General features: G+C 69.0%; 56 protein-coding genes, 1 tRNA gene and 1 pseudogene (1 of these 58 cut by a window edge). 10 read left to right on the top strand and 48 right to left on the bottom strand.

Features of this window, described 5'->3' with window-relative positions:
* Both trpC and lexA read left to right on the top strand, forming a co-directional pair.
* Positions 1-235, top strand: partial view of an indole-3-glycerol phosphate synthase TrpC gene (trpC, locus tag AX721_RS07710; protein WP_068875431.1) — the end only. It extends 545 nt beyond the left edge of the window; the window shows 235 of its 780 coding nt (coding positions 546-780); its start codon lies off the left edge, out of view; it ends in the stop codon at positions 233-235.
* 162 nt (positions 236-397) lie between these two features.
* Entirely contained in the window at positions 398-1,087 is a 690-nt protein-coding gene (gene lexA, locus AX721_RS07705) for a transcriptional repressor LexA (RefSeq protein ID WP_068875430.1), read from the top strand.
* Between the two features lie 7 nt (positions 1,088-1,094).
* Here lexA and AX721_RS07700 read toward each other — a convergent pair whose 3' ends face one another.
* Positions 1,095-1,373: an ASCH domain-containing protein gene (locus AX721_RS07700; protein ID WP_068875429.1), complete on the bottom strand. Its 279-nt coding sequence runs from the start codon at positions 1,371-1,373 to the stop codon at positions 1,095-1,097.
* On the bottom strand, positions 1,370-3,529 hold the full coding sequence (locus AX721_RS07695) for a ComEC/Rec2 family competence protein (RefSeq protein ID WP_231733326.1): 2,160 nt from the start codon (positions 3,527-3,529) through the stop codon (positions 1,370-1,372). The genes AX721_RS07700 and AX721_RS07695 overlap by 4 nt, the downstream gene beginning before the upstream one ends.
* An 80-nt stretch (positions 3,530-3,609) precedes the next feature.
* Between AX721_RS07695 and AX721_RS27840 the strand changes: the two genes are divergently transcribed.
* The 4 genes from AX721_RS27840 to AX721_RS07675 all read left to right on the top strand — a co-directional run bounded on the left by AX721_RS27840 (position 3,610) and on the right by AX721_RS07675 (position 7,624).
* A complete protein-coding gene (locus AX721_RS27840; RefSeq protein ID WP_068875428.1) occupies positions 3,610-4,368 on the top strand; it encodes a PEPxxWA-CTERM sorting domain-containing protein in 759 nt (252 codons plus the stop codon).
* Positions 4,369-4,442: 74 nt separating this feature from the next.
* The gene (gene gltX, locus AX721_RS07685) at positions 4,443-5,852 is read left to right on the top strand and encodes a glutamate--tRNA ligase (RefSeq protein WP_068875427.1); all 1,410 of its coding nucleotides are present in this window, start codon (positions 4,443-4,445) and stop codon (positions 5,850-5,852) included.
* A gap of 53 nt (positions 5,853-5,905) precedes the next feature.
* Positions 5,906-7,186, top strand: a complete 1,281-nt coding sequence (gltA, locus tag AX721_RS07680) for a citrate synthase (RefSeq protein WP_068875426.1) — start codon at positions 5,906-5,908, stop codon at positions 7,184-7,186.
* Positions 7,187-7,285: 99 nt separating this feature from the next.
* On the top strand, positions 7,286-7,624 hold the full coding sequence (locus tag AX721_RS07675) for a hypothetical protein (protein WP_068875425.1): 339 nt from the start codon (positions 7,286-7,288) through the stop codon (positions 7,622-7,624).
* Here the strand turns inward: AX721_RS07675 and lpxB are convergent.
* The 16 genes from lpxB to AX721_RS07595 form a co-directional block, all read right to left on the bottom strand.
* Positions 7,621-8,784, bottom strand: a complete 1,164-nt coding sequence (lpxB, locus tag AX721_RS07670) for a lipid-A-disaccharide synthase (protein ID WP_255355323.1) — start codon at positions 8,782-8,784, stop codon at positions 7,621-7,623. The genes AX721_RS07675 and lpxB overlap by 4 nt on opposite strands.
* Positions 8,781-9,620, bottom strand: a complete 840-nt coding sequence (locus AX721_RS07665) for an LpxI family protein (RefSeq protein ID WP_068875424.1) — start codon at positions 9,618-9,620, stop codon at positions 8,781-8,783. Before AX721_RS07665 ends, lpxB begins: the two co-directional genes overlap by 4 nt.
* A complete protein-coding gene (lpxA, locus tag AX721_RS07660; RefSeq protein ID WP_068875423.1) occupies positions 9,620-10,417 on the bottom strand; it encodes an acyl-ACP--UDP-N-acetylglucosamine O-acyltransferase in 798 nt (265 codons plus the stop codon). Before lpxA ends, AX721_RS07665 begins: the two co-directional genes overlap by 1 nt.
* Positions 10,418-10,421: 4 nt before the next feature.
* Positions 10,422-10,892 (bottom strand): 3-hydroxyacyl-ACP dehydratase FabZ, encoded by a 471-nt coding sequence (gene fabZ / locus AX721_RS07655; RefSeq protein WP_068875422.1) that lies wholly within the window; start codon positions 10,890-10,892, stop codon positions 10,422-10,424.
* Positions 10,889-11,905 (bottom strand): UDP-3-O-(3-hydroxymyristoyl)glucosamine N-acyltransferase, encoded by a 1,017-nt coding sequence (lpxD, locus tag AX721_RS07650; RefSeq protein ID WP_068875421.1) that lies wholly within the window; start codon positions 11,903-11,905, stop codon positions 10,889-10,891. Before lpxD ends, fabZ begins: the two co-directional genes overlap by 4 nt.
* A gap of 38 nt (positions 11,906-11,943) precedes the next feature.
* Positions 11,944-12,597: an OmpH family outer membrane protein gene (locus AX721_RS07645; RefSeq protein ID WP_068875420.1), complete on the bottom strand. Its 654-nt coding sequence runs from the start codon at positions 12,595-12,597 to the stop codon at positions 11,944-11,946.
* A gap of 5 nt (positions 12,598-12,602) precedes the next feature.
* Positions 12,603-15,041, bottom strand: a complete 2,439-nt coding sequence (gene bamA / locus AX721_RS07640) for an outer membrane protein assembly factor BamA (protein WP_068875419.1) — start codon at positions 15,039-15,041, stop codon at positions 12,603-12,605.
* A gap of 29 nt (positions 15,042-15,070) precedes the next feature.
* Positions 15,071-16,285: an RIP metalloprotease gene (locus AX721_RS07635; RefSeq protein WP_068875418.1), complete on the bottom strand. Its 1,215-nt coding sequence runs from the start codon at positions 16,283-16,285 to the stop codon at positions 15,071-15,073.
* A gap of 17 nt (positions 16,286-16,302) precedes the next feature.
* Positions 16,303-17,496: a 1-deoxy-D-xylulose-5-phosphate reductoisomerase gene (dxr, locus tag AX721_RS07630; protein ID WP_068875417.1), complete on the bottom strand. Its 1,194-nt coding sequence runs from the start codon at positions 17,494-17,496 to the stop codon at positions 16,303-16,305.
* On the bottom strand, positions 17,484-18,344 hold the full coding sequence (locus AX721_RS07625) for a phosphatidate cytidylyltransferase (protein ID WP_231733327.1): 861 nt from the start codon (positions 18,342-18,344) through the stop codon (positions 17,484-17,486). Before AX721_RS07625 ends, dxr begins: the two co-directional genes overlap by 13 nt.
* Entirely contained in the window at positions 18,304-19,083 is a 780-nt protein-coding gene (uppS, locus tag AX721_RS07620; RefSeq protein WP_082765554.1) for a polyprenyl diphosphate synthase, read from the bottom strand. The genes AX721_RS07625 and uppS overlap by 41 nt, the downstream gene beginning before the upstream one ends.
* Before the next feature lie 27 nt (positions 19,084-19,110).
* A complete protein-coding gene (gene frr / locus AX721_RS07615) occupies positions 19,111-19,677 on the bottom strand; it encodes a ribosome recycling factor (protein WP_068875415.1) in 567 nt (188 codons plus the stop codon).
* A 47-nt stretch (positions 19,678-19,724) separates the two neighbouring features.
* Positions 19,725-20,441 (bottom strand): UMP kinase, encoded by a 717-nt coding sequence (pyrH, locus tag AX721_RS07610; protein ID WP_068875414.1) that lies wholly within the window; start codon positions 20,439-20,441, stop codon positions 19,725-19,727.
* An 89-nt stretch (positions 20,442-20,530) separates the two neighbouring features.
* Positions 20,531-21,466: a translation elongation factor Ts gene (gene tsf, locus AX721_RS07605; protein WP_068875413.1), complete on the bottom strand. Its 936-nt coding sequence runs from the start codon at positions 21,464-21,466 to the stop codon at positions 20,531-20,533.
* Positions 21,467-21,560: 94 nt separating this feature from the next.
* Complete coding sequence (gene rpsB / locus AX721_RS07600) at positions 21,561-22,436, bottom strand: 30S ribosomal protein S2 (RefSeq protein WP_068875412.1); 876 nt, start codon at positions 22,434-22,436, stop codon at positions 21,561-21,563.
* A gap of 180 nt (positions 22,437-22,616) precedes the next feature.
* Positions 22,617-23,576, bottom strand: coding sequence for a nucleoside hydrolase (locus AX721_RS07595; RefSeq protein ID WP_068875473.1), 960 nt, complete (start codon positions 23,574-23,576; stop codon positions 22,617-22,619).
* A gap of 226 nt (positions 23,577-23,802) precedes the next feature.
* On the opposite strand from AX721_RS07595, the gene AX721_RS07590 reads away from it, so the two are divergent.
* Positions 23,803-24,477 carry a PEPxxWA-CTERM sorting domain-containing protein gene (locus AX721_RS07590; RefSeq protein ID WP_068875411.1) on the top strand — a complete coding sequence of 225 codons (675 nt, stop codon included), beginning with the start codon at positions 23,803-23,805 and terminating at the stop codon, positions 24,475-24,477.
* 46 nt (positions 24,478-24,523) lie between these two features.
* On the opposite strand, the gene AX721_RS07585 is transcribed toward AX721_RS07590, so the two are convergent.
* The 28 genes and pseudogenes from AX721_RS07585 to AX721_RS07450 form a co-directional block, all read right to left on the bottom strand.
* Positions 24,524-25,255 (bottom strand): LytTR family DNA-binding domain-containing protein, encoded by a 732-nt coding sequence (locus AX721_RS07585; RefSeq protein WP_068875410.1) that lies wholly within the window; start codon positions 25,253-25,255, stop codon positions 24,524-24,526.
* Positions 25,252-26,310, bottom strand: a complete 1,059-nt coding sequence (locus AX721_RS07580; RefSeq protein ID WP_068875409.1) for a sensor histidine kinase — start codon at positions 26,308-26,310, stop codon at positions 25,252-25,254. The genes AX721_RS07585 and AX721_RS07580 overlap by 4 nt, the downstream gene beginning before the upstream one ends.
* A gap of 359 nt (positions 26,311-26,669) precedes the next feature.
* Positions 26,670-27,200, bottom strand: a pseudogene (locus AX721_RS07575) (ABC transporter ATP-binding protein); the annotation flags it as partial.
* Entirely contained in the window at positions 27,193-28,488 is a 1,296-nt protein-coding gene (locus tag AX721_RS07570) for a lipoprotein-releasing ABC transporter permease subunit (protein ID WP_068875407.1), read from the bottom strand. The pseudogene AX721_RS07575 and the gene AX721_RS07570, both read right to left, overlap by 8 nt.
* Positions 28,485-29,801 carry a proline--tRNA ligase gene (proS, locus tag AX721_RS07565; RefSeq protein WP_068875406.1) on the bottom strand — a complete coding sequence of 439 codons (1,317 nt, stop codon included), beginning with the start codon at positions 29,799-29,801 and terminating at the stop codon, positions 28,485-28,487. The genes AX721_RS07570 and proS overlap by 4 nt, the downstream gene beginning before the upstream one ends.
* An 88-nt stretch (positions 29,802-29,889) precedes the next feature.
* Positions 29,890-30,150, bottom strand: a complete 261-nt coding sequence (locus AX721_RS07560) for a DUF1467 family protein (RefSeq protein WP_068875405.1) — start codon at positions 30,148-30,150, stop codon at positions 29,890-29,892.
* A gap of 1 nt (position 30,151) precedes the next feature.
* Positions 30,152-30,574, bottom strand: a complete 423-nt coding sequence (mce, locus tag AX721_RS07555) for a methylmalonyl-CoA epimerase (protein WP_068875404.1) — start codon at positions 30,572-30,574, stop codon at positions 30,152-30,154.
* Between the two features lie 62 nt (positions 30,575-30,636).
* Positions 30,637-32,868, bottom strand: coding sequence for a CoA transferase (locus tag AX721_RS07550; protein ID WP_068875403.1), 2,232 nt, complete (start codon positions 32,866-32,868; stop codon positions 30,637-30,639).
* 92 nt (positions 32,869-32,960) lie between these two features.
* On the bottom strand, positions 32,961-34,640 hold the full coding sequence (locus tag AX721_RS07545; protein WP_068875402.1) for a ribonuclease J: 1,680 nt from the start codon (positions 34,638-34,640) through the stop codon (positions 32,961-32,963).
* Positions 34,640-35,416 (bottom strand): type III pantothenate kinase, encoded by a 777-nt coding sequence (locus AX721_RS07540; RefSeq protein WP_068875401.1) that lies wholly within the window; start codon positions 35,414-35,416, stop codon positions 34,640-34,642. Before AX721_RS07540 ends, AX721_RS07545 begins: the two co-directional genes overlap by 1 nt.
* Complete coding sequence (locus AX721_RS07535; RefSeq protein ID WP_068875400.1) at positions 35,417-36,157, bottom strand: biotin--[acetyl-CoA-carboxylase] ligase; 741 nt, start codon at positions 36,155-36,157, stop codon at positions 35,417-35,419.
* Positions 36,158-36,160: 3 nt separating this feature from the next.
* On the bottom strand, positions 36,161-37,588 hold the full coding sequence (gene nuoN / locus AX721_RS07530) for an NADH-quinone oxidoreductase subunit NuoN (protein ID WP_068875399.1): 1,428 nt from the start codon (positions 37,586-37,588) through the stop codon (positions 36,161-36,163).
* A gap of 10 nt (positions 37,589-37,598) precedes the next feature.
* The gene (locus AX721_RS07525) at positions 37,599-39,080 is read right to left on the bottom strand and encodes an NADH-quinone oxidoreductase subunit M (RefSeq protein WP_068875398.1); all 1,482 of its coding nucleotides are present in this window, start codon (positions 39,078-39,080) and stop codon (positions 37,599-37,601) included.
* Positions 39,081-39,094: 14 nt separating this feature from the next.
* Positions 39,095-41,191, bottom strand: coding sequence for an NADH-quinone oxidoreductase subunit L (gene nuoL, locus AX721_RS07520; RefSeq protein ID WP_068875397.1), 2,097 nt, complete (start codon positions 41,189-41,191; stop codon positions 39,095-39,097).
* 6 nt (positions 41,192-41,197) lie between these two features.
* A complete protein-coding gene (gene nuoK / locus AX721_RS07515; RefSeq protein ID WP_156467060.1) occupies positions 41,198-41,503 on the bottom strand; it encodes an NADH-quinone oxidoreductase subunit NuoK in 306 nt (101 codons plus the stop codon).
* Complete coding sequence (locus AX721_RS07510; RefSeq protein ID WP_068875395.1) at positions 41,503-42,126, bottom strand: NADH-quinone oxidoreductase subunit J; 624 nt, start codon at positions 42,124-42,126, stop codon at positions 41,503-41,505. The genes nuoK and AX721_RS07510 overlap by 1 nt, the downstream gene beginning before the upstream one ends.
* Positions 42,127-42,224: 98 nt before the next feature.
* On the bottom strand, positions 42,225-42,716 hold the full coding sequence (nuoI, locus tag AX721_RS07505) for an NADH-quinone oxidoreductase subunit NuoI (RefSeq protein WP_068875394.1): 492 nt from the start codon (positions 42,714-42,716) through the stop codon (positions 42,225-42,227).
* Positions 42,716-42,919: a hypothetical protein gene (locus tag AX721_RS07500; protein ID WP_068875393.1), complete on the bottom strand. Its 204-nt coding sequence runs from the start codon at positions 42,917-42,919 to the stop codon at positions 42,716-42,718. Before AX721_RS07500 ends, nuoI begins: the two co-directional genes overlap by 1 nt.
* Entirely contained in the window at positions 42,916-43,992 is a 1,077-nt protein-coding gene (gene nuoH, locus AX721_RS07495; protein WP_068875392.1) for an NADH-quinone oxidoreductase subunit NuoH, read from the bottom strand. The genes AX721_RS07500 and nuoH overlap by 4 nt, the downstream gene beginning before the upstream one ends.
* A 6-nt stretch (positions 43,993-43,998) precedes the next feature.
* The gene (nuoG, locus tag AX721_RS07490) at positions 43,999-46,038 is read right to left on the bottom strand and encodes an NADH-quinone oxidoreductase subunit NuoG (protein ID WP_068875391.1); all 2,040 of its coding nucleotides are present in this window, start codon (positions 46,036-46,038) and stop codon (positions 43,999-44,001) included.
* A gap of 6 nt (positions 46,039-46,044) precedes the next feature.
* Positions 46,045-47,358 (bottom strand): NADH-quinone oxidoreductase subunit NuoF, encoded by a 1,314-nt coding sequence (nuoF, locus tag AX721_RS07485; protein WP_068875390.1) that lies wholly within the window; start codon positions 47,356-47,358, stop codon positions 46,045-46,047.
* Positions 47,358-48,038, bottom strand: a complete 681-nt coding sequence (nuoE, locus tag AX721_RS07480; protein WP_068875389.1) for an NADH-quinone oxidoreductase subunit NuoE — start codon at positions 48,036-48,038, stop codon at positions 47,358-47,360. The genes nuoF and nuoE overlap by 1 nt, the downstream gene beginning before the upstream one ends.
* Positions 48,039-48,045: 7 nt before the next feature.
* A complete protein-coding gene (locus AX721_RS07475; protein ID WP_068875388.1) occupies positions 48,046-48,396 on the bottom strand; it encodes a nuclear transport factor 2 family protein in 351 nt (116 codons plus the stop codon).
* Complete coding sequence (locus AX721_RS07470; RefSeq protein WP_068875387.1) at positions 48,393-49,631, bottom strand: NADH-quinone oxidoreductase subunit D; 1,239 nt, start codon at positions 49,629-49,631, stop codon at positions 48,393-48,395. Before AX721_RS07470 ends, AX721_RS07475 begins: the two co-directional genes overlap by 4 nt.
* Positions 49,628-49,975 carry a hypothetical protein gene (locus AX721_RS07465; protein ID WP_156696805.1) on the bottom strand — a complete coding sequence of 116 codons (348 nt, stop codon included), beginning with the start codon at positions 49,973-49,975 and terminating at the stop codon, positions 49,628-49,630. Before AX721_RS07465 ends, AX721_RS07470 begins: the two co-directional genes overlap by 4 nt.
* An 11-nt stretch (positions 49,976-49,986) precedes the next feature.
* Positions 49,987-50,616: an NADH-quinone oxidoreductase subunit C gene (locus AX721_RS07460; protein WP_068875385.1), complete on the bottom strand. Its 630-nt coding sequence runs from the start codon at positions 50,614-50,616 to the stop codon at positions 49,987-49,989.
* Positions 50,613-51,212, bottom strand: a complete 600-nt coding sequence (locus tag AX721_RS07455; RefSeq protein ID WP_197422496.1) for an NADH-quinone oxidoreductase subunit B family protein — start codon at positions 51,210-51,212, stop codon at positions 50,613-50,615. Before AX721_RS07455 ends, AX721_RS07460 begins: the two co-directional genes overlap by 4 nt.
* Positions 51,182-51,559, bottom strand: a complete 378-nt coding sequence (locus AX721_RS07450) for an NADH-quinone oxidoreductase subunit A (RefSeq protein WP_068875383.1) — start codon at positions 51,557-51,559, stop codon at positions 51,182-51,184. The genes AX721_RS07455 and AX721_RS07450 overlap by 31 nt, the downstream gene beginning before the upstream one ends.
* A 240-nt stretch (positions 51,560-51,799) precedes the next feature.
* Here AX721_RS07450 and AX721_RS07445 point away from each other — a divergent pair.
* A tRNA-Asp gene (locus tag AX721_RS07445) sits at positions 51,800-51,876 on the top strand.
* A 238-nt stretch (positions 51,877-52,114) separates the two neighbouring features.
* Complete coding sequence (locus AX721_RS07440; RefSeq protein WP_068875382.1) at positions 52,115-52,807, top strand: response regulator transcription factor; 693 nt, start codon at positions 52,115-52,117, stop codon at positions 52,805-52,807.
* A 187-nt stretch (positions 52,808-52,994) separates the two neighbouring features.
* Here AX721_RS07440 and AX721_RS07435 read toward each other — a convergent pair whose 3' ends face one another.
* The gene (locus AX721_RS07435; RefSeq protein WP_156467057.1) at positions 52,995-55,163 is read right to left on the bottom strand and encodes a penicillin acylase family protein; all 2,169 of its coding nucleotides are present in this window, start codon (positions 55,161-55,163) and stop codon (positions 52,995-52,997) included.
* Positions 55,164-55,305: 142 nt separating this feature from the next.
* Here AX721_RS07435 and AX721_RS07430 point away from each other — a divergent pair, with 142 nt between their 5' ends.
* Entirely contained in the window at positions 55,306-55,506 is a 201-nt protein-coding gene (locus AX721_RS07430; protein WP_068875381.1) for a hypothetical protein, read from the top strand.
* A gap of 15 nt (positions 55,507-55,521) precedes the next feature.
* Here the strand turns inward: AX721_RS07430 and AX721_RS28675 are convergent, their stop codons facing one another.
* Positions 55,522-56,091 (bottom strand): response regulator transcription factor, encoded by a 570-nt coding sequence (locus AX721_RS28675; RefSeq protein ID WP_068875380.1) that lies wholly within the window; start codon positions 56,089-56,091, stop codon positions 55,522-55,524.
* Positions 56,092-56,140 lie beyond the last annotated feature (49 nt).

The raw sequence follows: 56,140 nt of genomic DNA, 5'->3' as shown, positions 1-56,140 counted from the left end.
CCTCGTCGGGGTCAACAACCGCGACCTGCGCACCTTCACCGTCGACCTCGCCATCACCGAGCGCCTGGCCGCCGCCGCGCCGCCGGACGCCCTTCTGGTGACCGAGAGCGGCATCTTCACCGCGGCCGACGCCGCCCGGCTGGAGCGGGTGGGGGCCAAGGCCATGTTGGTGGGCGAGAGCCTGATGCGGCAGGCCGACGTGGCCGCCGCCACGCGTACCCTCCTGGACGGCTAGCTGCGCCGCGCGACTCGGCGAGTCGCGACCCGACGCGGGGCCGCCCCCTTATGACCTTGGAATTGCTGGCGTTTCGGCGCGCCCAGCCTGTAACTTGACATTAATACGGAACACCTAGAGAACATTCGAAGACGTTTGTGATTTGTTCTTCGAGGACCCGCAATGCTCACGCGCAAGCAACATGAACTGCTCATGTTCATCCACGAGCGGATCAAGGAAACCGGCGTCTCCCCCTCCTTCGACGAGATGAAGGAGGCGCTGGATCTGGCCTCGAAGTCCGGCATCCACCGGCTGATCACGGCGCTCGAGGAACGCGGGTTCCTGCGCCGTCTGGCGCACCGGGCCCGGGCGCTGGAGGTGATCAAGCTGCCGCAGCAGGCGACCGCCGCCGCCCCGCCCAAGGGGCGCGCGCCGTTCAAGCCGCAGTTCGTGGAGGCCGGCGCGGCGGTTCCAGCCGCCGCCAACGACACCCGGGACCTGCCGATCCTCGGCCGGATCGCCGCCGGCACGCCCATCGAGGCGATCCAGCAAGAGCGCGACCGGATCCCCGTGCCCGAGACCATCCTCGGCGCGGGCGAACACTTCGTCCTCGAGATCGCGGGCGATTCCATGATCAACGCCGGCATCCTCGACGGCGACTTCGTGGTCATCCGCCGCACCGACAGCGCGGTGTCGGGCGATATCGTCGTGGCCCTGGTCGATGGCGAGGAAGCCACCCTGAAGCGCCTGCGCAAGAAGGGCGCGTCCATCGCGCTCGAAGCCGCCAACCCGGCGTACGAGACCCGCATCTTCGGACCCGACCGCGTGGCGGTCCAAGGCAAGCTGGTCGGCCTGATCCGCCGGTATCACTAGGGCCGGATCAGTCCGGCACGAACACGAAGTCCACGAGGAACACCCGCTCGCCACGCCCGTGGCGGGCGGTTTCCATCAGGCTCGCCCGCGTCGCGAAGCCCCCTTCCCGCGCCATCGCCTCGGTCACATCCTCCAGGTCGATTTCCTGCAGGCGGGTTACCTCGATGTGCCCGTCCAGCAACGGGTAACGACCGCCAACCTTCACACGCGGCGTCAACCAGATGCGCACGCTGGTGGTGATCTCGCCCGCACGGACCCGCTCCCGAAGCGGCTTTGCGAACATCATCGGGGGTCGTAGCCCCAGGTCCAGGGGCGGCGCCCGCGTAGGTCCTGCGCCCAGGCGATGCGCCAGCCGCCAGCCTCCCGGTAGAGTTCCGCCGATCCGCCGCGGGCGAAGTCCTCGCCGGTGAGCACAAGGGGCGCGGCGCAGCTCTCCGGACGGAAGGCGTTCCGCAGAACCACAACGTCCGCCCCCGCGCAGAGGCCTTCCAGGCGACCCGGCTTCAGCGGCCGCTTGAGATTCCAGGCCGCGGCCAGCGAGACGGACGCACCCGGCCTGGGCGCACAGCTCCAGTGGTCGCAGTCGAAGCGGGCGTCGCGCTCGGCCTGGTCGATCAGCGGCGTCAGCCCCCGCCGGCGGGCCCACAGCTCGGCGCCGAACAGCTTCACGTCGGGCCGCAGCAGCACCGCCTCGCGCGCCTCGCGGACCGCCACGGCGGCGCCGTCGGCCGAGATCCACACGTCCGGTGGCGGCGGCCTGGGGGCCCACAGGATCGCCAGCGCCAACGGCAGGCCGGCCCATCGCAGCGGGCCACTCCAGAGGCAGGTGAACAACAGGCCCAGGAAACTCGCCGGCAGCACCCAGTCCGGCGCGCTGGCGATCACCATCTGCGCGTGGGGCGCCGCGGCCGCCCAGGCCGCCACCTGGTTCATCAGACCGATCGACCACCCCGCCACCTCCAGCGGCGCCTGCCCCAGGCCCAGGGGCGTCAGCGCGGCCCCCAGCGCCAGGCCCGGCATCATCAGGAAGGACGAGATCGGCGCCACCGCGAGGTTGGCGAACAGGCCCCAGGGCGAGACACGGTTGAAGTGCTGGATCGCGAACGGCCCGGTGGCGAGGCCGGCGACGAAACTGACCGCGATGCTGGCCAGGGTCCAGGCAGCCGCGCCCTGGACCGCGCGGATCGGCCAGGGGACGTCGATCTCCTTCACCGGCCGGGGCCAGATCTCGGCCAGGGCGACGAGGGCCGCGGTGGCCGCGAAGGACATCTGGAAGCCCGGCTCGGTCACCGCCTCGGGCTGCAGCAGCAGCACCCCCATGGCGGCTAGGGCCAAGGCGTGCAGGCTGATCGCCTGCCGGTCCACGAGGATCGCGGCGAACGCCACCGACGCGGTGATCGCGGCCCGCTCGGCCGGCGGCGGCGCGCCGGACAGGACGAGATAGCCACCCACCGCGGCCAGGCCGAACAGCGCCGCCAGCTTCTTGCCCGGCACGCGCAGCGCCAGCCAGGGCCAGGCGGCCACCGCCAGCCGCGCGAAGGCGAAGGCGAAGCCGCCCACGATGGCCATGTGCAGGCCGCTGATGGAGATGATGTGCGCCAGGCCCGCCGCCCGCAGGTTGTCGACCTGCTCGCGCGGGATGAAGGCCTCGTGGCCGGTCGTCATGGCGGCCGCCAGCCCGCCCGTTTCCGGCCCCAGCGCCTCGACGATCCTCAGGGTGAGCGCCCAGCGGGTGGCGTTCACCGCCATGGCCACGCGCAGACGCCAGGGCGCCGTCGTAGCTGGCGCGACCGTCGCGGGTTCGCGGAGCGCAAGGCCCACGGCCCCCACGCTCTCGAAATAGGCGTCGCGGGCGAAGTCGTAGGAGCCAGGGCTGGCAGGCGGCGGCGGCGGATTGACGATCGCCAGCAACCGCACGGCCTCGCCCGGCGCCGGCAGCGCCATGCCCGGGCGAAGGGTGACCCGGGCGCGGATGGGCGTCGCCTCCGGCGGCCAGTCGCCGACCCGCATCGGCGCCAGCAGCAGCCGCTGGCCGCTCTCGCCGGGCGCGGCGATGTCCACCACCCAGGCCTCGATCGCCTGCGGCCGGGCTCCGGACTGGGCGACGGGCGCCTTCACCGCCTCGGCCCGCAGCTTCGCGACCGCAAAGCCGCCGGCCGCGCAGGCGCTCAGCACGAGCGCGAGGGTCGTGATGCGCCAGACGCTCCATCGCGTGGCGACGAGAAGCCCGGCCGCGACCGCCAGCAACAACCAGGCGACCCACACCTGCGGCTCCCGCGGCAGGCCGAAGTAGAGCGCGCAGCCCGCCCCGAACGCCACCGGCGTCCACAGGGTCCAGCGGTCGGCCTGCGCCGCGGCCTGATCGGCCAGCCATCCGCCCAGGCGCGGCGGGCGCCAGGACGTCGCGCCCGCGATCGCCGCCTCGGAAGTCCCCGCGCTCAAGCTGCACTCATCCCCGCACCGGCCTCCAGATTGCAACAATCGGCGCGGAGAGGCCATGTCGGCTTCGTGGGGATAGGATCATGTTCCGTTTCGCTACATTCGCCGCGGCGACCGCCGCCGCGCTCGCCCTGGCCGCGCCGGCCTCGGCCGCCGTCACCTTCAACTTCGGGGGTTCGAACAGCACCCTGGCCACGGGCGTGGCGCTCACCCAGACCCAGGCGGGCATCACCGTTTCGGCCACCGGCTACAGCTTCGCTTCCAGCCCGGCCTCGTTCCAGAGCCTGATGGACGGCCAGGACGCCGCCACGGTGCTGGCCGCCCTCACCCCGAAGCAGATCCGCCGCGAGGCGACCGGCATCGGCGTGTGCTGGCCCGGCGAAGCCGGCAACCAGTGCAACCAGGTGGACGCCGACGGCACGAACGAGCTCCTGCGCATCGTGGTCTCCGAGGGCGTGTCGCTGGTGACCGCCACCTTCGACCGCGTCGACAACAACGACACCCTGAAGCTCTACGGCGTGACCATGGACGGTAAGCTGGAGCACCTGGGCTACGGCGGCATCTTCGACGGCCCGGGCACCAGCATGGGCATCGGTGGCGTCAGCGGCGCCTGGCTCAGCGGCACGGGCGACGATCAGGTCTACAGCGTCTCGCTCAACACCGACCGCTACAAGGAGTTCTGGTTCGGCAACAACAACGACTCGGCCGACGGCTATCGCCTGGGCTCAATCTCGGTGGCCGCCGTTCCGGAGCCGGGCACCTGGGCGCTGATGATTGGCGGCTTCGGCCTGGCGGGCGCCTCGCTGCGCCGCCGCCGCGCGGCTGCGGCCGCCACGGCCTGACACCGCTCGGATCGACGTGCTAAGAGGCGCCCCCTCGCGGGGGCGTCTCTCCGCATCTGAACGATCTCGAGCCCATGACCAGCCGACCTGTCCGCACCCGCATCGCCCCCTCGCCGACCGGCATGATGCACATCGGCACGGCGCGCACCGCCCTGTTCAACTGGCTCTACGCGCGCCACCGCGGCGGCCAGTTCCTGGTCCGGATCGAGGACACCGACCGCGAGCGTTCCACCGAGGCCAATGTCGAGGTCATCTTCGAGGGCCTGCGATGGCTGGGCCTGGAGGCGGACGAGCCGCCGGTGTTCCAGTTCGCCCGGGCCGACCGGCACCGCGAGGCGGTGGCCGAGATGCTGGAGCGCGGCCAGGCCTACCGCGACTACATGACCGCCGAGGAGCTGGACGCCGAGCGCGAGGCCGCGCGCGCCGAGGGCCGCGTGGTCCGCTCGCCCTGGCGCGACGCCGATCCCGCAACCTGGCCGGACCGCCCCTATGCCGTGCGCCTGAAGAGCCCCCTCGAAGGCGAGACCATCGTGGCCGACGCCGTGAAGGGCGACGTGAAGTTCCAGAACGCCAGCCTGGACGACCTGATCCTGCTCCGCTCCGACGGCAACCCGACCTACAACCTGGCCGTGGTGGTCGACGACCACGACATGGGCATCACTCACGTGATCCGCGGCGACGACCACCTCAACAACGCAGCCCGCCAGACGATCATCTATCGGGCCATGGATTGGGAGGTCCCGATCTGGGCGCACCTGCCGCTGATCCACGGCCCGGACGGGGCGAAGCTGTCCAAGCGCCACGGCGCCCAGGCGGTCAGCGAGTTCGACGACATGGGCTACCTGCCCGAGACCATGCGCAACTACCTGGCCAAGCTGGGCTGGGGCCATGGGGACGACGAGATCTTCTCCGACGAACAGGCCATCGCCTGGTTCGACGTGATCGACGTGGTCAGCGCCCCGGCCCGGCTCGATTGGGCCAAGCTGAACCACATCAACAACCACTACATCCGCCAGGCCGATCCTGTCCGCCTCGCGGGTCTGGTGGCGAAGATTCTCAGGAGCCGGGACGTGAAGCTGCGCCAGGGCGACGAGATCCTCATCGCGCGCACCATCCCCTTCGTCCGCGACGGTGCGAAGACCACGCTGGAACTCGCCGACGCGGTCCTGTTCGCCCTCAAGATCCGCCCGCTGGAGCTGCCGGAAAAGACCCGCGCCCAGTTGGCCGAAGACGAGATGCGCGGCCGCTTCGTCCGCCTGCGCGCTGCGCTTGCGAACGTGACGGACTGGAACGTGCCGCCCCTGGAGGACGCGCTGCGCGCCTTCGCCGAGGCCGAGGGCGTCGGCCTCGGCAAGTTCGGGCCCCAGCTACGGTCCGTCCTCTCGGGCGGAGCCTCGGCGCCGGACCTCGCCGGAGCGATGACCGCCCTGGGCCGCGACGAGAGCCTGGGCCGGATCGACGATGCGCTTTCGCTCGGCACGTAAAGGGGTATAAGCGCCCAACACTTGTTTCATCTCGCAGCCGCGAAGGGGGTTCCATGGCCGATACGGCGAAGTTCGAAATCGACGGCAAGTCGGTGAGCCTCCCGGTGCAACGCGGCACCGACGGCCCGGCCGTCATCGACATCCGCAAGCTCTACGCGGAAGCCGACGTCTTCACGTACGACCCGGGCTTCACCTCGACAGCGTCCTGCGAGAGCAAGATCACGTTCATCGACGGCGACAAGGGCGTGCTGCTGCACCGCGGCTATCCCATCGACGAACTGGCCGAGCAGTCGAGCTTCCTCGAGGTCTGCTACCTGCTGCTGCACGGCGAACTGCCGAAGGCGGCCGAGTTCGCCGAGTTCGATAAGAACATTACCTACCACACGATGCTGCACGAGCAGTTCGATCGCTTTTTCCAGGGCTTCCGCCGGGATGCTCACCCGATGGCGATCATGGTGGGCGCGGTCGGCGCGCTGTCGGCCTTCTATCATGACAGCACCAACGTGGATGATCCCGAGCAGCGGATGATCTCCGCCCACCGGATGATCGCCAAGATGCCGACGATCGCAGCGCGGGCGTTCAAGTACTCGCGCGGCCAGCCGTTCGTCTATCCGCGCAACGATCTCTCCTACGCCGAGAACTTCCTGCGCATGTGCTTCTCGGTTCCGGCGGAGGACTGGAAGCCGAATCCGGTCCTGACCAAGGCCATGGACCGCATCTTCATCCTGCACGCCGACCACGAGCAGAACGCGTCCACGTCCACCGTCCGCCTGGCCGGCTCGTCGGGCGCCAACCCGTTCGCCTGTATCGCGGCCGGCATCGCTTCGCTCTGGGGCCCCAAGCACGGCGGCGCGAACGAAGAAGCGCTGAACATGCTGGCTGAAATCGGCTCGGTGGACCGCATCCCCGAGTTCGTCCAGGGGGTGAAGAACCGCGAGCGCCTGCTGATGGGCTTCGGTCACCGGGTCTACAAGAACTACGACCCGCGCGCGAAGGTCATGCAGAAGACCTGCCACGAGGTCCTGGCCGAAGTGGGCCACGGCGACGATCCGCTGCTGAAGGTGGCGATGGAGCTCGAGAAGATCGCGCTCAACGATCCCTTCTTCATCGAGCGCAAGCTCTATCCGAACGTCGACTTCTATTCCGGCATCACCCTGCGCGCCCTGGGCTTCCCGCCCGAGATGTTCACGGTGCTGTTCGCCCTGGCCCGCACCGTGGGCTGGATCGCGCAGTGGAAGGAGATGATCGAGGATCCGTCGCAGAAGATCGGCCGTCCGCGCCAGATCTACACGGGCGCTCCGCTCCGCAGCTACACGGCGGTCGACAAGCGCTAAGCCGAGAACCTCGTTCTCGCGACAGTTGCGCTTTCGCGCACGACTCCTAAGGATGGTCGAGCCGCGCCATGCCGGCCCGGCCATCCAAGGAGGCCTGCCATGACGGTCATGGCCATCTACGAGCGTCCCGACGTCTCGTCACAGCTCTACAATCAGTTCCGCGCCCACGTCCCCCTGGACGCCGCGCCTCAGGGCGCCCTCGCGCATGCTTACGGTCGCGAGGGTCCCGGCTTCGTCACCGTCGACATCTGGGAAGATCGCGCCGCGCTGGAGCGCTACATCGCCGAGCGCATCATACCGGCTTGCGAGGCCCTGGGCGTCGCATTCCAGCGGCCCAGGATCGTCGAGCTGGAGACGTTCCGCGCCACGCCCGCCGCCACGGCCCGCAAGCACCTCCTGCCCTTCGAAAGCGCCGCGGCCTCGCTGACGCCGGCCTAGCGCGCGACCAGGCCCAGGATCGCGTCGGCGGCGGCCTCGCTCGGGTCCGGACCGCCGCGGCCCATCTTGAGCAGAGCCTCGGATTGGCGCGCGGCCTGGCGCTCGCGCAGAGCCTTGTCGTCGAGGCGCAGGACGACCTCGCGCGCCAGCGCCTCGCCGTTGCACGCGTCCTGGATCAGCTCGGGGGCGACGAAGTCCTGGGCGGCGATGTTGAACAGGGTCACGTACTTCGTGCGGATCAGCCGCTTCAGGATCGCATAGGTCACCGGAGCCAGGCGGTAGCCCACCACCATGGGGCATCCAGCCATCGCCAGTTCCGTGGTCACCGTGCCGGAGCAGGCCAAGGCCACCGTCGCGGCCTTCATGGCGTCGCGCTTGGCCGACTCGCCCTCCACGACGTGCGCCCGATGCGGCCAGCCGGCGACACGAGCCTTCACCAGGTCAGCCACCGTCGGCGCGGCCGGGACGACGACGTGCAGGCCCGGACGCTCGGCCTTGAGCCGGTGCACGGCCTCCTCGAACGGCGGCAGGACGCGCTCGATCTCGGACGGGCGGCTGCCGGGCAGGACCAGCAGGATGGGATCGTCAGGCCCCGCGCCGATGGCGGCCCTGAGCCGCGCCGGGTCCGCGCCGCCGAAGTCCATGGCCAGCGTGGCGTCGCCCACCAGGACCGTCTTAAGCCCTTCCCGCTCGAAGGCCGGCGCATCGAAGCCATGGATCGTTAGCAGCAGGTCGAACCACTGCGCCGCGGTCCTGGCCCGCCCGGGGCGCGAGGCCCAGACCTGGGGCGCCACGTACTTCACGATCGGCAGCCTCGGCGCCTGCCGGCGCAGCCGCTGGGCCACGCGCAGCGTGAAGCCCCAGGAGTCGATGAGCACCGCGACGTCCGGAGCTTCCCGCGCCGCCAGCGCCGCCGTCTCGTCGGCGCGCCGGACGACCTTGGGATAGGCCAGGAGGCCCTCCAGCAGGCCAAAGATCGACAGCTCGGCGATGTCGAACGGGCTTTCGACGCCTTCGGCCCGCATGCGGGCGCCGCCGACGCCCACGAGACGCACGCCCTGCCCCAGCCTGCGCTTCAGGGCCCGCGCCAGCGCGGCGCCCCGGTCGTCGCCCGAGGCCTCGGCCGCCACCAGCATCACGGTGAGCGGCCGCCCGGTCACGGCGCCTCCGGCTCCACGCCCAGGATGAACACGCCCAATTCGTCCGCCAGTGCGATCGTCGCCTCGCGGTCCAGCACCAGGAGCCGCCCAGCCTCGCCCACGATCCCCGCCAGGCCGGCGCGCGCGACGCCCTGGACCGTGGCCAGGCCGATGGTGGGCAGGTCGACACGCGTTTCCTGGATCGGCTTGGGCGCCTTGGCCAGCACCCCCTGCCCCGCGCCCGGTCGGCCTTTCAGATGCGCCGGCAACTCGGCGACGCGCGTCAGAAGCGCGTCGGTGCCTTCCTGGGCCTCCACCGCCAGCACCAGCCCGTGCGAGACGACCGCCGCCTGGCCGACGTCCAGCGCGCCGATGGCCCGGGCGACGTGCAGGGCGCGCCGCGCATCGGCCAGATCCTCGTCGGAGGGCCGGTGGGCGCCCAGCGGACCGGCCGCCAACGTCAGGTCTTCCATCACGTCGTGAGCGCCTTCGACCTGGAAGCCTTCCCGTTCGAACTCGCCGACCAGCACCCGCAGGAGGGCGTCGTCCCCCTTCCGCGCGCCCGCCACCACCTTCGGCAGCAGCATGAGCCCGCGCAGGTCGGGGACCAGGCTGGAGAAGTCCGGCCGCGCCACGTTCCCGGCCAGGCAGATCGAGCGGCAGCCGGCGCGCTTCAGCGCCTTCATGCACTTGCCGATCTCAGCCAGGCCCACCTCGGCGCCGGCGTAGGGCGACAGGTCTGTGCCGGCGAAGCCCTTCAGCCGGATCACGAACAGCGGCCGACCCGACCGCTCGCAGTGCTGAGCGATCTCCACCGGCAGGCTGCCGCCGCCGGCGATCAGCCCCAGCTTGTTCACTAGACGTCCCGCTCGGGCAGGCAGAGCGGTCGGCTGGCGTCCGCGCGGATGAAGTCGATGATCTCCATCACCGGCGCGCTGTGGCCGAAGGTGGCGCTGGTGTCCTCGATCCGCTCCTGGAACGTGCCCTCTTCGGCGAACAGCAGCCGATAGGCCGACCGCAACTCGCCGATCGTCTCGCGGCCGAAGTTGCGCCGCTTAAGGCCCACGAGATTCAGGCCCTCGAGGTGGGCGTGGTTGCCCCACACCAGGCCGTAGGGGATCACATCCTTGGTCACCGCCGCCAGGCCGCCGATGAACGAGTATCGGCCGACCCGGCAATACTGGTGCACCGCCGCCAGGCCGCTCACCATCACGAAGTCGCCGACGTGGACGTGCCCGCCCAGGGTGGCGGAGTGGGCCAGGATCACGTTGTCGCCCACGGTGCAGTCGTGGCCCACGTGGCTGGTGGCCATGAACATGCCGTCGTCGCCTACGCGGGTGACCCCGCCGCCGTCCGCCGTGCCGATATGCATCGTCACGTGCTCCCACAGCTTGTTGCGGTCGCCGATCACGAGCTGAGTGGGTTCGCCCTTGTAGCCGGTATGGTGCGGCGGCCCGCCCAGGTTGGCGAAGTTCCGCACCGAGCAGTCCTCGCCGATCGTCGTGTGGTTCTCGATCACCACATGCGACAGGACCTGGGTTCGGGCTCCGATCCGCACATGCTCGCCGATGATGGAGAATGGCCCGACGGTGACCCCGTCGGCCAGTTCCGCGCCCTTGGCGACCAGCGCGGTCGGATGGATCTCGACGGCCAAGGCTTCAGGTCTCCACGACCATGGCGGCGAACTCGCATTCGGCGGCCACCTTGTCGCCCACCAGGCACTGGCCCGCGAACTTGAACACGTCGCCGCGGTGGCGAACCACCCGCACCGGCATCCGGACCACGTCGCCCGGCCGCACCGGCTGGCGGAACCGGCAGTTGTCGGCCGACATGAAGAAGATCGCCTTGCCGGCGGTATCGACCTCGAGCGACTTCGACATCAGCACCGCGCCGGTCTGGGCCATGGCCTCGATCAGCAACACGCCGGGCATCACCGGATAGTCCGGGAAGTGGCCCTGGAAGAAGGGCTCGTTCACCGTGACGCACTTGATGCCGACGATGGATTCGTTCTGCTTGTACTCTTCGCAGCGGTCCACGAGCAGCATGGGGAAGCGGTGCGGAATCCGCGCCAGGACCTCGGTGATGTCGATGGCGGTGGGGTCGGTGCCCGCCGGCGCCTTGCGCGTCATGGTTCTCCTCCGGCCCGGCGGTGCGCCATCCGGGCGAGCCACGCGGTTTCCTTGAGCCAATGGCGGATCGGACGCGCGGGCATGCCGCCCCACGTCTCCCCCGCCGGAATGTCCTTCATCACGCCCGCCGCCGCGCCGACGCGGGCGCCGGCTCCGATGGTCACATGGTCGGCGACACCGGCCCGGCCGCCGAACTGGGCGCCGTCTCCGATCGCCACGCTGCCGGAGATCCCCGTGTGGGCCGCCATGACGCAGTTCCGTCCGACCCGGACGTTGTGGGCAATCTGCACCAGGTTGTCGATCTTGGTGTTCTCGCCGATGACCGTGTCGTCGAACGCCCCGCGGTCGATGGTGGTGTTGGCGCCGATGGAGACGCCGTCCTGGATGATCACCCGGCCCAGCTGGGGGATGTCGATAAGGCCCTTCGGGCCCGCGGTGGCGCCGAAGCCCGGCTCGCCGATGCGCGCGCCGGACAGGATCTTCACCCGGTCGCCGATCAGGGCGAACCCGATGGTCACGTTGGGCGCGATGTCGCAATCCCGGCCGATGGCCACGCCGGGACCGATCACCGTATTGGCGCCGATCCGCGTGCCCCGGCCGATCTGGGCGGCCGGACCGACGACCACCCCGGGGGCCAGCACGACGCCGCTCTCGAGGGTGGCGTCCGGAGCGACCGGCTGGATTCCCGCCGGCCTCGGGCGGTGGAGGCGCTGCGCGGCCAGCGCGTAGGCCGCCTGCGGGCTGGCGGTCGTGAGGACGGCGCAGCCCTCGGGCGCCAGCGTCTCCAGCCCCGGCGGCAGGAAGCACGCGCCCGGCCGCACTTCCGCGAGCGCGGCGGCATAGCGGCGATCGGCCAGGAAGGTGATGGTTTCAGGGCCGGCCTGGGCCAGCACGGCGACGCGATCGACGCGGCGCTCGCCCAGGTCCGGGCCGGCGAGCATGGCCCCGGTCAGGGTCGCGAGCTCCCCGAGACGGACCGGGCCGAGATCTTCGAAGAAGCGCGGGTCGGGCATGAATCGCTTTTTAGGCGGACTCGACCCGCGCGTCGCCCTTAGCGGCGCTGAGCGGCCGCGGGAGCCGCGGCGGTCGGAGCCGGCGTATCCAGGCGTTCCCGATCGAAGGCGAACTGGGTGATCTTGGCGTTCAGCGCGGTCACCACCTGCGGGGTGATGTCCGAGGCGGGGTTGCCCAGGATGACCGAGTTGCGGTTGATCAGGATCGAGCACTGCTTCTGCTGATAGGCCTGCCGGATGAGCGGCTCCATCTCGGTGCCGACGCGGTTGATCGCCTTCTGCTCGGTGGCCTGGATTTCACGATCGCGCTGCTGCGCCTTGCGTTGCAGGGCGTTGGCGCGCACCTGCAGGGCGGCCGCGCGTTGTTCCAGGGTGTTCTGGTCCAGCGTGGCGCGCTGGCCGTCGAGCGCCTTGGCGTCGTTGTCGATACCGGTCTTCTCGGCGTTCAGCTCTGCGTTCACCTGGGCGACCAGCTGCTGCAGACGGGTGTTGACGTACTTGCCGACCGTCGAGGCGCCGATCGCGTTCTCGACCGAGACGATGCAGAGGCCGGGCGTCGGAGCGCCGTGGGTCACGGCCGGCGCGGCAGGCGCCGCCGGCGCGGCGGCGGGCTGCTGAGCGAAAGCGGGAGCCGCGCCCGTGAGCGCGAGAGCCATGGCGCAACCGGCCACGGCGAAGGTCTTGTACGTCATTTTGCTTAGAACCTGGTTGAAGTGGAGAACCGGAAGGTTTCTTCCTTGTCGTAATCTTCCTTGGCCAAAACACGGCTGAAGTCGAAGCGGATCGGCCCCATGGGCGATTTCCAGAAGACGCTGAGGCCGGCCGAGGCCCGGAGCGAAAGCTCGTCCCGAATACAGGTGTTCCGCGTCCCAGGCGTGGCGAAGTTCGGAATCGACTGGGTCGGGTCGGTCGGGCTGATGATGGTGGGCTGCAGGCAGTCCACGTCGCCGGCCTGGTAGACCTTGTCTTCCTTGTCCAGCTTACCCAGCGTGCCGAAGTCGCTGAACAGCGCCGCCTTGATCCCGTATTGCTCGGGCAGGAAGGTCGGCACGGTCAGTTCGACGGTGCCGATCGCGTACATCTTGCCGCCCAGGGCGTCGGCCTGGGTCGTGGACGTATCGCGCGGCCCGATACCGGCCGTCTCGAAGCCACGGAAGTTCAGGCCGCCCTTGTAGTAGCGGTCGTTGATCCGAACCTTGTCCCCGGCCCACCCGACCACGTAGCCCGCCGAGCCGGTCACCGAGAGGATGAAGTCCTTGTTGAACCCGTGGAACCAGCCGCTCTCCAGGTCGGTGCGCACGAAGTTCACGTCGCCGCCGAGGCCCGCGACATCCTGGTTGAAGTCCACGTAGAACCCGCGCGTCGGGTTCAGATAGTCGTTCCGGCGGTCGAGGCGCGCGCCATAGCCCACCAGCGAGGTGAGGAAGGTGCCGACCTGGTCGCAGAACGCCCGCGAGATGATCGCCCCCGAGGTGGGGTCGCAGTAGAAGTCGTCGATCTCGATCTCGTCCTGCCGCAGCGTGTATCGCACCGCGCCGCGGGAATCGATGCTGAGCGGGAAGTTGGCCCGGAACGTCGTGCCGTAGGTCGTGGTCTTGTAGGCGGAGTACTCCGACAGGTCGTAGCGGTAGCCGTAGAGGTCGATGCCCGCGGCCACGTCGCGGCCCAGGAACCGCGGCTCGGTGAACGAGAAGTCCAGCTGCTGACGCAGGGAGCCCACCGACACCCGCGCGCGGACGTCCTGGCCGCGGCCCCGGAAGTTGCGCTGGGAGATGCCCAGGTCCAGCACGAGCTGGTCGACGGAGGAGTAGCCCGCGCTGAACGAGAGCTCGCCGGTCGGCTGCTCCTCGACCCTCACCTGCAGCGCGGTGCGGTCGGGCGCCGAGCCGGGCGTTTCGCTGATGTCGACTTCCTTGAAGTAGCCCAAGGCCCGGATCTGGCGCCGGGACCGGTCGACCAGGGCGCGATTGTAGGCGTCGCCTTCCACCACGCTCATCTCGCGACGGATCACATAGTCCAGCGTCTGGGTGTTGCCGACGATATCGATGCGGTCGACGTAGACCCGCGGGCCCTCGCGGACCTGGAAGGTGACGTCCACGGTCCCCTTGTCGCGGTCCGGGGTGTAGCGCGGCCGCACGTCGACGAAGGCGAAGCCCGCGGCGCCGGCCGCGAAGGTCAGGGCGTCGGTCGCCGTCTCGATGGATTCGTCCTGGTACTCCTGCCCGCTGCGGATCGGAATCAGTGCGGTCAGGACATCCTTGTCGAGCTTCTGCAGCTCGGTTTCGACGGTCACCTTGCCGAACTTGTACCGCGGCCCCTCGTCGATGTTGTAGGTGACGACGAACCCGTTCTTGTCGGGCGCCAGCTCGGCCACCGCCGAGGTGACCCGGAAGTCGTAGTAGCCGCGGTTGCGGTAGTGCTTGCGCAGCTGCTCCTTGTCGTACTCCAGCCGGTCCGGGTCGTAGTTCGCATTGCTGGAGAAGAACTTGAACCAGCGCGTCTCCTCGGTGACGACCACGTCGCGCAGGTCGTTGTCCGAGAACGCCTTGTTGCCCAGGAAGTTGACCGAGAGGATCCCGCTCTTGGGCCCCTCCTCGATCTTGAAGATCAGGTCCACCCGCTTCTGGGGCAACTCGATGATCTGCGGCGTCACATTGGCCGAGATCCGGCCCGAGCGCCGGTAGAGCTCGACGATCCGCTGCACGTCGCCCTGGACCTTGGCGCGGGTGAAGATGCCGCGCGGGCGCACGGTGACCTCGTCGCGCAGCTTGTCTTCCTTGAGGCCCTTGTTCCCCTCGAAGATCACCCGGTTGATGATCGGGTTCTCGACCACGGTGACGATCAGGTCGCCGTTCTGGAAGTTCACCGAGACGTCGGAGAACAGGTCGGTGCGGAACAGCGCCTTGATGGCCAGGTCGAGCTTGGCCGCGTCGACCGGCTCGCCGGGGCCCACCGGCAGGTAGGAGATCACGGTCGAAGGTTCGATCCGCTCGTTGCCCTGGACGAGGATGCGCTGCACCACGCCCCCCTGCGTCTGTTGGGCCGCGGCCACGCCAGGCGCGATAAGAGCGGTTGTCCCCAGAAGCAGGGCAAGACCGGAGGCAAGCGCGGCGCGGGAGGCGCGGGTTCTAAGCATCGAATCAGCCGTTTGAGGGACGAACGGGCCTAAGAGAATAGGCCGCCGAACAGATTGAACACACGCAGGCGCTGCAAATCGTTCCAGGTGGCGAACAACATCAAACTGAGAACAAGCGCAAGACCCACCCTGTATCCTGTGGCTTGAACCTTGGCGGCAAGAGGGCGCCGCGCGACCGCTTCGTATGCGTAGAACACGAGGTGGCCCCCATCCAGCACCGGAACCGGCAGCAGGTTCATGAATCCGATGCCCACCGAGATCACGCCGATCAGCTGGAAGATCGTCAGCAGGCCGTTCAGCACGAACGTGCCGGCGTCGGGCGACTCGGCCGCCGCCCGCTTGGTCAGGTCGCCCGAGAGCTGGGCCATGCCCAGCGGGCCAGCCAGCTGGTCCGCCTTCTCGCGACCGCCAATCAGGCGACCGATGTACACCACGGTGCGCGTGATGGTCGTCACGGTCCGCTCGACGCCGCCGGCCACCGCTTCAGGGAAGTTGTAACGGCGGAAGCTCACGTCGCCGGGCCGGTTCTCGTGCCCCAGGCCGAGCTTGCCCAGCATGTGGGTCTTGCCCAGCTGGTCGACGACCGGGCCGCGCCGCGGCGTGGCGACGATGGCCACCTCCGCCTCCCCTCGCCGAACGACGAAGCTGAGCGGGGTGTCCGAGCTGAGAATGATCTTCTCGGTCAGGGCCTGGAAGCTGTCGACCTCGCGCCCGTTCACGGTGAGAATCACGTCGCCCTTGCGGAAGCCCGCCTGCTCGGCGGGACTGCCGGCGACGACGCTGTCCACGCGGGTCGAGCTCACCGGCTCGCCGAACGCCATCAGCAGGGTGGCAAAGACCACGATGGCCAGCAGGAAGTTGGCGATCGGCCCGGCGGCGACGATGACCGCCCGCTGCCAGATCGGCTTGAAATGGAAGTAGCGCGGGATCTCGGCGCCCCTACCCTCGTCGATCAGCTTGCGCCGCATCTGGGCCAGGTCGTTCGCGTCGGGGATGCTGGCGGCGTTGTCGTCGCCGGCGAAGCGGACGTAGCCGCCGATCGGCAGCCAGCCCAGCCGCCATTCCACACCGGACTTGTCGGTCCAGGCGGCGATGGATCGGCCGAATCCGATCGCAAAGCGGTCGATCTTCGTCCCCAGGGCCTTGGCCGCCAGGAAGTGTCCAAGCTCGTGGACTGTGATGACCACCCCGATCACCAGAAGGAACGGGATGACGTAGAGCAGAACGTTCTGCACCAATTGCATGAGGCGCTTCTACTCCATCAGGCGGCAAAAAGCCCGCTTACGACTTCGTCAGCCGTACGGCGGGCTGCGGCGTCGGTTTCGCGCGCGCTTTCCACCGCATCGTTGGCGGTGGAAAAGGTCTGGCTGCGGTCCATCCGCTCGAGGGTCTCCGCCACCACATTGGGGATATCGAGAAAGCGGATGCGCCGGTCAAGGAAGGCGGACACGGCGCGCTCGTTCGCCGCATTCATCGCGGCGGGGGCCTGGCCGCCCGCGGTCAGGGCCTGCTTGGCGATGGAGAGCGCGGGAAACTTCTTCGGATCCGGGTGCTGGAAGGTGAGCGGTCCCGCACTCACCAGATCCAGCTTGGGCGCCGGCCACGGCAGGCGGTCGGGCCAGGCGAAGGCGCAGGCGATGGGCGGGCGCATGTCCGGTGGGCCCAGCTGCGCCAGGGTGGAGCCGTCGGCGTACTCCACCAGGCTGTGGATGATCTGCTGCGGGTGGACCAGGACCTCGATCCGCTCCGGCGGCATGGAGAACAGGTAGGCGGCCTCGATCACCTCGAGGCCCTTGTTCATCATCGTCGCGGAATCGATCGAAATCTTGGCGCCCATCGAGAAGTTGGGATGGGCCAGGGCCTGCTCCAGCGTCGCCTTGGCCATCTCCTCGCGACTGGCGTCCCGGAACGGACCGCCCGACGAGGTCAGGATCAGCCGCGACACGTGGGCGGCGGCCTGCGGGTCCAGGACCTGGAAGATCGCCGAATGCTCCGAATCCACGGGCACGACGGCGCCGCCGGCCAGCTTGGCGGTGCGCAGCAGCGAGGGGCCGGCGCAGACCAGGCTCTCCTTGTTCGCGAGGGCGATCACCGCTCCGGCCCTGGCCGCGGCCAGGGTGGGCGCGAGGCCCGCGAAGCCTACGATGGCGGACATCACCCACTGGGCGTCGGCCGACGCAACGTCGTTGACCGCCTGCGCGCCCGCCGCCGTCGCGATGCCGGATCCCTTGAGGCGCTCCCGCAGCTCCGGCAGCAGGCCCTCGTCCTCGATCACGGCCAGCTGCGGACGCCAGCGGAGCGCCTGTTCGGCCAGCCGCGCCGCATTGCGGCCCGCTGCCAGGCCGACCATCTCGACCTCGACCCCGGCCTGCTCGAACAGGTCCAGGGTCGAGACTCCAATAGATCCCGTGGAGCCCAGGACGCTGACCTTCCGCGGCAGGCTCAATGTCCCCATCCCAAATGGTTGGCGAGCCGCAGGGCGGCCATCACCACGACGGCGAACATCAGCCCATCCACGCGATCCAGCAACCCGCCATGACCCGGAATCAGGTCGCCCGAGTCCTTGACCCCGAACCGGCGCTTGATCGCCGACTCCCAGAGGTCGCCGGCCATGGTCGCCAGTCCCACGGCCAGGCCGATGAAGGCCGCAGCCCAGACGTTGAGCTGGAACACCGACATGCCGGCCATCAGGCTGCCCGCCGCCGTCGCCGCCGCCAGGCCGCCGATGAAGCCGGACCAGGTCTTGTTGGGCGAGAAGCGGGGCCATAGCTTCGGCCCCTTGAGCGTGCTGCCAACCGCGAAGGCGCCGATGTCTGCGGCCCAGGTGGCCGCGAACAGCATCATGATCCACCAGTGACCCTGGTGGGACATGACCTTGTCCGAGTCGCGCAGCCAGACCAGGCAAAGGGCCGCGGGCGCGATGTAGAGCACGCCGAACGCGGCGTCCGCCGGCCGCTCGGCCACGCCCCGCGCCACCACGGCCGCGCCCGCCGCGGTCAGGGCTATGGCGCCCCAGGCCCAGATGAAATCTCCGCGGTAACCTACGAAAACAGCAATCAAAACGGCGGCCGCCACCGCAGCGGCGACCCGCGTGGGCGCGACCGGCGCGGTCATGCCCCCCCACTCGATCGCGAGCAGGGCGACGCCGATGGCGATCAGCACCAGGTACGGCCAGCCGCCGAACCAGGCGGCGGCAAGCGCCGCTGGCACCAACACCACGGCCGACGCGACGCGCAGGCCGAGGTTGGTCCAGTCGAACCGCTTAACCGGCGGCGAGGACGTCATCGGCAACGATTGCGCCATAGCGCCGATCCCGCGCGGCGAACTCCGCCAGCGCGGCCTTCAGGTGTTCCTCGCCGTAGTCGGGCCACAGCACGTCCTGGAACACCAGTTCGGCATAGGCGGCCTCCCACAGGAGGAAGTTGGAGAGCCTCTGCTCGCCCGACGGCCGCACGATCAGGTCCGGCGGCGGCGTGCCGGCGGTGGCCAGCAGGCTGCCGAACAGCGCCTCGTCGAGGTCTTCCGGGCTGCGCAGGCCGGCGGCCACGTCCTCGGCGAACCGGCGCGCCGCGTCGGTGATGTCGGCCTGTCCGCCGTAGTTGAAGGCGATGTTCAGGTTGAAGGCTGTGTTGTCCTTCGTCCGCTCGCGCGCATCGTCGATCAGCTTGAGGAGGTCGTTCGACAGGCCGTTCCGGCGGCCGATCACCCGCACCCGAACGCCTTCGCGGTGCAGGCGGGCGAGGTCCGTCTCGAAATAGCGCTTGGGCAGGGCCATCAGCTCGGCGACCTCGGCGGCCGGACGGCTCCAGTTCTCGGTGGAGAAGCCGAACACCGTGAGCGAGCCCACGCCCAGCTTGGCGGCGGCCGAGACGGTGCGCTTCAGGGCCTCCACACCGGCCCGATGTCCCAGGGAGCGCGGCAGGCCGCGCTGCTTGGCCCAGCGTCCGTTGCCGTCCATGACGATCGCGACGTGCAGGGGCGGCGTCAGCCCCCGGTCATCCCCTGGGGCGTCCGCAGACGGTGGCTTCTCGGCGGCGGCCATGAGGGAACGCTGGTCCTTACGCGGGCGTCAAACGTGCATGATCTCTTGTTCTTTTGTTTTCAAGGCTTCGTCCACGCGCTTGATGGCTTCGTCGGTGATCTTCTGCACCTCCGCCTCGAAACGCTTCTCCTCGTCCTGGCTGATGACGCCGTCCTTCTGGGCCTTGCGGCAGTCCTCGTTCGCGTCGCGGCGCACGTTGCGCACGGCCACCCGCTGCTGTTCGGCGTACTTGCCGGCCAGCTTCGCCAGCTCCTTGCGGCGATCCTCGGTGAGCGGCGGGATCGGCAGGCGCAGCGTCGTGCCGTCGACCACGGGGTTCAGGCCGAGGTCCGAGGCGCGGATCGCCTTCTCCACCGACACCACCAGGGCCCGGTCCCACACGTTGATGGTGATCATGCGCGGCTCGGGGACGCTGATCGCGCCCACCTGGTTCAGCGGCGTGGACGAGCCGTAGGCGTCGACGCGGATCTGGTCCAGCAGGCTGACCGAGGCGCGGCCGGTGCGCAGGGAGCCGAACTCCTCCTGCAGCGCCGCGACGGCCTTGTCCATGCGGTCCTTGTACTTCGAGAGCACGGGCTTTTCGGTCGTGGCCATGGCGGCGTCTCCGTCTCGGGAATTTCTTTGGGGGCCGAGTTTAGCGGCTAGGCGATGGTCGTGAAGACGCCTTCGCCGTTGAGGACCTTCAGGAGGTTGCCCCGCTCGCGGATGTTGAACACCACGATGGGGATATGGTTCTCGCGCATCAGGCTGACGGCGGAGGCGTCCATGACCTTGAGGTTGTTGGCCAGGACGTCGTGATAGCTCAAGGTCTCGTAGCGCTTGGCGCCGGCGTCCTTCTTCGGGTCGGCGGTGTAGACGCCGTCGACGCTGGTGCCCTTGAACAGCGCCTCGCAGCCCATCTCGGCCGCGCGCAGCGCTGCGCCCGAATCCGTGGTGAAGAACGGCGCGCCGACTCCGGCGGCGAAGATCACCACCCGCCCCTTCTCCAGGTGCCGCAGCGCCCGGCGGCGGATGTAGGGCTCGCAGACCGCTTCCATCGGGATGGCCGACTGCACGCGCGTGTAGACGCCCAGCTTCTCCAGCGAGGCCTGCAGGGCCAGGGCGTTCATCACCGTCGCCAGCATGCCCATGTAGTCGGCGCTGGCCCGCTCCATGCCGGCCTCGGCCAGGGCCGCGCCGCGGAAGATGTTGCCGCCGCCGACGACGACGCAGATCTGCACGCCGGCCTTCGCGACCTGGGCGATCTCCTCGCAGACGGCGCCCAGAGTCTTGGGATCGATCCCGAAGCCGTCGCCGCCGACACCCGCCTCGCCCGAAAGCTTCAGGAGGATGCGCTTGTAGCGGGGGGCGTCGGCCATGAGTCGATAATCCTGAGCAGCGGGTAGAACATACAACAAGGGCGCGGTGCGTCTAACGCGCCGCGCCCTTGGGAGTCAGTCGGTAGGTCCTAGGCCTTGCCGGTCATCGACGCCACCTCGGCGGCGAAGTCGCCTTCGGGGGCCTTCTCGACGCCTTCGCCGAGGGCGAAGCGCACGAAAGCCTTCAAGGCCGCCGGCGCGCCGGTTTCCTTGGCGGTTTCGGCGACCAGCTGCTCGATGGTCTGGTCCGGGTTCATGACGAAGGGTTGCTTCAGCAGCACCACTTCTTCCTGCCACTTGCGAATCCGGCCCTCGACCATCTTCTCGGCGATCTCGCGGGGCTTGCCCGATTCCATCGCCGTCTGGGTCTGGATCTCACGCTCCTTGGCCACGACCTCGGGGTCGAGCTCGTCGGTCGACAGCGCGAGCGGCGCGGTGGCCGCCACGTGCATGGCGATCTTGCGCCCGACGTCCTGCAGCTTGGCCACGTCGCCGCCGCCTTCCATCGCCACCAGCACGCCCATGCGCGCCACGCCCTCGCCCTGCGCGTTGTGCAGGTAGAGCGACACGGCGCCCTGCGAGACCGACAGCTTGGCCGAGCGGCGCAGCTGCATGTTCTCGCCGATGGTCGCGATCAGGTTGGTGATCGCGTCCTGGACGACTTCGCCCTTCGAGGTCTTGGCGGCGCGGATGGCCTCCACGTCGCCGTCGGTCGCCAGCGCCACGTCCGCGAACTCGCGGGCGGCGTTCTGGAAGCCGTCGTTCTTGGCGACGAAGTCGGTCTCGGCGTTGAACTCGACCAGCACGCCGGTCTTGCCGTCGGCCGCGATCTTGCCGGCCACCAGGCCTTCAGCGGCGGCGCGGTCGGCCTTCTTGGCCGCCTTGGCCAGGCCCTTGGTCCGCAGCCAGTCCATGGAAGCTTCGACGTCGCCGCCGTTCTCCGTCAGGGCCTTCTTGCAGTCCATCATGCCGGCGCCGGATTTTTCGCGCAGGTCCTTGACCAGCGCAGCGGTGATTTCCGCCATGGTCAGCTCCTTATAGGTCTCGTTGAATCACGACGGACCCCCATGTGAGGGCCCGCCGTCAGGGTTTTGTGACAGCTGCGCGCCCGAGGGGCGCTCAGCCGGCCTGGTCTTCGCTCGCCGCATCCGCCGCGGGAGCTTCGGCGCCGGTCATCTCGGCTTCGAGGGCCGCAGCTTCCGGCGCGGTGACCTCGGGCTCGGCCACGGCTTCCGGCGTCAGCTCGCGCGCCAGCGTCGGCTCAATCGGAGCTTCCGAAGCGCCCAGGTCGACGCCCGCCGCCGACTGGCCGGCGGCCAGGCCGTCCAGGACGGCGTCGGCCAGCAGGTCGCAGTACAGCTGGATCGCGCGGGCCGCGTCGTCGTTGCCGGGGATCGGATAGGTGATCCCGTCCGGGTTCGAGTTGGTGTCCAGGATGGCGATGACCGGGATGTTCAGCTTCCGGGCTTCCTGGATCGCGATCGCTTCCTTGTTGGTGTCGATCACGAACATCAGGTCGGGGATGCCGCCCATGTCCTTGATGCCGCCCAGGCTCAGCTCCAGCTTGTCGCGCTCGCGCGTCAGCTGCAGCAGTTCCTTCTTGGAACGGCCCTGGCCTTCGCCGGCCACCAGGCTGTCGACTTCGCGCAGGCGCGCGATCGAGCCGGATACGGTGCGCCAGTTGGTGAGCGTGCCGCCCAGCCAGCGGTGGTTCACATAGTACTGGGCGCAGCGGCGCGCGGCCGTGGCGATCGGCTCCGACGCCTGGCGCTTGGTGCCGACGAACAGGATGCGGCCGCCGCCGGCGGCGACTTCGCGCACCTTCACCAGGGCCTGATGCAGCAGCGGGATCGACTGCGACAGGTCGATGATGTGGATGTTGGAGCGCGAGCCGAAGATGTACTTGTCCATCTTCGGGTTCCAGCGGTGCGTCTGGTGGCCGAAGTGGGCGCCGGCTTCCAGGAGCTGGCGCATGGAGAATTCAGGCAGAGCCATAGTCTGTGTCTCGTCTTTCTTCCGGTTGGACCGCCGCAGGCAAACCCTCCGAAGAGGACCGGAACGGACTGGGACGGGATGTCTCCCCGGCCAAGCCGAACACCTGCGTGTGGATTGGAGCGGCGCATGTAGGGGGAAAGCGGCGAAAAATCAAGCCGCCGCCCGCCCGGGCTTCCCGTCCTAGGCCAGCGCCGCCTTCATCGCCGCGAAGAAGCCTTCGCGGTCGGCGGACTTGATCACCCGGGCGTTCGGAGGCTTGCGTACGAGTTCGGGGTCCGCGAGCTCCGCGTCGGGCAGGATCGGGTGCGAGACGCTGAGATAGCCGCGGGTGAGCTCGCCCTTGGTCTCCACGTCCACGGCGCACATCTCCGCATCCAGGATCAGCGCCTCGTCCAGCGCCAGCGCGCACGTCAGGGCGTCCGGGTGCAGGCTGCCGCCCAGCCCTTGCGTCTTCTGCGCGAAATCGAGCGAGGCGCGGTTCACCGCCGTGAAGAACCGCGACCGCGGCGTCTGCAGCGCGGCCAGCTCGGCCAGTTGGTCCGCGGTGAACAGGCCGTCGCGCAGGGTCACGGTCCAGGTGACGATCGAGACGTCGAACCCGGCCGCCAGCACGATCTTCGCCGCCTCGGGATCCACATAGAGGTTGTACTCGGCCGCAGGCGTCACGTTGCCGACCCCGTTGTCGGTCCCGCCCATGATCCAGAGATGGCGGCACGCCTGCGCGATCCGGGGCTCCGTCATCACCGCCAGCGCCAGGTTGGTCAGCGGCGCCTGGGCCAACAGGGTGATCTCGCCCGGCTCGGCCATGATCCGCCGGACGATCTGGTCGGCCGCCTCCCCCGGCTCCGGCCGCTGCGCGGCGCGCGGAAAGCCGCTGTCGCTCATGCCGTCGGCCCCGAACACATAGCTCGCCGCCAGCGGGGCGCGGCTGAGCGGCCGCTCCGCGCCCAGATAGACCGGAACCTCGGCCGCCCGCCCACACGCCTCAAGCGTCGCCAGGGCGTTCTCCGCGTGCTGGGCGAAGCCCACGTTGCCGTGGGCGATGGTGATGGCCTCCACGCTCACGCCCGGCCGCGTAAGGGCGATCATCAGCGAGAAGACATCGTCGCCGGCGGTATCCGTATCGATGATCAGGCGCATGCCGCCGATGTGAGCCGATCCGCCGCGGGCCGCCAAGCCATCTGGGCAAGGTCAGGCCTCAAAGCGCGCCGCGCGCGTTGCGGTGGCAGTCTCGGGCGTGTCGGGCCGCCGCGCTTCGGCCCGCCGTCGCCACGCTTCGCCGCAAGGGGTTCGCGTCCAGCGCGCCGCCGCGCCTACCACCGGATGGGCGCGGCGTCTGCGCCCCGGTTTGTAAGGAGTCCCCCCTGTGTTCAGAGCAAGTCTGGCGGCCGCAGCCGCCGCCTTCGTCGTGCTCGGCGCCTCCGGCGCCGCCGCGGCGACCACGATCACCTCAACGTTCGACACCGGCAGCGACGGTTGGCGCTTCGGCGCCTACGACAACTCGGCCCGGCAGGACGTCACGTACGACGCCACGACCGGCAGCATCACCAAGACGCACGGTCTTGCCGGCTGGGGCTTCGTCGCCCCGACCGCCTATCTGGGCGATATGTCGGACTATCTCGGCGGCTCCTTCGATTTCGAGCTCTCGGCGAACCGCAGGTCCTATGACGAACGCTCCCTCGTGGTCCTCAAGGGCGCCGGCAACCAGCGCATCTTCAGCCGCTGGGACGGCCTGCCGGGGTCCAGCCTGGCGCCGTTCAGTGTCCAGCTCACCGCGGCCAACTTCTACGTGGGCTCCATCGGCAATGTGGTCGGCCCGGTCTCCGAGGACCTGTTCGCCGCGATCATGGCCGACCTCGAGTTCGTGATGGTCATGGGGGACTGGTCCTCAGGCGTCGACACTGTCCGGCTGGACAACGTCGCCATGAGAGCCGCCGACGTCACCGCCGTGCCCGAGCCCGCGACATGGGCGCTGCTGATTGGCGGCTTTGGCATGGCCGGCACGGCGCTGCGGGCCCGGCGCCGCCTCCAGGCCGCCTGAACGGCGCCGCGCCCGCTGCCCTCGGGGCGGCGGGCGCGAGATCGGCTCAGGCCAGCCTGCGCCAGACGTCGCCCTCATAGGTCCGACCGACCTTCAGTTCGCGACCGTCGTCCAGCGCCACCCAGACGCCGCGACGCCCGCGACGGGCCACGGCCTTGAGCCGGGCGATCTGCACGATGGCGGATCGACTGATCCGCAGGAACCGGGTGGGGTCCAGTTCGGCGGCCAGCCCGCCGATCGTCCGTCGCAGGAAGTGCGCGGTCCCCTCCGTATGGACGCGGACATAGTCGCCCTCCGCTTCCACATAGAGGATTTCGGACAGCCGAACCTGCACCGCGCCGTCCCGGAGCGCCAGCCAGATGGCCCGATCCTGGACGGCCCCCTGCGACTGCTGCGCAATCGCCGCCCGACTCCGCACCACCTCCCGGGCCCGCTCCAACGCCACGCTGAGCCGCGCCGCCTCCACCGGCTTCATGAGGAAATCGGTGGCCGCGACGTCGAAGGCCCGTACCGCATACTCGTCGAAACTGGTGACGAAGATCACCTGGGGAGCCGCCGGGGCGCGTAGCGCCGCAGCCACCTCGAACCCGTCGCTGCCTGTGAGTCGGATGTCGAGCAGGACCACGTCGATCCCGCCCTCCGCCAGCCGCGCCAGCGCCTCGGAGGCCGTCCGGGCCACGGCGACCAGTTCGACCCCGGCGATGCGCCGAAGCAGCGCCTCGAGCCGCATCAAGGCCAACGCCTCGTCGTCCACCGCCAGCGCGCGCAGCTTCCTCACGCGAGCGCCTTCGCCGGTGGCAGCCAAAGCAATGGGAGGCGTAGCGTGACCCGAAACCCGGGCGCGCACCGCTCGACCCGCATCTGCGCGCGCCCGGCGAACCGCGCGGCCAGCCGCGCCGTCACGTTGGACAAGCCCACGCCCAGGGTCACATCGTGATCGCGCGGGCCGCGTCCGTCGTCTTCCACCGTCAGAACCAACTCGCCGCCATCGCGGGCGGCCGACAGTCGCACGGTCGTCAGCCGCCCCGGCCCGTGCAATCCATGCTTGATCGCATTTTCGATGAGCGGCTGCAGGATCAGCGGCGGCACGGCCGCATCCGCCAGATCCGGCGGCGTTTCGAAGACCACGTCCAGAAAGTCGGCGAATCGCACCTGCTCGATCGCCAGATAGCGGCGCTGCAGTTCGATCTCGTCGGCGAGACGCGCGTCGGCCAGGGGATCGGTGTCCAGGGTGGCTCGGAAGAACCGAGCCAAGTCCGTCACCATCGCCTCGGCTTGCCGATATCGGCGCGAGAGGATCAGCGCAGATATCGAGTTCAGCGTGTTGAAGAGGAAGTGCGGGCTGATCTGATAGTGCAGCGCGCGCATCTGGGCGGCCTGCCCTTCCGCCTTGGCGGCGGACAGGCTTCGTTCTCGGTCGCGCGCGCGGGCCTGATGCAGCAGCGCCAGACCGCCGACCATCCAAAGACCGAACGGAGCGATCCAGAACAACCAGGCCTTGGCCGCCTCGGTCCAGGTGAAGCCGGCGATCTTCCGGGCGCCGCCGAGCTCCCCGACGGTGAGCCTCTGCAGGGGCTCGAACACCAGGCTCAGCCCTGCGATGAGGCCCAGGGCGGCGAGGGCCTGGAGTCTCGAAGTCTGCCGGGAGATGCGCACTAGCAGAGGCCAGGTGGCGACGCTGAGGCCTGCACCCAGCAGCACGATGAGCCCGTTGAGGTGCAGGCTTCGCAGGATCACGGTTGCGGGCGCCGTCTCGTCCGGGTCGAGCACCACCTTGTACAGCAGGCTGTGGGCGATGAAGGCAGACCAGAAGATCCCGGCCCAGAACGCCACGCGGGCCGGGGGCGGCGAAAGAGCAAATCGTGCGGGCATGCGACGTCCTGGACGAGCCCGATTTGGTAGTTGGCCATCGGCGCGTTCGCCAGACCTACCGGCGCCGTCCGTCGCACAACCGACACGGTTCGGCGCGGCCTTGGGCGTCGGTGCGCGGCGGTTCAGGCCCGATCGCACGGTTGGGCCCATGCCCCACCGCGAACTTAGCGCGGCTGCTCTTCCAGGTGGCCGTCCTTCAGGGCGAACACCCGGTCCATGTGGCTGGCGAGTTCGAGGTTGTGGGTGGCGACCACCGCGGCCACCCCTTGGCTTCTCGCCAGGGCGTAGAGGTTTTCGAACACGGCCCCCGAGGTCGTCGGGTCGAGGTTGCCGGTGGGTTCGTCCGCCAGCAGCAGCCGCGGCGCATTGGCCAGGGCCCGCGCGATCGCCACCCGCTGCTGCTCGCCGCCCGACAGTTGGGCCGGCTGGTGATGCACCCGCTCCTTCAGGCCCAGGTCCGCCAGGAGCTTGGTCGCCCGCTCGCTGGCCGTGCGCCGGTCGACGCCGGCGATCATCATCGGCAGGGCCACGTTGTCCAGCGCCGAGAACTCCGGCAGCAGGTGGTGGAACTGGTAGACGAAGCCGATGGTCGCCAGGCGCACCCGGGTGCGTTCGCGCTCGCCCAGGTTCGAGCAGTCCACGCCCTGGATCGAGATCTTGCCGGCGTTGGGATGCTCCAGCAGGCCCGCCGCGTGCAGCAGGCTGGACTTGCCCGAGCCCGACGGCCCGATCAGCCCGACGATCTCGCCGGGCCGCACGTCCAGGTCCACCCCGCGCAAGACGGTCAGGGCGCCGGCGGCCGTGACATAGGTCCGCTCCAGCCCGCGGATGGACAGCACCGGCTCACTCATAGCGCAGCGCCTCCACCGGATCGAGGCGCGAGGCCCGCCACGAGGGCGGCAGGGTGGCCAGGAAGCTCATCCCCAGCGACCAGGAGACGATCAGGGCCACCTCGGCCCAGTCCACCTTGGCCGGGATGCGCGACAGGTAATAGACGTCCGAGGCGAACACCGCCTGGCCGGTGACGTATTCGACGAAGCCCTGGATCGGCCCGATGTAGGCGCAGAACAGCACGCCGATGATCAGGCCCGCCGCCGTGCCCAGCGCGCCGACCCCGGCGCCGGCCATGAAGAAGATGCGCAGGATCGACCCCTGCCCCGCCCCCATGGTCCGCAGGATGGCGATGTCCCGGCCCTTGTTCTTCACCAGCATGACCAGGCCCGAGATGATGTTCATGGCCGCGATGGCCACCAGCAGCATCAGGATCAGCCGCATCACATTGCGCTCGACCTTCAGCGCGCCCCAGAACGAGCTGTCCCGCTGGGTCCAGTCGTTGACGATCGCGGCAGGCCCAACGGCTTTCGTGATCGGCCCTTTCAGCTTCGCGGCTTGGTCCGGGTTGCTCACCCGCACCTCGATGGCGTCCGCCGTGTCTTCCCGGCCGAAGAACAGCTGGGCCTGGGCCAGCGGCATGTAGATATAGGCCTGATCGTACTGGCTCATCCCGACGCTGAAGGTGGCGCCCACCGTGTAGGGCTTCTGCAAGGGCGTACCCCCGAACGCAGTCGCGCCGCCCGCCGGGGAGATCAGGGTCACCGTGTCGCCCGGCCGCACGCCCAGCTGCTGCGCCAGCCGCTCGCCCAGCACGATCACGTCGCCGCCGTATTCGCCCTCGCCGAAGCCCTTCAGCGATCCCTGGGTGATGTTGCCCGAGACCAGTGTCGTTTCGCGCAGGTCCTTGGGCCCGATCCCGCGCACGAGGGCGCCGGTGATCTGGCTGGGTCCGATGGCGATGGCCTGGGCCTCGATGATCGGCGCCGCCTGGGTGACGCCCGGCACCTTGAGGATCGCCGCCGTCGCCCGGTCGCGCTCGGCGCCGTCCAGCACGCCGCCGGTGACGAACACATGGCCCTGGAAGCCGAGGATCCGGCCCAGCAGCTCGCTGCGGAACCCGTTCATCACCGACATCACGATGATCAGCGTCGCCACCGCCAGCATGATGCCGACGAATGAGATGATCGAGATCAGCGCCACGCCGCCCTGATGCCGTTTGGCGCGCAGGTAGCGGCCGGCGAGCATCCGCTCCCAAAGGCCGAACGGCGCGGCGCGGCCGCCCGTGACGGCGGAGGGTTGGCTCATCCAGTGATGACCTTGAGCGCCGCGTCCAGCGGCAGGGTCTGGCGTTCGCCGCCGGCCCGGCGCTTCAGCTCGACGACGCCCTCGGCCACGCTCTTGGGCCCGACGATGATCTGCCAAGGGATGCCCACCAGGTCAGTGGCCGCGAACTTGGCGCCGGGCCGGTCGTCGCGGTCGTCGTACAGCGGGTCGAGGCCGGCGTCCGAAAGCGCCTTGTAGGCCTGCTCGCACACCGCGTCGCAGCCGGCGTCGCCGACGCGCAGGTTCAGCACCGCGGCCCCGAAGGGCGCCACGGCGTCGGGCCAGATGATGCCGGCGTCATCGTGGCTGGCCTCGATGATCCCGCCCACCAGCCGCGAAACGCCCACGCCGTACGAGCCCATCTGCACCGGCGTGTCCTTGCCGTCCGGGCCGGTGACGTTGGCCTTCATCGGCGCGGAGTACTTCGTGCCGAAATAGAAGATGTGACCCACCTCGATCCCGCGGGCGGTCATCCGCTTGTCCTCGGGCAGGGCCTCGTAGGCGGCCGCATCGTGCATCTCGTCCGAGGCGGCGTAGAGCTGGGTGCGCTTGTCGACCAGCGGCTGCAGGTCTCCCTCCCAGTCGATGTCGGGCCCGGGCGCGCCCATCTCGACCAGGTCGCGGTGCGCGAACACTTCGCTCTCGCCGGTCTCGGCCAGGATGATGAACTCGTGGCTGAGGTCGCCGCCGATCGGACCAGTGTCGGCCCGCACGGGGATCGCCTTCAGCCCCAGCCGCGCATAGACGTTCAGATAGGCCAGGAACATCCGGTTGTACGACCGCCGCGCCGCCGCCTCGTCGATGTCGAAGCTGTAGGCGTCCTTCATCAGGAACTCGCGGCCGCGCATCACCCCGAACCGGGGCCGGCGCTCGTCGCGGAATTTCCACTGGATGTTGTAAAGATTCTTCGGCAAGTCCTTGTACGACTTGATGTAGCTGCGGAAGATGTCGGTCACCACCTCCTCCGCCGTGGGGCCGTACAGCAGGTCCCGCTCGTGGCGGTCCTTGATGCGCAGCATCTCGTCGCCATAGGCCTCGTACCGGCCGCTCTCGCGCCACAGGTCGGCGAGTTGCAGGGTCGGCATCAGGATCTCGACGGCGCCGGCGCGGTTCATCTCCTCGCGCACAACCTGCTCGATCTTCTTCAGCACCTTCAGGCCCAGCGGCAGCCAGGCGTAGATGCCGGCCGCCTCCTGGCGGATCAGGCCCGCACGCAGCATCAATTGATGCGACACGATCTGCGCGTCGGCGGGCGCCTCGCGAAGGGTCGGCATGAAGTATCGCGAAAGGCGCATTGGAATCTGGGGCTCTCAGGTCAGCAGGAGGCGACCTGATAGCCTTGCCGCTGGAACCTTGGCAACGATGAGGCGGCTTTCCGGTTCCTCAGTAGGTGCTGGGCAAGTTCGGCAACGTGATCAGGCCGAACTTTATCACCAGCCAGACGATGGCGAACAGGACGACCGAGACCAGCGTCGTGGTCACGAACTTCTTCTTCAGCTTGGGGTCCACCGGCGCGCCCGGATCGCCGCCGTCGCCCTTGTCGATCCCGGCCTCGGCATGGCTGGTCACGCCCAGGGGCAGGACGGCGAACAGCACCGTCCACCAGATGGTCAGGAAGATCGCGACGGAGGTGAACGGGCCCATCTCAGTGCGCGCCCTTCGGCGTTTCCATCAGCTCGACCAGGACGCCGCCCATGTTCTTCGGGTGGACGAAGATCACCGGGGCGCCATGCGCGCCGATCCGCGGCTTGCCGCCGTTCAGCACGGTGGCGCCCTTGGCGACCAAGTCGTCGCGCGCCGCCTCGATGTTCTCCACCTCGAAGCAGATGTGGTGCTGGCCGCCCGCCGGGTTCTTCTCCAGGAAGTTCTTCAGCGGCGAGGCCTCGCCATAGGGCTCGATCAGCTCGATCTGGCTGTTCGGCAGATCCACGAAACAGACCCAGACGCCCTGCTCCGGCATGGCGAACTTCTCGCCGATCTTCGTGGCGCCCAGCATGTCGCGGTACATGGCGACCGACTGCTCGATGGAGGGCGTGGCGACGCCCACGTGGTTCAGTTTCCCGATCATGCCTCGCCTATACGCCGCCGCGGGCCGGCGCGCGAGATCACGTTGCGGCACGAGGTGCGGCCTTAGAACACGGCCCCCGCCGCCATCAGCGCGGCGATCCGGTCCGGCGCGATCCCGTAGTCGGCCAGCACCTCCGCCGAATGTTGGCCCAGGTCCGGCGTCGGGCGACGGAACCCACCCGGCGTGCGGCTGAACTCGGCGTAGCCCTTTGCGGTGACCATCGGCCCCAGCCGCGGATGCGCCCAGCCTTCCACGAAACCGTTCTGCGCCAGGAAATCGTCATCCAGCGCCTCGCCGCCGCGCAGGACCGGCGCCGCCGCGACCCCCGCGCTCCGCAGCGCCGCCAGCGCCTCGGCCCGGATCCACTCCGCCAGCGCCGCGGCGATCCGCTCGGCCAGGGCCCCATCCCGCGGCTCGGCCAGCGGCGCCTCCCCGATCTCCACGCCCAGGACGCGGCCCACGGCCTGCGCCGCGTCCGCCGTCTCCGCCACCAGCCCGATCCAGCCGTCGGTGCAGGCGTAGTAGCGATGCAACGCGGACACCCCCAGGCAGTCGACCCCGCCCAGGTCGTTCGGCGGCCGCCCGTCGTAGGTCACCAGCTCGCCCGACTGGAAGAGCAGGCTCTGGGCCATCAGGCTGGTCAGGACCTCCTGCCCCTCTCCGGTCCGTTCCCGCGCGTTCAGCGCCGCCACGACCGCCGAAGCGACCGTCGCCGCCGTGGCGATATCGTTCACCGCGATGGTGTGCAGGATCGGATCACCGTCCCCACCCTGCGCCGCCATCATCCCGCCCTCGGCCTGCAGCAGCGGGTCGAACCCCGGCAGGGCCGCCCGCGCGCCGGTCTCGCCATAGGCGTTGATCGAGCAGGACACGATCCGCGGGTTCACCGCCTTCAGCGCCGCATAGTCGATCCCGAGACGCCCGCGCACGCCCAGCCGGTAGTTGTCGATCACCACGTCGGCGCCGCGGACCAGATCCAGAAGCAGGTCCCGGCCCTCCGGGCGCTTGAGGTCGAGGCCAAGCCCCCGGGTCCCCCGGTTGTAGGCCAGGAACTGCGAGCCGTCGGACCGGAACATGTCGGCCTCGCGCGGCTCGATCTTGATCACGTCGGCGCCAAGCTGCGCCAGGATCGTCCCGGCATAGGCGCCGGCGATCACCGTCCCAAGGTTCAATACCCTGACACCGGCCAGCGGTCCGCCGGCGGGTGCGGCGCGGGCGGGATCGGCTCCCTTCGCAGGCCAGGCGGGGGCTTCGCCGACCACCTGCGGCAACGCCCTGACGCTGGCCGGCGTCGCGCCGAACTTCACCGGCGGCGCCGGCATCGCGACCTCCCCCAGCTCCGGATGCGGCAGCACGAGCCGCAAGCCTCCCTCCGCCACCGCCGCGCCGGCGAACCAGGCTTCCCGCGATCCCACCGGCGCGCACGGCACGTCGTTGGCCCGCAGCGCCGCCAGCCATTCGTCGCGGGTGCGGGTCAAGAACATGCCCTCGAGCAGGTCGCGGGCCGCCAGCATGTCGGCCTCCAGCGCGTCGAAGGCGTCCTCCAGGCCCAGGACCTCGAAAGCCTTGCGATAGAAGCCGGTGAACAGCGTGCCCAGGAAGAACCATTCCCCGTCCGAGCCCTGGTAGAGGCGGTAGCGCGGGTTTGCCCCCGGCGGCGTGCCCCGCGGCAGCGGCGGCTCGCTCAGCACCAGGGCCGGCGGCGCCGCCTGCGCCGAGCCGTGCAGGCCACTGACCGTCAGGGCCTGGCCCCGGCCGCTACGCGAACGTTCGAACAGCGCCGCCCCGATGGCGCCGGCCCCCAGCACCGCCTGGGCGTACCAGCAGATAGGGATCACCAGGTGGATGGGAGCATCGCTCCACGCCCCCTGGCGAAAGGCCACGCCCGTCAGCCCGGCCAGCAGGCTGTGGTGCGCCGGCAGGTCGCTCCAGACGCCCGTGGTCCCGTAGGGCGGCATCCAGGCGTGGACCAGGTGCGGATACGCCGCCGTCAGGTTCGCGCCGTCGAGTCCTAGCGCCTCCAGCCGCCCTGGCGCGGCGTCGAACAGCGCTACGTCCGCCCCGGCGACCAGCGCCTTCGCCGCAGCCAGGCCCTCACCCGTCTCGAGGTCCAGGGTCACCACCTGCTTGTTGCGGTTCCAGGCGAGGTAGCCCGGGTGGCTCGCCATCCGGTCGCCGCCCGGCGGCTCGACCTTCACCACCTCGGCCTCGAGATCGCCCAGCAGCATGGTCGCCATCGGCCCCGCCACGCCCTGGCTGAAATCGACGATGCGGACGCCGCGGTACGCTGACATCTGAAGCGGCCTCCCCTGCCACGCAGCGGCGCGCTTCCCGCGTCTCGCGCCCGCCATCAAACCCGCGCTTCGAACGCGGGGCAACAGGCGAGCTAGATGCGCAGCACCGTCGTCTCGACGACCGGCCGACGGCCCCAGATCCGCTGGCTGGCCTTCTTCACGGCGCGGGAGATCGCGGTCTCGATGCTGTCGTCCAGTTCCTTCTGGTCGCCCTTCAGCCGCTTGATCGCCTCTTCCGCCTCGTCGGCCAGCTCGTCCAGCACCTCGTCCAGGTGGTCCTCGTCCTCGGTGGGCAGGCCCAGGGCCCGCACCTGCGGCCCGCTGGCGATCTTGCCGCGGCCGTCCAGAACGACCGACACCGCCACCACGCCGTTGAACGCCGCGTGCCGACGCTCGCGCAGGGCCTCGCCGTTCTCGGGCGTCATCACCCCGGCGTCCACGAACAGGCGGCCGGCCGGCACCTCGTCGATGATCTCGGCCCGGCCGGGGGCCAGGCGCACCATGTCGCCGTTGCGCGGCGTCACCTGCTGCGGCACCTGCAGGTCGCGGGCGAAGGCGGCGTGCTCCATCAGGTGGCGGCGCTCGCCGTGGGTGGGCACCGCGATGGTCGGCCGCGCCCACCGGTACATCTCGGCCAGTTCGTCGCGGCACGGGTGGCCGCTCACGTGGATGCCCGGATGGTCGCGCTCGGTGTAGAGCCGCACGCCCCGCTCGGTCAGCTTGTTCTGCAGGTTGCGGATCGGGATCTCGTTGCCGGGGATCACCCGGCTGGAGAACACCACGGAGTCGCCCGCCCCCAGGTTCACGTGCGGGTGGGTGCCCTCGGCGATCCGCGCCAGGGCCGCCCGCGGCTCGCCCTGGCTGCCGGTGCACAGGTACAGCACCCTGTTCTCGGGCAGGTGCTTGGCCTCGGTGTCGTCCAGGAACGGCTGGATGTCCTGCATCAGCCCCACGGACTTCGCCGCCGCCGCCATCCGGTGCATCGACCGGCCTGCCAGGCAGACCCGACGCCCCGCGGCCTCGGCGGCGCGGATCACGCTGTCCATCCGCGCCACGTTGGACGCGAAGCAGGCGACGGCCACCTTGCCCTTCAGCCCGCCGATCAGGTTGGTCATGGCTACGCGGACCTCGGCCTCCGAACCGGCATGGCCGTCCACGAAGACGTTGGTGGAGTCGCAGACCATCGCCAGCACGCCCTCGTCGCCCAGCCGGCGGATGGCATCCTCGTCGGTCACTCCGCCCAGCAGGGGGTCGGGGTCGATCTTCCAGTCGCCGGTGTGCAGGATCGTGCCCAGCGGCGTGCGGATCGCCAGGCCGTTCGGCTCCGGGATCGAATGGGTCAGGGTGATCAGGTCCAGCTTGAACGGGCCCAGCTCGATGGAGCCGCCCAGCGGCACCTCGGTGATCGACACCTCGTCCAAGAGGTCGGCCTCGCGCAGCTTCTCGCGCAGGATGAAGGCCGTGAAGGGCGTGGCGTATACCGGCGCCTTCATCCGCGGCCACAGCCAGGCCACCGCGCCGATATGGTCCTCGTGCGCGTGGGTCAGCACGATGCCCAGGATGCGGTCGGCGTACTGCTCGATGTACTCAGGGTCCGGCAGGATCACCTCGACCCCCGGGGTCGTCTGGTCGCCGAACGTCACGCCCAGGTCGACGACGATCCACTTGCGGTCGTGCGCCGGCCCGAAGCCGTACAGGTTGAAGTTCATTCCGATCTCGTTGGACCCGCCGAGCGGCAGGAACACGAGTTCGTCGTTCTTGGATTTCGCCATCAGGCCTTTTTCGTTGCGTTGCGGCGCCAGATTTCCAGCATGCCGCGAATGGTGAGGTCGGAGTCGAAATGGTCGATCGCCATTGTCGCTCCATGGAAGAGTGAAGCGACGCCGCCGGTCGCCACCACGGTGAGATTCTCGTCCCGCTCGGCCTTGATCCGGGCGATGAGGCCCTCGATCAGGGCGATGTAGCCCCAGAAGACCCCGGACTGCATGGCGCCGACGGTGTCCGTGCCGACGACGCGCTGGGGCCGCTGGATCGCCACGCGGGGCAGCTTGGCCGCCGCGCTGTGCAGCGCTTCCATCGACAGGTTGATGCCCGGCGCGATCACCCCGCCCTCGAAACCGCCATCGGCGGCGATGACGTCGAAGGTGGTGGCGGTGCCGCTGTCGATGACGATCAGCGGGCCGGGATAGACCACGTGCGCGCCGACGGCGTTGACCAGGCGGTCCGCGCCCGCCTCGGACGGCTTGTCAATCCGCACGGGAATGCCGAGATCGACATTCTCGCCGATCACCAGCGGCTCCACATGTAGGTATCGCCGGGCCAGATTGCGAAGATTGAAGATCGACTGCGGCACGACGCTGGAGACGATGCAGCCGTCGAAGGCGCCCAGCGCCAGGCCGGCCATGTTCAAAAGCTGCGACAGCCAGACCGCGTATTCGTCCGCGGTCCGGGTGGAATCGGTCGCCGCCCGCCACTGGGCGATCCAGGACGTGCCGTCATGCACCGCGAAGAGGGTGTTGGTGTTGCCCTGTTCGATCGCTAGCAGCACTCACGTCCCTCCAAAGAACACGTCGCCCGCCGTTATGCGCTCCAGGCCGCCGTCGTCCAATCGCAGACGCAGCGCCCCGTCCGGGTCCATCCCCTCGGCCACGCCCTCGACGGTCCGGTTCGGCAGGCGCGCCACGCAGCGCTCACCCAGGCCCACGGCGCGCTCGGACCAGCCCGCCGCGATCGGCGCGAAGCCTTGGGTGGCCCAGAGGCTCCGCCACCGCTCGAAGGCCTGCGCCAGCACGTCCAGCGCCACCAGCGGCTCCGGCGCCGGGCCGGCCATGTGGTCGGCGAAGGCCGTCGCCGGTCGCTCCAGGTCCTGAGGGGCGTGCTTCAGGTTCACGCCCACGCCGACGGCCAGCCACAGCCGCCCGTCAGGCCGGGCGCCGGATTCCACCAGGATGCCCACCGCCTTGCGGCCATGCACGAGCACGTCGTTGGGCCACTTCAGCCGCGCCGCGCCGGGGCCCAGGCAGGTGTCGGCGAGGTCGCAGGCCGCCAGCGCCGCCACGAACGACAGCTGCGCCGCCTCGGCGGGCGGACGGTCCGTCAGGGTCAGAAGGGTGGCGGCGAGGTTGCCCGTCTCGGTGGACCAGGGTCGCCCGCGCCGGCCGCGCCCCGCCGTCTGCACGCCCGCGGCGATCCACACCGGCCCCGCCTCCCCGGCCTCGGCGCGGCGGCGCGCCTCGGCGTTCGTGGAGTCCAGCTCGACGTACGACTCGATCCGCGGGCGGCTCGCCAAGCGCTAGGCCAGGCCGAAGGCGTGCGCCGCGCGCTCGGCCAGCGGGTCCAGCCAGCCCAGCGCCAGGATCACGACCGGGAAGGCGAACAGGGCCGTTACGATGGCGATGGCCTTGGCTTCGAACGGCGGCTTGTCGGTGGCGCCGGTGCTGCCGTCGAACCACATCACCTTGATCAGGCGCAGATAGTAGAAGGCCGCCACGACCGAGCCCACCAGGCCGATCACCGCCGGCCCCCACAGGCCCGCGTCCAGGGCCGCCTTGAACACGAACACCTTCCCGAAGAAGCCGGAGAAGGGCGGCAGGCCCAGGGCCGACAGGGAGAAGACCGTCATCGCCAGGGCGATGCCCGGCTGTTCCTTGATCAGGCCGGCCATGTCCTCGACGGTCTCCATCGACCGCCCCTGCCGCGACAGCGCCGCGAGACAGGCGAAGAAGCCGGTCACGTCGATCATGTAGAGGACCATGAACACCAGCATGGCCTGCACGCCCTCGCTGGTGCCCGAGGCCAGGCCCAGCAGGGCGTAGCCCACGTTGGCGATCGAGGAATAGGCCCAGAGGCGCTTGAGGTTCTTCTGCACCAGGCCCGCGAAGGCGCCCACCGCCACCGAGATCAGGGCGATCGCCACCAGCACCTGCTGCCACTGGCCCGCCGCGCCGGCGAAGGCGTCGCCCAGCACGCGGGCGAACAGCACCATGGCGGCCAGCTTGGGCGCCGCGGCGAAGAAGGCCACGACCGGCGTCGGCGCCCCTTCGTAGACGTCCGGCGTCCACATGTGGAACGGCGCGGCCGAGACCTTGAACGCCAGGCCGCAGATCACGAACACCAAGCCGAACAGCAGGCCGGTGTTGGCCTCGTCGCCCGCGGCCGCCGCGATCTCGGTGAACAGGGTCGAGCCCGCGAAGCCGTAGATCAGGCTGGCGCCGTACAGCAGCAGGCCCGACGACAGGGCGCCCAGCACGAAGTACTTCAGCCCCGCTTCCGACGCCTTGGCGTTGTCCCGATGCATCGCCGCCATGACGTAGAGAGCCAGCGAGTGCAGCTCGACCCCGACGTAGAGCGAAATCAGGTCGCCCGACGAGGCCATCATGCCCATGCCCAGCGCCGCCAGCAGGATCAGCACCGGGTACTCGAAGTTCTTCACCCCGCGCCGTTCGAACCAGGGCAGTCCCAGCGGAATCGCCACGGCCGAGGCCACGTAGATCGCGACCTTGGAGAAGGTGGCGGCGGCGTCCGAGATCAGGCCGCCGGAGAACGCCACGCCGAACGGCTGGGTGGCGGCGGCGGCGGCGGCGGCCAGCAGGACCAGCACGCTCGCCCCGCCGACCAGCCCGGTCTGCTTGGGCATGAAGGCGCCCACCACCAGCAGGGCCAGGGCCCCGACGGCGAGGATGAGTTCAGGATAGGCGTACGCCAGGTGGGCGGAGATCATGGTTGGCCCCTCACCCGCCGATCGCCGCCTGGTAGACCCGCACGAGCTGGTCCACCGACGCCTGCGTCAGGTTGAACACGGAATTGGGCTGCACGCCCATGTAGAGGGTGGAGACGATCAGCGGCGCGAAGATCGCCACCTCACGCCAGTTGAGGTCGGTGATGCCCTCGAGCTTGGGGTTGGTCATCGGACCGAACACGACCGCCCGGTAGAGCGTCAGCATGTACACCGCCGACAGGATCACCCCGGTGGCCGCGAGGATCGCGGTCCAGGTGGACACCTGGTAGACGCCCGTCATCGACAGGATTTCACCGACGAACCCGCTCGTCCCCGGCAGGCCCACGTTGCCCATGGTGAACAGCATGAACACCGCGGCGTAGACCGGCATCCGCGTGACGAGCCCGCCGTAGAACTTGATCTCGCGGGTGTGCATGCGGTCGTAGATCACGCCGACGCAGAGGAAGAGCGCCCCCGAGATCACCCCGTGGCTCAGCATCTGGTAGATCGCGCCCTGCTCGCCCTCGGCGTTGCCCGAGAAGATGCCCATGGTGACGAGACCCATGTGCGCCACCGACGAATAGGCGATCAGCTTCTTCACGTCGGTCTGCCGGAAGGCGACCAGCGAGGTGTAGATCACCGCGATCACCGACAGGGCGAACACCAGCGGCGTGAAATAGTCCGAGGCGTTGGGGAACATCGGCAGGCTGAAGCGCAGGAAGCCGTAGCCGCCCATCTTCAAGAGGATGCCCGCGAGGATCACCGAGCCGGCCGTCGGCGCCTCCACGTGGGCGTCGGGCAGCCAGGTGTGCACCGGCCACATGGGCATCTTCACCGCGAACGAGGCGAAGAAGGCCAGCCACAGCCAGGTCTGCACTTCCGGCGCGAAGGAATAGGTCATCAGCTCCGGGATCGAGCTGGTGCCGCTGATCCCGATCATGAACAGGATCGCCGCCAGCATGAGCACCGAGCCCAGCAGGGTGTAGAGGAAGAACTTGAACGCCGCGTACACCCGCCGCGCCCCGCCCCAGATGCCGATGATCAGGAACATCGGGACCAGGCCGAACTCGAAGAAGATGTAGAACAGCACCAGGTCCAGCGCGCAGAACACGCCAATGACCAGGGTCTCCAGGATCAGGAACGCGATCAGGTACTCGTGCACCCGCGTCTCGATCGAGCGCCACGAGGCCATGATGCAGAGCGGCATCAGGAACGCGGTCAGCAGCACGAACAGGATCGAGATCCCGTCCACGCCCATCCGGTAGTTGAGGCCCATGAACCAGGGCGTCTCTTCCAGGAATTGGAAGCCCGGGTTTGCCGGATCGAAGCGGACGACCAGCAGGACGGACAGCGCCAGGGTCGCCAGCGTGACGATCAGCGCCACCCACTTGGACGTCTCGGCGCTCTTGGCCTCGCTGCCGCCGAAGAGCTTCAGCGCGAGGATCGCCACCACGCCGGCCAGCGGCGCATAGGTGATGAGGGAGAGAAGCGGCATCTAGGTCATCCCCCTCAGGCGGCCCAGGCCCACAGCGCGTAGGTCAAAAGACCCGCGACGCCGAGAAGCATGACGAAGGCGTAGTGATAGACGTAGCCGGACTGCAGGCGACCGGCGCCCTTGCCCACCTGGACCGACAGCGCCGAAACCCCGTCCGGGCCCAACCCGTCGATGATCTTCTGGTCGCCGCCCTTCCAGAACAGGTCGCCCAGGAGCTTCGCCGCGCGGACGAACGTCGCCTGGTAGATCTCATCGAAGAACCACTTGTTGTAGAAGAAGGTGTAGAGCAGCCCGTTGTTGGCCGCGAGCTTCGCGCCCAGGCCCTCGCGCCAGATGTACATGTAGGCCGCGACCAGCAGGCCGCCCACCGACACCACCAGCGGCGCCCACACCACCCACAGCGGAGCGTGGTGCCCGGCCTCGGCGTGCTCGGCCGGCGCATGGAAGATCGCGCCACGCCAGAACTCGCCCTGCTCGGCGCCGATGAACTGGTGATGGAAGAACCAGCCGGCGAAGATCGCCCCGATCGACAGCACGATCAGCGGGATCCGCATCGTCCAAGGACTCTCGTGCGGCAGGTGGTCGCCATGGCCGTGCCCGTCGTGGTGGGCCTCCGGCAGCGGCTCGTCGTGGCTCTCGGCCTGGGCCGAGGTCGCGTGGTCGTCATGGCCGTGGCCATGGTCGCGGTTGTGCCAGTGGTGCTCCAGGTCCTCGGGCGTCCACCGCGCGTGGCCGTTGAACGTGAAGAACGCGACCCGCCAGGAGTAGAAGGCGGTCAGGCCCGCCACCAGGATGCCGATGGCGAAGGCGAAGTAGCCCATGGGATGGCCCGCCCCGCCGGCCTCGTAGGCGGCGTGGATGATGGCGTCCTTGGAATAGAAACCGGCGAAGCCCAGCTCGATCCCGGGGATGCCCAGGCCGGTGATGGCGATCGTGCCGATGGTCATCACCGCATAGGTGATCGGCAGGTACTTCTGCAGCGCGCCGTAGCGGCGCATGTCCTGCTCGTGCGCCATGCCGTGGATCACCGAGCCGGCGCCCAGGAACAAGAGGGCCTTGAAGAAGGCGTGCGTGAACAGGTGGAACATGGCCGCCTGATAGGCGCCCACGCCTGCGGCGAAGAACATGTAGCCCAGCTGCGAGCAGGTCGAATAGGCGATCACCCGCTTGATGTCGTTCTGCGTCAGGCCGACCGTGGCGGCGAACAGCGCGGTCACCGCGCCGATCACCGTGACGATGTTCTTGGCCACCGGGGCGTACTCGAACATCGGCGACAGCAGGCAGACCATATAGACGCCGGCGGTCACCATGGTGGCCGCGTGGATCAGGGCCGACACCGGCGTCGGGCCTTCCATGGCGTCGGGCAGCCAGGTGTGCAGGAAGAACTGCGCCGACTTGCCCATGGCGCCCACGAACAGCAGCGCGCACGACAGATCGATCAGCGAGAACCGGCCGCCCGCGAAGTCCCAGCCCTGGCCCAGGGCGCCCTGGATCATCGGGAACAGCTTGGCGAACTCGATGGTCCCGAAGGCCCAGTAGACCGTCATGATCCCCAGGGCGAAGCCGAAGTCGCCCACCCGGTTGACCACGAAGGCCTTGATCGAGGCGGCATTGGCCGTGGCCTTGTGGTGCCAGAAGCCGATCAGGAGGTACGAGGCCAGGCCCACCCCTTCCCAGCCGAAGAACAGCTGCATGAAGTCGGCCGCGCTGATCAGGCTCAGCATGGCGAAGGTGAACAGCGACAGGTAGGCGAAGAACCGCGGCTTGGCCGGGTCGTCCGCCATGTAGCCCCAGGAATAGAGGTGCACGAGCGAGGAGACGGTGGTCACCACCACCAGCATCACCGCCGACAGGCCGTCGAGGCGGAACGCCCAGTTGGAGACGAACTCGCCCACGTGGATGAACGGGGCGTAGGTGACCGTGAACGGCTCCAGGCCGCCCCAGGTCCACTGGCTGAACACCACCCACGACAGGATGGCCGACAGGAACAAGAGGCCGGTGGTGACGGCCATCGACGGTTTGTCGCCGATGATCTTGCCGAACAGGCCCGCGACGACCGCGCCGATCAGCGGGCCGAACAGGATGATGGTGACGAGGGCTTGGGGATCCACTTGCGCTTAGCCCTTCATCATCGAGGCGTCGTCCACGGCGATGTCGCCGCGGTTGCGGAAGAAGGTGACCAGGATGGCCAGGCCCACGGCGGCCTCCGCGGCCGCCACGGTGAGCACGAACATGGCGAAGATCTGCCCGGTGAGGTTCCCGAGGTACGCCGAGAAGGCCACCAGGTTGATGTTCACCGCCAGCAGGATCAGCTCGATCGACATCAGGATGACGATGATGTTCTTGCGGTTCACGAAGATCCCGAAGACCCCGATGGTGAACAGGATCGCGGCGACCGCGAGATAGTGCGCGAGGCCGATGATCATTCGCCGATCCCTTCGCCCGACTTGGGGTTCACGAGCTTCATGCCGGTCTTCGGCGTGCGCAGGACCTGGTCCATGATCACCTGCCGCTTCACGCCGGGCTTGTGGCGCAGGGTCAGGACGATCGCGCCGATCATCGCCACCAGCAGCACCAGGCCGGCGGCCTGGAAGAAGTAGATGTAGTCCGTGTAGAGCACCCGCCCGATCGCCTCGGCGTTCGAGAGCGTGGAGCCCTCGCCCGACGCCATCGGCGTGAGGCTGTCCTTGGCCGCGCCCTGGCTCGACACCGTGGTCGCCACCAGCACCATCTCCGCCGTCAGGAACGCGGCGATCAGCAGGCCCAGCGGCATGTAGCGGGCGAAACCTTGCCGGAGCGAAGCGAAGTCCACGTCCAGCATCATCACGACGAACAGGAACAGCACCGCGACGGCGCCCACGTAGACCACCACCAGCAGCATCGCCAGGAACTCCGCGCCCAGAAGCACGAACAGCCCCGCCGCCGAGAAGAAGGCCAGGATCAGCCACAGCACCGAGTGCACCGGATTGCGGGCCGAGACCACGCAGAATCCGGCGGCCACGGTCACCGCCGCCATGAGGTAGAATGCGATCGCCTGCAGGGCCATTCGGCTCTTCTTTGTCCCTCGGTTTTACTCAGGTCGCCGGCGGCCTTTGACGGGCGTTCGACGGGTCGAAATGCAGTGCTTGGAATCGCGCCGCGGTCTTAGCGGTACGGCGCGTCCAGTTCCAGATTCTTCGCGATCTCGCGTTCCCAGCGGTCGCCGTTATCCAGCAGGCGCTCCTTGTCGTAGTAGAGCTCCTCGCGGGTCTCGACGGCGAACTCCAGGTTCGGCCCCTCGACGATGGCGTCCACCGGGCAGGCCTCCTGGCACAGGCCGCAGTAGATGCACTTCACCATGTCGATGTCGTAGCGGGTGGTCCGGCGGCTGCCGTCGGCGCGCGGCTCGGCCTCGATGGTGATCGCCTGGGCCGGGCAGATGGCCTCGCAAAGCTTGCAGGCGATGCAGCGCTCTTCCCCATTGGGATAGCGGCGCAGCGCGTGCTCGCCGCGGAAGCGCGGGCTCTGCGGGTTGCGCTCGTGCGGGTACTGCACGGTCTTCTTCGGCGCGACCATGTACTTCATGCCGAGCCCGAAGGCGCCGACGAAGTCCATCAGCGCCGCGCCCTTCAGGGCCTGTCCGATCCGGTTCAGCATCACTTCTTCTCGCAGGCGTAGTCGTCCAGGTACTGGACGTCGCCGTTCTTCTGGAGCTTCAGGGTCCCGCCCTTGGCCGCGCAGGCTTCCTGCGCCGCCTTCAGGTCGTCATAGGTCGCGATGCCCCCGCTCTTGCCGAAGCCCGCGCCGCTCGCGCAGGCGTTCAGCGACACGAGGGCCAGGATCGCGACGGCCGCCTTCATTGCCCCGCCCCCGGCAGGCCCGTGTAGACGCGCCAGCCCGCCACCACGGCCACGGCCACCAGGGAGGTGGGCAGGAACACCTTCCAGCCCAGCCGCATGAGCTGGTCGTAGCGGTAGCGCGGCACGATGGAGCGCACCATCGCGTTCATGAAGAACACGAAGAAGGTCTTCATGGCGTAGAAGAACAGGCCGTGCAGGCCCACCAGCCACGCGGGCCACGCGGCCAGGTACGGCGTCGGCCAGGGGGCGTTCCAGCCGCCCAGGAACAGCACCGCCATCAGGCCGCTCATCAGGACGATGTTCGCCGTTTCGGCCAGGTAGAACAGCATGTACGGCGTCGAGCCGTATTCCACCGCGTAGCCGGCCACGAGCTCCGACTCCGCCTCGGGCAGGTCGAAGGGCGGGCGGTTGGTCTCGGCCAGGCCCGAGATGAAGAAGATCACGCCCATCGGGAACATGATCAGGATCAGCGGCAGGTTCTGCAGGCCGCCGCCGAACATGTACCAGTTCCAGAACCCGCCGGCCTGGGCCTCGGTGATCTGGTTCAGGTTCATGGTGCCGGCCAGCAGGATCACCGTGATGATCACGAAGCCGATCGAGACCTCGTAGCTGACCATCTGCGCGGCCGACCGCAGCGAGCCCAGGAACGGGTACTTCGAGTTCGAGGCCCACCCGCCCATGATGATGCCGTAGACGCCCATCGAGCTCACGGCGAACAGGTAGAGGATGCCGACGTTGATATCCGACACGGCCCAGCCGGGCGCGATCGGCATCACCGCCCAGGCGCCCAGCGCCAGGGTCACGCTGATCAGCGGCGCCAGCAGATAGACCGCCTTATCCGCGCCCGCCGGGATCACCAGCTCCTTGATCAGGAACTTGCCGAGGTCCGCGAAGGACTGCAGCAGGCCGAACGGGCCCACGACGTTCGGGCCCTTCCGCGCCTGGACGCCCGCGAAGATCTTGCGGTCGCCGTAGATGATGAAGGCGATGGTCAGCAGCAGGACGACGGTGACGGCCAGGATGTGGGCCACCGTGATGAGGGTCCAGCCGACGGGGGTGCTCCAGAATTCCATCGGCCCCTACTCCGCGGCGATCTTGGCCGCGCCCGAGGCGAGCGAGGCGCATTCGGCCATCGTCGTGCTGGCGCGCGCGATGGGATTGGACAGGTAGAAACTCTTCAGCCCGCTGCGGAACGGGGTGTCCGACAGCTCGCCCTTCGCGCCCAGGGCCGCGAAGTCCACCGCCGCCGGGACCGCCGGCACATAGTCGATACGGCCGAAGGTCGGGTGTTCCTCGAACAGCCGCGCCCGCAGCTCGTCCAGGCTGTCGTACGGCAGCTTGGCGCCCAGGCGTTCGCTGAGCGCCCGCAGGATCGCCCAGTCCTCCTTGGCCTCACCTTTCGGGAACACGGCGCGGAAGCCCATCTGCACCCGGCCCTCGGTGTTCACATAGAGGCCGTTCTTCTCGGTGTAGGCGGCGCCCGGCAGGATCACGTCGGCGCGGTGCGCCCCCGCATCGCCATGGGTGCCGAGGTAGACGACGAAGGCGTCGGTCTTCGACAGGTCCATCTCGTCGGCGCCCAGCAGGAAGAGCACGTCCGCCCCGCCCTTCTGCACCAGTTCGCCGGCCGTCTTGCCGCCCGCGGCCGGGACAAAGCCCAGGTCCAGGCCGCCGACCCGGCTCGCCGCCGTGTGCAGCACGTTCCAGGTCATGCCGAAGGTCTTGGCGACCCCGGCCGCCGCCTGCAGCACGGCCGCGCCGTCGGCCCGCGCCAGGGCGCCCGAGCCCACGATGATCGCCGGGGCCTTGGCTTCCTTCAGGGCCTGGACGAACGGCGCCTTCGACTTGGCGAAGCCCGTCAGGGTCGCCGCGCCCGTGCCCAGGTGCGCGTAGTCGTAGGTCAGGTCGACCGCCTCGCCGATCATGGCGATGCGCACGGCCCCGGCCAGCCAGCGCTTGCGGATCCGGGCGTTCAGGACCGGCGCCTCCAGGCGCGGGTTGGTCCCGACCATCAGGATAAGGTCAGCGTCCTCAAGACCTTGCAGGGACGAATTGAACAGCCAGCTCTCGCGCTGACCGCCGCCCAGCGCCATGCCGTCCTGGCGGCAGTCCAGGCTCTTCACGCCCATCCCGCCGAAGAGGTCCTTGGCGGCCTTCATGGACTCCGCGTCCTGCAGGTCGCCGGCGATCACGCCGATCCGCTCCGGGCTGGCCGCCTGCACCTTGGCCGCCACGGCGTCGAACGCCTCGGCCCAGGTCGCGGGACGCAGCTTGCCGTTCTCGCGGATGAAGGGCCGGTCCAGCCGCTGGCGGGACAGCCCGTCCACGGCATAGCGCGTCTTGTCCGAGATCCACTCCTCATTGACCGCCTCGTGGGTGCGCGGCAGCACGCGCAGCACCGCCGGCCCGCGGGCGTCCACCCGGATCGCCGAGCCGATGGCGTCCATCACGTCGACGCTCTCGGTCTTCTTCAGCTCCCAGGGCCGGGCGTTGAAGGCGTACGGCTTGGAGGTCAGCGCGCCCACCGGGCACAGGTCGATCACATTGGCCGACAGCTCCGACGCCACGGCCTTGTCCAGATAGGTCGTGATTTCAACGTCTTCGCCGCGGGAGATGAGACCGATATCCGGCACCCCGGCCACTTCTGTGATGAAACGGACGCAGCGGGTGCACTGGATGCACCGGGTCATGACCGTCTTGATCAGCGGACCCATGTACTTTTCTTCGACGGCCCGCTTGTTCTCGGCGTAGCGGCTCTCGTCGCGGCCATAGCCCATGGCCTGGTCCTGCAGGTCGCACTCGCCGCCCTGGTCGCAGATCGGGCAGTCCAGCGGGTGGTTGATCAGCAGGAATTCCATCACGCCGTGGCGCGCCTTCCGCACCATCGGCGTGTCGGTGAAGATCTCCATGTTCTCGGCGGCCGGCAGGGCGCAAGACGCCTGCGGCTTCGGCGGGCCGGGCTTCACCTCGACCAGGCACATGCGGCAGTTGCCGGCGATGCTCAGGCGCTCGTGATAGCAGAACCGCGGGATCTCCTTACCGGCGAGCTCGGCCACCTGCAGGACGTTCATCCCGGCTTCGAACTCGACCTCGACCCCGTCGACCTTGGCGATAGGCATCCGTTCTTACTCCGCCGCGATCGAGGCGCCGGCGTACGAGCCCTTGCGCGCGCGGTATTGGGTGATGCGGTCTTCCACCTCGTGGCGGAAGTGGCGGAACAGGCCCTGGATCGGCCAGGCGGCCGCGTCGCCCAGGCCGCAGATCGTGTGGCCCTCGACCTGGCTGGCCACGTCCAGCAGCAGGTCGATCTCGGACATCTCGGCCTCGCCGGTGACCATCCGCTCCATGACCCGCCACATCCAGCCGGTGCCCTCGCGGCACGGCGTGCACTGGCCGCAGCTCTCGTGCTTGTAGAAATAGGCCGCCCGCGCGATCGCCTTCACCAGGTCCGCGTCCTTGTCGAAGACGATCATGGTGCCGGTGCCCAGGCCCGAGCCCCGCGCCTGCAGGTCCTCGTATGTCATCACGGCCTCTTCGCACTGATCCGCGGGGATCATGCGCACCGAGATGCCGCCGGGGATCACGGCCTTCAGGTTGCCCCAGCCCCCGCGGACCCCACCGAAGTGGTCCTCGATCAGCTGCTTGACGCTGATGCCCACAGCGTCCTCGACGACGCAGGGCTTGTTCAGGTGGCCCGAGCCCGCAAACAGCTTGGTGCCGGTCGACTTCTCGGTGCCGAAGCCGGCGAACCAGTCGGCCCCGCGGCGCAGGATGGTGCCCACGACCGAGATCGTCTCGACGTTGTTCACCGTGGTCGGGCAGCCATAGATGCCGGCGCCGGCCGGGAACGGCGGCTTCAGCCGCGGCTGGCCCTTCTTGCCCTCGAAGCTCTCCATCAGGGCGGTCTCGTCGCCGCAGATGTAGGCCCCGCCCCCATGCTGGACGCGCACGTCCACGTCCCAGCCGTGGATGTTGCCGGGGCCGATCAGCTTGGCGTCATAGGCCTGCTTGATCGCCGCCAGCAGGCGCTCGCGCTCGTGCACGTACTCGCCGCGGATATAGATGTAGGCCGTGTGCGCCCGCATGGCCTTGCAGGCGATCAGGCAGCCCTCGATCAGCAGGTGCGGATCGTTGCGCAGGATGTCGCGGTCCTTGCACGCGCCCGGCTCGGACTCGTCGGCGTTGACCAGCAGGTAGTGCGGACGCTCGCTCTCCTGCTTGGGCATGAAGGTCCACTTGAGGCCGGTGGCGAAGCCCGCCCCGCCCCGGCCCCGCAGGCCGCTGGCCTTGATCTGGTCGCAGATCCACTCGGGCGTCTGGGCGACGATGTCGGCCGTGCCGTTCCACGCGCCACGCGCCCTCGCCCCCTCCAGGCCCCAGTCACGCTGGCCGTAGAGATTGAGGAAGATGCGGTCCTTGTCGGCGAGGATGCCCGCCATCACGCCTTCTCCTTCGCCGGCTTGCCGGCCTTGGGCGGCAGGTTCGGGATCTTGATCTTCTTGCCCAGCGAGCCGTCGAACAGCTTGGGATCGGTCAGGGTGATGTTCCCGCCTTCCGGGGCCGAGCCCTGGCGGCCGATCATCGAGCCCGGCTTGGGCTTCTTGCCGGCCGCGAACTCGTCCAGCAGTTTCTCGAAGCTCTCGGGCGTCAGGTCTTCGTAGTAATAGTCGTTGATGGCGGCCATCGGCGCGTTGGCGCAGGCGCCCAGGCACTCGACTTCCTGCCAGTAGAACTTGCCGTCGGCCGAGCGATGGTTCTGCGGGCCGATCCTGCGCTTGCAGACCGCCATCAGCGCTTCCGAGCCGCGGGTCTGGCAGGGCGTCGTGCCGCACACCTGCACCAGGGCGTGGGTGCCCACCGGCTCCAGCATGAACATGGTGTAGAAGGTCGCCACCTCCAGCACCCGGATCACCGGCACGCCCAGCAGTTCGGCCACGGCGCGGATCGCGGGCTCGCTGACCCAGCCTTCCTGCTTCTGGACCAGCCACAGGATCGGCACCATGGCCGACTGGTGCCGGCCCGCCGGGAAGTTGGCCATCCAGCCCTTGGCGGCCTTCAGCGTCGCCGGCGTGAACTCGAAGCTGGCGGGCTGGTGGGGAGAAAGACGGCGGACGCTCACGCGGGCCTCACTTACGGAAATCCACGCGGGCGATCTTGCCGCCGGCGATGGTGTAGATGGCGATCACCTGGAAGGTCTCCCCGCCCGGCGAACGGCTGACGTGCTCGTGGTCGATCACCGTGTTCCCCACCACGATGCGGTTGAGGAGCTCGGCCCGGTTCTGCGGGAAGTCCGCGAACACCTGGACGTACTTGGCGCGATAGGCCGCGATGCCCTGGATGTTCACCGCCCCGTTCAGGTCGGCCACCACCACGTCGTCGGCGAAGAAGGCGCAGTGGGCGTCCAGGTCCTGGGCGTTGTAGGCGTCGAACTGGCCCTGGACGAGGTCGACGGGGCTGAGCTGGGTGGTGGCGCTCACCGGTCGATCTCCCCGAACACGATGTCCAGCGAGCCCAGGATGGCGGACACGTCGGCCAGCATGTGGCCGCGGTTCATCCAGTCCATCGCCTGCAGGTGCGGATAGCCCGGCGCGCGGATCTTGGCCCGGTACGGCTTGTTGGTGCCGTCGCTCACCAGATAGACCCCGAACTCGCCCTTCGGCGCCTCGACCGCGGCATAGACCTCGCCCGGCGGGGTCCGATAGCCCTCGGTGAACAGCTTGAAGTGGTGGATCAGCGCTTCCATCGACCGCTTCATCTCGCCCCGGCGCGGCGCGGCGATCTTGTTGTCGTCGATCAGCACCGGGCCCGGCGTCTTCAGCAGCCGCTCGCAGCACTGCTTCATGATCTTCGTGGACTCCCGCATCTCCTGCATGCGGCAGAGGTAGCGGTCGTAGCAGTCGCCGTTCACGCCCAGCGGAACGTCGAACTCCATCTCGTCATAGGCCGCATAGGGCTGGCTGCGACGCAGGTCCCACGGGATGCCGGAGCCCCGCACCATCACGCCCGAGAACGAACGCGAGATCGCGTCTTCCTTCGTCACCACGCCGATGTCGACGTTGCGCTGCTTGAAGATGCGGTTGCCCGTGATCAGGCCTTCGATGTCGTCGCAGATGCGCGGGAAGCCGTCGCACCAGTCCAGGATGTCGCGCACCAGCGCTTCCGGCAGGTCCTGCCGTACGCCGCCGACGCGATAGTAGTTGGCGTGCATCCGCGCGCCCGAGGCCCGCTCGTAGAACACCATCAGCTGCTCGCGCGGCTCGAAGCCCCACAGCGGCGGCGTCAGGGCGCCCACGTCCATCGCCTGCGTCGTGACGTTCAGCAGGTGGTTCAGGATCCGGCCGATCTCGTCGTACAGCGTGCGGATCAGCTGCGCCCTGTACGGCGCTTCGATCTGCAGCAGCTTCTCGATCGCCAGGCAGTAGGCGTGCTCCTGGTTCATGGGCGCCACGTAGTCGAGGCGGTCCATGTACGGGATCGTCTGCTGATAGGGCCGCGCCTCCATCAGCTTTTCGGTGCCGCGGTGCAGCAGGCCGATGTGCGGGTCCACCCGCTCCACCACCTCGCCGTCGAGTTCAAGCACCAGGCGCAGCACGCCGTGGGCCGCCGGGTGCTGCGGGCCGAAGTTGATGTTGAACTTCCGGACCGGGGTCTCGGGAACCTTGGGGTCGTGGAAGTAGTCGGTGGATTGGGCGGGAGCGTTGTCGCCGGTCATGGCTTGGCCTCGCGCTTTTGCCGCTCCACTTCGCAGAGGGCGAGGAAGTGGCTCACGTGCAGCATCTTCTGGCTCCCGGCCAAGCCCATCGTCGCGTAGTCCTTCTCCAGCGCCTTGTGGGCGCCATCGAGCAACTGCTCCTGCTTGGCTCGGTCCGGCTGGACCCTGTCGAATTCGGCCATCCAGTAGGTCAGGCCCTCGTCCACACTTTTCGGGATTTCAACGCCCTCAGACATGCGGCCCTTGTAGTGCAGGGCCGCAATGATGCAGCCGGCTACAGGCTTGGCAGCCTCCTGTCCCATGGCAGGCGCCGTCATGGCGGCCGACGCGCTCATGGCAATCATGGCCGCGCCCCTCATTTGGCGCCTCCCCGGCTCTTCTCGTCGCCCGGCAGCAGGGCGGCGAAGCCCTTCTCCGCGCCTTCCCAGGGCGAGAGGAAGTCCCAGTTGCGCCATTCCACGGACTTCACGGGCTCGTAGACCACCCGCTTCAGCTCCTCGTCGTAGCGGACCTCGACGTAGCCGGTCATCGGGAAGTCCTTCCGCAGCGGATGGCCGTGGAAGCCGTAGTCGGTGAGGATCCGGCGCAGGTCGGGGTGTCCGTCGAAGAAGACGCCGTACATGTCGAACGCCTCGCGCTCGAACCAGTCGGCGGCCGAGAACACGCCCACCACCGACGGCACCGCGGTGTCTTCGTCCGTCTGCACTTTGATCCGCACGCGGCGGTTCTTGGTCATCGACAGCAGGTGGTAGACGACGTCGAAGCGCTTCTCGCGCTCGGGATAGTCCACCCCGCACAGGTCGATCAACTGGTGGAAGCCCTGGACGTCGCGCAGGTAGGTCAGCGCCTCGACGATCCGGGCCGCCGGCGCCGTCAGCGTCAGCTCGCCATAGGCCACCTCGGCGCCCGTGACGACGCCCTTGGCCTCTTTCAGGATCGCCTTGCCCAGCTTCCCGAGGTCGGAGTCCGAAACCGGCCAGCTCATCGGATGATGGTCCCCGTCCGGCGGATCTTCTTCTGCAGCTGCAGCACGCCGTAGACCAGCGCCTCGGCGGTCGGCGGGCAGCCGGGCACGTACACGTCCACCGGCACGATCCGGTCGCAGCCGCGCACCGTCGAATAGCTGAAGTAGTAGTAGCCGCCGCCGTTGGCGCAGCTGCCCATCGAGATCACGTACCGCGGCTCGGGCATCTGGTCGTAGACCTTGCGCAGCGCCGGGGCCATCTTGTTCACCAGCGTGCCGGCGACGATCATCACGTCGCTCTGGCGCGGGCTGGCCCGCGGGGCGAAGCCATAGCGCTCCAGGTCGTAGCGCGGCATGGACGCCTGCATCATCTCGACGGCGCAGCACGCCAGGCCGAAGGTCATCCACATCAGCGAGCCGGTGCGCGCCCAGGTGATCAGGTCGTCGACGCCGGCGGTGACGAAGCCCTTGTCCGCCAGGCGCTGCGAGACGCCGTCGAAGAACGGGTCGTGCTTCTGCGGGTCATAGCCCTCGACGGTCGAACGGCCGGCGGACAGGGCCGGGACGGCTGAATTGGGGGGAACGATCACTCCCATTCCAGGGCTCCCTTCTTCCACTCGTAGATGAACCCGACGGTCAGCACGCCCAGGAAGGTCATCATCGACCAGAAGGCGTACTTCGCCACGTCCGGCGGCAGCTTCATCAGCGACACGGCCCACGGGAACAGGAACGCGACTTCCAGGTCGAAGATGATGAACAGGATGGAGACCAGGTAGAACCGCACGTCGAACTTCATCCGCGCGTCGTCGAAGGCGTTGAATCCGCACTCGTACGACGACAGCTTTTCCGGGTCCGGCGCCTTCGGCGCGAGCACGGTGGCGGCCAGGATGAAGACAATGCCCAGCACCGCCGCGATCCCGAGGAAGATCACGATGGGCAGGTACTCTTTGAAATAGGCTTCCATGGAGTCTCCGGCGGGAGTCGCGGCGCCCTTCTAGACCGATCATCCGGGCGTTTCAAACTGCCCTTGTGCGACGCGAAATGACGCTGGTTCCAACGCTTGCGAATGCGTCGCAATGTCTTGGAGCGGCCCGGTTTTCCACCGCGATCGCGACCCTCGCGCCAAATGCCGCGCACTTGTCCGTTGACACGATTCCGACCCGCCCATATGAGAGCCGCCTTCCGCAAGACCAGACGGTCCTGCGCGGGTGTAGCTCAGTTGGTTAGAGCGCCGGCCTGTCACGCCGGAGGTCGCGGGTTCGAGCCCCGTCACTCGCGCCACTTGCGGGGAAACTCCCCTCGTCACGATGTCCCAGCGCACGCGCCCCGTTGCGTTCGACCGTTTGCGTCCGGACAGACCGCGCCGCCCCCGCATCAACCCCTACGGGAATCTCCATAGGTAAACGGCCCGGATTTCGGCCGACCCCGTCCCCGTGGTTCAACATGGTTAACGAATTCGAGGCCGGGCGGACGCCAGAGCGATCCGCCCCGGGCTCAGCCAGAAACGGGAGAATCGGTGATGCAAGTCCTCGTCGTTGAAAGCCAAGCCGCCGCCGCCAAGAGCCTGGAGCTCCTGCTGACCGCCGAAGGCCACACCGTCTATACGACGGACTGTGGCGAGGAGGCCTGCGACCTGGCCCGCATCTACGACTACGACGCCATCTTCCTGGCGGTCGACCTCGAGGACATGACGGGTGTCCAGACCCTGCGGGCCCTGCGGACGCGGAAGGTCCCTGCCCCGGTGATCATGCTGGGCGAGGCCGGCGTCGAGGCCCGGGTCGAAGCCCTGGCCTCCGGCGCCGACGACGTGGTCGCCAAGCCGTTCCACAAGGCCGAGCTCCTGGCCCGCCTGGCCGCCGTCGTCCGGCGCGCCCGCGGCCACACCGACTCGGTCCTGCGCACCGGCCCCATCGCGCTCAACCTCGCGACCCGCCGGGCGGAAGTGGCCGGCCAGCCGATCCACCTCACCCCCAGCGAGTACAAGATGCTCGAGCTGTTCTCCCTGCGGAAGAACACCGCCCTCTCCAAGGAACAGTGCCTCAACCACCTCTACAACGGCATGTCCGAGCCCGAGCCCAAGATCATCGACGTCTTCGTCTGCAAGCTGCGCAAGAAGATCGCCGCGGCCAACGGCGGCGACGCCCGGATCGAGACCGTCTGGGGCGGCGGCTACATGCTCCGCGACCAGCCCGAACAGCGCCTCGCCGCCTGAGGCTCACCCTCCCCCGCCGTGGCGCGTCAGCGCCGATAATTCGACCACGAACGACACGAACCACACGAACGGGTCCAGGGGTCGCCGGCCTTGCGAACGACGAGACGCGTTCGTGTGGTTCGTGTGGTTCGTGGTTCAAAAAGGCAGCGCCTACGGCGCGCACAAGGTCGATCGCGGGCGGCGCCCACTACTCCCCAGGCCGGTAGGTCCGTTCCGTCCGTCCGGCCAGCTGCTCGGGATAGAAGTACACCGGCCTGAGCGCCCCGGCCGCATAGCGCTGGGCCTGGTCGTTGAAGTGCGGGCTCTTCGGGTCGCCGCTCTCGCCGCCCGCGCTGATCGCCACCGCCTGCACCTTGGGCCCGAACTCAACCGCCGCCACGAAGCTGTTGCCGCTGGTCCCGTAGTAGCGCTTGGTCCCCGGGTACCGCTTCGCCCCGAACGAGGCCAGCGAGCCCCACTGGGCCGAGGTGAACGGCACGGCGATGCTGGGCCCGTCGTCCCGGAACGTCTGCACGATGTCGCCGGTCAGCCGCTGGAAGCGGTTGATCTCGCCCCAGGGCGTGCGCCAGGTCCCGAAATCGGCCGTCAGCCGGTCCGTGGCCTCGCTCAGCGCCGCCAGCCGCTCGGCGTCGCTGCTGCGCGTGGCCATATAGTCCCAGACGCTCATCTTCGCCGCCCGCGCCGCCGGCGCCGCCTTGGCCCACAGCGCCTCGCCCCAGAACACCGCCAGCGAGGTCTCGGTCGAGGCGCCCGCCCACTTGAAGTCCCAGGCCCGCAGCGCCGCGACCGGCTCGGCCAGCTTCGCCTTCAAGGGATCGCCCGCCGGCGCGGCGTCGTACGCAGCCGTCAACGTCGGGATCAGCCGGGCGAAGGCGGTCAGGTACGGGTCGTAGGCGGCCTCCACGAGGCGCTCCAGGGTGAAGTCCGTCCGCCCCTCCAGCACCCGGATCGCGTGCGGCCCCCGCGGGTTCTGGCCCGCCTCGTCCATGTATTTGGGGAAGGCCTCGCGCTTGGGGCTGTCCGGCCCCGCCGCCGCATAGGGCCAGTCGTTGGCGTTGTAGACCCAGCCCACGCCGGGGCTGATCACCCGCGGCGCCTCGGTCAGGGCGTGCAGCCCCTTCCAGTCCGTCGCCGGATTCGCCCCGTCGACGGGCTTCGTATAGTCGAACCGGTCGTCGCGCCGGGGGATGAACTGCGGGTGCAGATAGGCCGTCGCGCCCTTGCTGTCCGCGAACAGGGTGTTGTTCGACGAGTTGGCCTTGAACTGGTCCGCCACCTTCAGGAACGAGGCCAGGTCGGTCTGCTTCGTCCGCAGGAACGACTGCTGCAGCGCCTCCACCGGCTTGTGCATCATGGAGAAGGCGATCCACTTCTCGCCCTCGGCCCGCACGATCGGCCCGTGGTGGGTGCGATAGACCGTGAAGCTGCGGCTCTTCATCGACCCGTCCGCCCCCCGGTACGGCACGGCCACGGTCGACACCGTCACCGGTCGGGCCTCCTTGCCATAGCGGTACATCAGGGTGCCTGGCGTGCGGATGATCGTCTCGGCGAACTCGTCCACCACGTCCACGCCGCTCGAGGTGTGCATCCAGCCGGCGCGCTCGTTGAAGCCCTGGTAGATGAAGAACTGGCCCCAGGTCACCGCCCCATAGGCGTTCAGCCCCTCCTCGCTCGTCATCTGCAGTTCCGAGCGGAAGAAGAACGAGGTGTGCGGGTTGATCAGCAGCAGGGCGTGACCGTCCCTTGTGATCTTCGGGCCGATCGCGATCCCGTTCGACCCCGACGGCTCCTTGAACGCGAACGGGTCCTCGACGGCCGCCGAGCGCGTGCCGCCGTAGAACGCCTCCAGCTCCTTCAGCGAGATCCGTTCGATGTCCCCGCCGATGCTGCCTTCCGTAAACGAGAGCGCCATCCAGGGCTCAAAACGCGTGATCGCCCGCGGCTTCACCTCCGGATGCGTCGCCAGGTAGAAGTTGAGCCCGTCCGCCCAGGCGTCCATCAGCGCCTTCAGCCACGCCGGGCTCCTGGCATAGTCGGCCTTCAGGCCCTCGGGCGTGATGAACAGCCGCTGGCGCAGGTCCTGCCAGATCGCCTTCTCGCCCTCCGCCTCGGCCATCCGGCCCAGGTTCGTGAGGTAGTTGGTCTCCACCCGGTTGAAGTCGTCTTCGGCCTGGGCGTAGGCCATGCCGAACACCGCGTCGGCGTCGGTCTTGCCCTTCACATGGGCGATGCCCCAGTCGTCCCGGGCGATGCTGATCCGCGCCGCCTGCGCCCGCCATTCGGCCATCTCGTCGGCCAGAGCCGGCGTCGCCAGCAGCGACAGCACCAGGGCAAGCGATCCCAACCTCACAGGCATACCTCCAGATCCGAACAGGGCCGCACCTCGCCCGCTCGCCCGGGCCTTGTCCAGCCTGCGACGCCCTGCCCAGCGGCAGCCGCTTGGAACTGTCGGAGACTCAAGCTCTTTTTGTCCCCGGGGCCATGTTTGGAGTTACCCGATGACGGACGCTACCTACGTCGCCTTCGTGCCCAACGGGAAGAGCGCGAAGCTGCGCTCGGTCCTCCAGGCCGAAGACACCGGCGCCCTCACCTGGCGCGAACGCAAAGTCATGTTCGGCAGCGAGTTCTATTTCTCGGGCCCGCCCAAGCTCGCCAGAGCCACCCACGCCTACGTCAGCCAGTGGGTCGTCGCCCACTAGCGGCAGACGCCACCTTCAGATGATCCGCGCCTTCTGGGCGCGGGCCACGGCGTCGGTCCGATTGACGGCTCCCAGCCATTCGCTCAGCCGCGCCACATGCACCTTTACCGTGGCGGGCGAGATGCCCAGGCGGCGGGCGATCTCCTTGTTGGTCAGGCCTTCCGCCAAAAGGCCCAGCACCTCGCGCTGCCGGGGCGGCAGGCGCTGCGCCTCGCACGCCTTCAGCCCGGGAACCCGCGCGCCGATGGCCTCCATCAGGAGCTCGGCCTTGGCGTTCTTGGAATAGACCCCCGCCACGCCGCAGGCCCGCACGGCCTCCAGCACGGCCTCGTCCTGGATGCCGGTGACCACCAGCATGGCCGCGCCGGGCGCTCGCGCGCGGAGTCCCTGGATTCCCGCCACCGGGTCGGCGCCCGGCATGGACAGGTCCACCAGCAGGAAGTCCGGCCGCACGGCCGCGGCCAGGGCCCAGGCGGTCGGATAGTCCCCGGCCTCGTCCAGGCCGACGTCCGGCCAACGGTCGCGCATCGCCCCGGCCAGCGCCTCGCGCATCAGCGGATGGTCATCGCAGATCACGCCGCGCATCGGACCTCCCCCGCCGCCCCGACCGGCAGGCGGATGAAGAACGCCGCCC

Source organism: Phenylobacterium sp. CCH9-H3 (genome assembly GCF_001557235.1).
Taxonomy (GTDB): domain Bacteria; phylum Pseudomonadota; class Alphaproteobacteria; order Caulobacterales; family Caulobacteraceae; genus Phenylobacterium.
The sequence above is the reverse complement of the archived record's forward strand: the minus strand, read 5'-3'. Positions and strand labels throughout refer to the sequence as shown.

Coding starts and splice junctions, on each gene's coding strand:
- fabZ (WP_068875422.1), bottom strand. CDS start 10,892: ATGACGCGCAAGGCGCCGGCGGGCACCGACCCCACCGCCATCGACATC.
- AX721_RS07430 (WP_068875381.1), top strand. CDS start 55,306: ATGACGGACGCTACCTACGTCGCCTTCGTGCCCAACGGGAAGAGCGCG.
- AX721_RS07510 (WP_068875395.1), bottom strand. CDS start 42,126: ATGGCCCTGCAGGCGATCGCATTCTACCTCATGGCGGCGGTGACCGTG.
- pyrH (WP_068875414.1), bottom strand. CDS start 20,441: ATGGCCGACGCCCCCCGCTACAAGCGCATCCTCCTGAAGCTTTCGGGC.
- AX721_RS07595 (WP_068875473.1), bottom strand. CDS start 23,576: ATGCGCCTGATCATCGATACGGATACCGCCGGCGACGATGTCTTCTCG.
- AX721_RS07675 (WP_068875425.1), top strand. CDS start 7,286: ATGACGGTCATGGCCATCTACGAGCGTCCCGACGTCTCGTCACAGCTC.
- AX721_RS07470 (WP_068875387.1), bottom strand. CDS start 49,631: ATGACCGGCGACAACGCTCCCGCCCAATCCACCGACTACTTCCACGAC.
- nuoH (WP_068875392.1), bottom strand. CDS start 43,992: ATGGAATTCTGGAGCACCCCCGTCGGCTGGACCCTCATCACGGTGGCC.
- AX721_RS07500 (WP_068875393.1), bottom strand. CDS start 42,919: ATGAAGGCGGCCGTCGCGATCCTGGCCCTCGTGTCGCTGAACGCCTGC.
- nuoF (WP_068875390.1), bottom strand. CDS start 47,358: ATGGCGGGCATCCTCGCCGACAAGGACCGCATCTTCCTCAATCTCTAC.
- frr (WP_068875415.1), bottom strand. CDS start 19,677: ATGGCCACGACCGAAAAGCCCGTGCTCTCGAAGTACAAGGACCGCATG.
- AX721_RS28675 (WP_068875380.1), bottom strand. CDS start 56,091: ATGCGCGGCGTGATCTGCGATGACCATCCGCTGATGCGCGAGGCGCTG.
- proS (WP_068875406.1), bottom strand. CDS start 29,801: ATGCGCCTTTCGCGATACTTCATGCCGACCCTTCGCGAGGCGCCCGCC.
- lpxD (WP_068875421.1), bottom strand. CDS start 11,905: ATGCCCGACCCGCGCTTCTTCGAAGATCTCGGCCCGGTCCGTCTCGGG.
- mce (WP_068875404.1), bottom strand. CDS start 30,574: ATGATCGGGAAACTGAACCACGTGGGCGTCGCCACGCCCTCCATCGAG.
- lexA (WP_068875430.1), top strand. CDS start 398: ATGCTCACGCGCAAGCAACATGAACTGCTCATGTTCATCCACGAGCGG.
- AX721_RS27840 (WP_068875428.1), top strand. CDS start 3,610: ATGTTCCGTTTCGCTACATTCGCCGCGGCGACCGCCGCCGCGCTCGCC.
- AX721_RS07450 (WP_068875383.1), bottom strand. CDS start 51,559: ATGGAAGCCTATTTCAAAGAGTACCTGCCCATCGTGATCTTCCTCGGG.
- tsf (WP_068875413.1), bottom strand. CDS start 21,466: ATGGCGGAAATCACCGCTGCGCTGGTCAAGGACCTGCGCGAAAAATCC.
- AX721_RS07700 (WP_068875429.1), bottom strand. CDS start 1,373: ATGATGTTCGCAAAGCCGCTTCGGGAGCGGGTCCGTGCGGGCGAGATC.
- AX721_RS07545 (WP_068875402.1), bottom strand. CDS start 34,640: ATGGCGAAATCCAAGAACGACGAACTCGTGTTCCTGCCGCTCGGCGGG.
- nuoG (WP_068875391.1), bottom strand. CDS start 46,038: ATGCCTATCGCCAAGGTCGACGGGGTCGAGGTCGAGTTCGAAGCCGGG.
- AX721_RS07440 (WP_068875382.1), top strand. CDS start 52,115: ATGCAAGTCCTCGTCGTTGAAAGCCAAGCCGCCGCCGCCAAGAGCCTG.
- bamA (WP_068875419.1), bottom strand. CDS start 15,041: ATGCTTAGAACCCGCGCCTCCCGCGCCGCGCTTGCCTCCGGTCTTGCC.
- AX721_RS07560 (WP_068875405.1), bottom strand. CDS start 30,150: ATGGGCCCGTTCACCTCCGTCGCGATCTTCCTGACCATCTGGTGGACG.
- AX721_RS07635 (WP_068875418.1), bottom strand. CDS start 16,285: ATGCAATTGGTGCAGAACGTTCTGCTCTACGTCATCCCGTTCCTTCTG.
- AX721_RS07460 (WP_068875385.1), bottom strand. CDS start 50,616: ATGAGCTGGCCGGTTTCGGACTCCGACCTCGGGAAGCTGGGCAAGGCG.
- AX721_RS07525 (WP_068875398.1), bottom strand. CDS start 39,080: ATGCCGCTTCTCTCCCTCATCACCTATGCGCCGCTGGCCGGCGTGGTG.
- uppS (WP_082765554.1), bottom strand. CDS start 19,083: ATGGCCGCCGCCGAGAAGCCACCGTCTGCGGACGCCCCAGGGGATGAC.
- AX721_RS07435 (WP_156467057.1), bottom strand. CDS start 55,163: ATGCCTGTGAGGTTGGGATCGCTTGCCCTGGTGCTGTCGCTGCTGGCG.
- AX721_RS07645 (WP_068875420.1), bottom strand. CDS start 12,597: ATGACGTACAAGACCTTCGCCGTGGCCGGTTGCGCCATGGCTCTCGCG.
- nuoI (WP_068875394.1), bottom strand. CDS start 42,716: ATGCTGAACCGGATCGGACAGGCCCTGAAGGGCGCGGCGCTGATGGAC.
- gltA (WP_068875426.1), top strand. CDS start 5,906: ATGGCCGATACGGCGAAGTTCGAAATCGACGGCAAGTCGGTGAGCCTC.
- dxr (WP_068875417.1), bottom strand. CDS start 17,496: ATGGGGACATTGAGCCTGCCGCGGAAGGTCAGCGTCCTGGGCTCCACG.
- rpsB (WP_068875412.1), bottom strand. CDS start 22,436: ATGGCTCTGCCTGAATTCTCCATGCGCCAGCTCCTGGAAGCCGGCGCC.
- AX721_RS07570 (WP_068875407.1), bottom strand. CDS start 28,488: ATGAGCCAACCCTCCGCCGTCACGGGCGGCCGCGCCGCGCCGTTCGGC.
- nuoN (WP_068875399.1), bottom strand. CDS start 37,588: ATGATCTCCGCCCACCTGGCGTACGCCTATCCTGAACTCATCCTCGCC.
- gltX (WP_068875427.1), top strand. CDS start 4,443: ATGACCAGCCGACCTGTCCGCACCCGCATCGCCCCCTCGCCGACCGGC.
- AX721_RS07625 (WP_231733327.1), bottom strand. CDS start 18,344: ATGGCGCAATCGTTGCCGATGACGTCCTCGCCGCCGGTTAAGCGGTTC.
- AX721_RS07550 (WP_068875403.1), bottom strand. CDS start 32,868: ATGTCAGCGTACCGCGGCGTCCGCATCGTCGATTTCAGCCAGGGCGTG.
- AX721_RS07465 (WP_156696805.1), bottom strand. CDS start 49,975: ATGATTGCCATGAGCGCGTCGGCCGCCATGACGGCGCCTGCCATGGGA.